The organism is Leifsonia sp. TF02-11, assembly GCF_017565305.1.
In the GTDB taxonomy this organism is placed as follows: Bacteria; Actinomycetota; Actinomycetes; order Actinomycetales; family Microbacteriaceae; genus Leifsonia.
Genome location: NZ_JAGEKP010000015.1, coordinates 168,275 through 208,883, shown reverse-complemented (window position 1 = coordinate 208,883; position 40,609 = coordinate 168,275). Strand labels below are relative to the sequence as shown.

Annotated in this window: 28 protein-coding genes, 1 tRNA gene and 1 pseudogene (1 of these 30 only partly in view); 9 read left to right on the top strand and 21 right to left on the bottom strand. The window is 67.4% G+C overall.

Translation table 11 applies throughout. From position 1 onward, the window contains the following. Positions 1–57: 57 nt before the first annotated feature. Entirely contained in the window at positions 58–1,419 is a 1,362-nt protein-coding gene (locus JNB50_RS18915) for an extracellular solute-binding protein (RefSeq protein WP_208041694.1), read from the bottom strand. A gap of 175 nt (positions 1,420–1,594) precedes the next feature. Between JNB50_RS18915 and JNB50_RS18910 the strand changes: the two genes are divergently transcribed. Next, complete coding sequence (locus JNB50_RS18910; RefSeq protein ID WP_208041693.1) at positions 1,595–4,795, top strand: GH92 family glycosyl hydrolase; 3,201 nt, start codon at positions 1,595–1,597, stop codon at positions 4,793–4,795. A 28-nt stretch (positions 4,796–4,823) separates the two neighbouring features. Here JNB50_RS18910 and JNB50_RS18905 read toward each other — a convergent pair whose 3' ends face one another. After that, a complete protein-coding gene (locus JNB50_RS18905) occupies positions 4,824–5,996 on the bottom strand; it encodes a serine hydrolase domain-containing protein (RefSeq protein WP_208041692.1) in 1,173 nt (390 codons plus the stop codon). A gap of 106 nt (positions 5,997–6,102) precedes the next feature. On the opposite strand from JNB50_RS18905, the gene JNB50_RS18900 reads away from it, so the two are divergent. Continuing rightward, positions 6,103–7,158, top strand: coding sequence for a LacI family DNA-binding transcriptional regulator (locus JNB50_RS18900; protein WP_208041691.1), 1,056 nt, complete (start codon positions 6,103–6,105; stop codon positions 7,156–7,158). 286 nt (positions 7,159–7,444) lie between these two features. Here JNB50_RS18900 and JNB50_RS18895 read toward each other — a convergent pair whose 3' ends face one another. From JNB50_RS18895 to JNB50_RS18855, 9 genes are all read right to left on the bottom strand, one after another. Continuing rightward, positions 7,445–9,955, bottom strand: a complete 2,511-nt coding sequence (locus tag JNB50_RS18895) for a sialidase family protein (RefSeq protein ID WP_208041690.1) — start codon at positions 9,953–9,955, stop codon at positions 7,445–7,447. Positions 9,956–10,108: 153 nt separating this feature from the next. Then, positions 10,109–10,843: a FadR/GntR family transcriptional regulator gene (locus tag JNB50_RS18890; RefSeq protein WP_374222273.1), complete on the bottom strand. Its 735-nt coding sequence runs from the start codon at positions 10,841–10,843 to the stop codon at positions 10,109–10,111. Beyond that, a complete protein-coding gene (locus tag JNB50_RS18885) occupies positions 10,840–11,904 on the bottom strand; it encodes a Gfo/Idh/MocA family protein (RefSeq protein WP_208041689.1) in 1,065 nt (354 codons plus the stop codon). Before JNB50_RS18885 ends, JNB50_RS18890 begins: the two co-directional genes overlap by 4 nt. After that, the gene (locus tag JNB50_RS18880; protein WP_208041688.1) at positions 11,901–12,896 is read right to left on the bottom strand and encodes a Gfo/Idh/MocA family protein; all 996 of its coding nucleotides are present in this window, start codon (positions 12,894–12,896) and stop codon (positions 11,901–11,903) included. Before JNB50_RS18880 ends, JNB50_RS18885 begins: the two co-directional genes overlap by 4 nt. Continuing rightward, complete coding sequence (locus JNB50_RS18875) at positions 12,893–13,966, bottom strand: Gfo/Idh/MocA family protein (RefSeq protein ID WP_208041710.1); 1,074 nt, start codon at positions 13,964–13,966, stop codon at positions 12,893–12,895. The genes JNB50_RS18880 and JNB50_RS18875 overlap by 4 nt, the downstream gene beginning before the upstream one ends. Then, positions 13,963–14,967, bottom strand: a complete 1,005-nt coding sequence (locus tag JNB50_RS18870) for an ABC transporter ATP-binding protein (RefSeq protein ID WP_208041687.1) — start codon at positions 14,965–14,967, stop codon at positions 13,963–13,965. The genes JNB50_RS18875 and JNB50_RS18870 overlap by 4 nt, the downstream gene beginning before the upstream one ends. Continuing rightward, complete coding sequence (locus JNB50_RS18865) at positions 14,964–16,928, bottom strand: dipeptide/oligopeptide/nickel ABC transporter permease/ATP-binding protein (RefSeq protein ID WP_208041686.1); 1,965 nt, start codon at positions 16,926–16,928, stop codon at positions 14,964–14,966. The genes JNB50_RS18870 and JNB50_RS18865 overlap by 4 nt, the downstream gene beginning before the upstream one ends. Continuing rightward, entirely contained in the window at positions 16,928–17,887 is a 960-nt protein-coding gene (locus JNB50_RS18860) for an ABC transporter permease (protein ID WP_307794795.1), read from the bottom strand. Before JNB50_RS18860 ends, JNB50_RS18865 begins: the two co-directional genes overlap by 1 nt. A 62-nt stretch (positions 17,888–17,949) precedes the next feature. Next, positions 17,950–19,566, bottom strand: a complete 1,617-nt coding sequence (locus JNB50_RS18855; protein ID WP_208041685.1) for an ABC transporter substrate-binding protein — start codon at positions 19,564–19,566, stop codon at positions 17,950–17,952. 216 nt (positions 19,567–19,782) lie between these two features. Here JNB50_RS18855 and JNB50_RS18850 point away from each other — a divergent pair, with 216 nt between their 5' ends. The 5 genes and pseudogenes from JNB50_RS18850 to JNB50_RS18830 all read left to right on the top strand — a co-directional run bounded on the left by JNB50_RS18850 (position 19,783) and on the right by JNB50_RS18830 (position 23,879). Next, entirely contained in the window at positions 19,783–20,748 is a 966-nt protein-coding gene (locus JNB50_RS18850; RefSeq protein ID WP_307794794.1) for a dihydrodipicolinate synthase family protein, read from the top strand. A gap of 42 nt (positions 20,749–20,790) precedes the next feature. Then, a complete protein-coding gene (locus JNB50_RS18845) occupies positions 20,791–21,720 on the top strand; it encodes an ROK family protein (RefSeq protein ID WP_208041683.1) in 930 nt (309 codons plus the stop codon). Continuing rightward, a complete protein-coding gene (locus tag JNB50_RS18840; RefSeq protein ID WP_208041682.1) occupies positions 21,717–22,397 on the top strand; it encodes an N-acetylmannosamine-6-phosphate 2-epimerase in 681 nt (226 codons plus the stop codon). The genes JNB50_RS18845 and JNB50_RS18840 overlap by 4 nt, the downstream gene beginning before the upstream one ends. Further along, positions 22,394–23,347 carry a DUF4862 family protein gene (locus JNB50_RS18835; RefSeq protein ID WP_208041681.1) on the top strand — a complete coding sequence of 318 codons (954 nt, stop codon included), beginning with the start codon at positions 22,394–22,396 and terminating at the stop codon, positions 23,345–23,347. The genes JNB50_RS18840 and JNB50_RS18835 overlap by 4 nt, the downstream gene beginning before the upstream one ends. A 3-nt stretch (positions 23,348–23,350) precedes the next feature. Next, positions 23,351–23,879: pseudogene (locus JNB50_RS18830) on the top strand (hypothetical protein). A 2,254-nt stretch (positions 23,880–26,133) separates the two neighbouring features. On the opposite strand, the gene JNB50_RS18825 reads toward JNB50_RS18830, so the two are convergent. Then, complete coding sequence (locus JNB50_RS18825; protein WP_208041680.1) at positions 26,134–27,144, bottom strand: hypothetical protein; 1,011 nt, start codon at positions 27,142–27,144, stop codon at positions 26,134–26,136. 1,535 nt (positions 27,145–28,679) lie between these two features. On the opposite strand from JNB50_RS18825, the gene JNB50_RS18820 reads away from it, so the two are divergent. Then, positions 28,680–29,798 carry a site-specific integrase gene (locus JNB50_RS18820; protein WP_208041679.1) on the top strand — a complete coding sequence of 373 codons (1,119 nt, stop codon included), beginning with the start codon at positions 28,680–28,682 and terminating at the stop codon, positions 29,796–29,798. A gap of 41 nt (positions 29,799–29,839) precedes the next feature. Here JNB50_RS18820 and JNB50_RS18815 read toward each other — a convergent pair. The 4 genes from JNB50_RS18815 to JNB50_RS18800 form a co-directional block, all read right to left on the bottom strand. Next, a tRNA-Ser gene (locus JNB50_RS18815) sits at positions 29,840–29,928 on the bottom strand. A 264-nt stretch (positions 29,929–30,192) separates the two neighbouring features. Further along, the gene (locus tag JNB50_RS18810) at positions 30,193–31,020 is read right to left on the bottom strand and encodes an ATP-binding cassette domain-containing protein (protein ID WP_243768668.1); all 828 of its coding nucleotides are present in this window, start codon (positions 31,018–31,020) and stop codon (positions 30,193–30,195) included. Continuing rightward, positions 31,017–32,078, bottom strand: a complete 1,062-nt coding sequence (locus tag JNB50_RS18805; RefSeq protein ID WP_208041678.1) for an ABC transporter permease — start codon at positions 32,076–32,078, stop codon at positions 31,017–31,019. The genes JNB50_RS18810 and JNB50_RS18805 overlap by 4 nt, the downstream gene beginning before the upstream one ends. 72 nt (positions 32,079–32,150) lie before the next feature. Further along, positions 32,151–33,164 (bottom strand): substrate-binding domain-containing protein, encoded by a 1,014-nt coding sequence (locus JNB50_RS18800; protein WP_208041677.1) that lies wholly within the window; start codon positions 33,162–33,164, stop codon positions 32,151–32,153. A 279-nt stretch (positions 33,165–33,443) separates the two neighbouring features. On the opposite strand from JNB50_RS18800, the gene JNB50_RS18795 reads away from it, so the two are divergent. Then, a complete protein-coding gene (locus JNB50_RS18795) occupies positions 33,444–34,850 on the top strand; it encodes an MFS transporter (RefSeq protein WP_208041676.1) in 1,407 nt (468 codons plus the stop codon). On the opposite strand, the gene JNB50_RS18790 is transcribed toward JNB50_RS18795, so the two are convergent. The 5 genes from JNB50_RS18790 to iolD form a co-directional block, all read right to left on the bottom strand. After that, complete coding sequence (locus tag JNB50_RS18790; RefSeq protein ID WP_208041675.1) at positions 34,847–35,854, bottom strand: sugar phosphate isomerase/epimerase; 1,008 nt, start codon at positions 35,852–35,854, stop codon at positions 34,847–34,849. The genes JNB50_RS18795 and JNB50_RS18790 overlap by 4 nt on opposite strands. Beyond that, positions 35,851–37,053: a Gfo/Idh/MocA family protein gene (locus tag JNB50_RS18785; RefSeq protein WP_208041674.1), complete on the bottom strand. Its 1,203-nt coding sequence runs from the start codon at positions 37,051–37,053 to the stop codon at positions 35,851–35,853. Before JNB50_RS18785 ends, JNB50_RS18790 begins: the two co-directional genes overlap by 4 nt. A gap of 133 nt (positions 37,054–37,186) precedes the next feature. Next, positions 37,187–37,927: a GntR family transcriptional regulator gene (locus JNB50_RS18780; RefSeq protein WP_208041706.1), complete on the bottom strand. Its 741-nt coding sequence runs from the start codon at positions 37,925–37,927 to the stop codon at positions 37,187–37,189. A gap of 84 nt (positions 37,928–38,011) precedes the next feature. Beyond that, positions 38,012–38,899, bottom strand: coding sequence for a sugar phosphate isomerase/epimerase family protein (locus tag JNB50_RS18775; RefSeq protein ID WP_208041673.1), 888 nt, complete (start codon positions 38,897–38,899; stop codon positions 38,012–38,014). Between the two features lie 28 nt (positions 38,900–38,927). Further along, on the bottom strand, positions 38,928–40,609 hold the 3' portion of the coding sequence (gene iolD / locus JNB50_RS18770) for a 3D-(3,5/4)-trihydroxycyclohexane-1,2-dione acylhydrolase (decyclizing) (RefSeq protein ID WP_243768667.1). It continues 262 nt past the right edge of the window; only the last 1,682 of its 1,944 coding nucleotides appear in the window; its start codon lies off the right edge, out of view; its stop codon occupies positions 38,928–38,930.

The window sequence follows — 40,609 nt, the reverse complement described above, 5'->3', positions numbered from 1 at the left end:
GGGGGGTGGGGAGGCTCCGGCGGCGAGCCCGGTCGCGTCGCCGCCGGAGCCCGTCTCTCAGCGGCCCAGCTTGCCCTGGACCGTCGCCGCTGCGTTCTTCAGGAGCGCGTCGATGTCGGCGTTCCGGTCGGTGAGCACGGCCTGGACCACCGGATCGAGCGCGGCGTACACGTCCTGCGCGTTCACCGGCGGCTCCGCCTTGACCGTCTGCGTGGCGGCACGGTCGAGGTAGGGCTTGAAGTTGTCGACCGGGACGTTGTTCACGCCGGACACCCAGCCGAGGTACTGCGAGTACTTCGCGTCGCTCACGGCCGAGAGCCCCGGGATCGCGACGGGGGCGCCCTGCGCGGCGGCGGCCTCCGCGGCCTTCACCGCGTTGCCCTTGTCGGTGTACTTGTCGAGGTAGACGTACTTGATCCAGTCGACCGCTGCCTCCTTCTGGGCGTCGGACGCCTTCGGGTTCACGATCTCGATGTTGCCGCCGGAGAGGGTGACCGGCTTCTCCGACGCCGTCACGGTGGGCAGCGCGGCGAAGCCGAACGCCTTCGGCGCCATCTTCAGCTGCTGCGTGAGCGTGCCGAACGCGTCGGACTGGATGACGAACATGCCGACGTGTCCGGCCGCGAAGTCCTGCGCGATGTCGGAGATGCCGACGAGCGCGTTCGCCCCCATCGAGCGGTCCGTCCAGCGGAGGTCGCTCAGGAAGCTGAGGGCGTCCTTGGTGGGCGCGGCGTCGAAGGTCGCCTTCGTCCCCGCGGCGTTCTCCATGGCGCCGCCGCGCGTGTAGGTCTCCGCGGTGAGGATCCAGCCGCCCATGTTGTCCTTGGTCAGCTGCGAGAAGCCCGTCTGGCCGGTCGTTTCGGTGATGGCCTTGGCCGCCGTGCGCACGTCGTTCCACGTCGTCGGGGGCTTGTCGGGGTCGAGGCCGGCCTGGGTGAAGAGGTCGCGGTTGTACGCGAGCCCGAGCGCGTAGGCCGAGGTCGGGATGCCGTAGGTCTTGCCGTCCTTGCTCGCCAGGTCGACCATCGACGAGTTGAGCTCGTCCTTCACGCCGGCCTTGTCGAGCGACGCGGTGATGTCGGCGACCTGGCCGCGCTTGATCAGGCCGGCCATCTCGGTGAACGGCACGCCGATCACCGTCGGGAGGTCGCCTCCTGCGAGCTTGGCCTGGAACGTCTGCGAGTCCCATCCGGTCTCGCTCGTGCTGATCTTCCACTTCGGGTGCAGCTTCTTGAAGGCGGCGACCTGCTCCGTGAAGAGGGCGAGCTCGGCGGTCTGCGACGCTGCGGGCTGGTTGCCGATCACGAGCTCGACCGCGCTGCCCTCGGCGCTCGGGCTGGCGGAGCAGCCGGCGAGGGAGGCGACGAGCGCGACGGTGGCGATGCCGGCGGCCGTCGCGGCGATCCGGGTGAGTCTCATCTTTGAAACCTTTCATTGGTGTTCAGGGTTCCGTCGACGCGCTTCGGCTGTCCGCGGGCTGTGGCTTCCGGGAAACTGTTTGCCAAAGCGCTTTATCATCGACAAGATGAAGCATGACGATTTCGGTCCGACGTGTCAAGTCGCGGATCGAAGAGCCCCGAAGGAGCAGCCGACGATGACCCGCGTGATCCTCTCTCCGTCACCCGGCCCCGAGCGTGCCCCGGCCGCCGCGGCCGGGGCCGGTCTGCTCACGGACTCCCCGCTCCGCGCCTCCTGGCCGGCGTCGGTCGCCGTGCTCGACCGCACCGTGCTGCGCGAGGAGAGGACCGTGCTCGGCGACGACGATGAACTGCGCTACGCCGTCCTCCCCGCCTTCGACCACTCCGCAGAGATCGCCGACGCCTTCCGCGCATCGGCCATCGCGGTCGACCTGCTCTTCGACGACGGCACCCGGCTGCTGGAGTCGGATCCCGCCGACCAGTACGGCCTCCCGGCGTCGGCGAGGGCGTCGCTCGAGCGCGCCGCCCTCACGCCCGACCAGTGGAACCTCCGCCGCCTCCCGCTCGCGGCCCACGCCGGCCGCCGGGTCGTCGCGATCGAGGTCGTGGTCGACGCACCGGCGCCGACCGGGCCGACCTCCGGCGAGCTCACCGCGTGGGTCGACGGCGTCGCGATCGTTCCGGCTCGGCGGCTGCCGTCGGCCGCCTCCCCCGCCGACCTCGTCCTCACCACACGCGGCACACAGTCGTCGCCGACGGCCTCCCGGGGCAACACCATGCCGTTCGCTGGCCTCCCCCACGGCTTCACCCTGGTGACGCCGATGACCGACACCGCGAACGCGCACTGGAACTACGCCTGGAATCAGCACTCGGAGCACGGCAGGCTGCCCCGACTGCGCGGGCTGGCGATCTCCCACACGCCGAGCCTCTGGGTGGGCGATCGCGGCGTGCTGCTGCTGTCGGCGTCGCGCGGGCCCGGCGAACCCGATCCGGCAGGCGCCGCATTCGACCACGACGATGAGAGCGCGCGCCCGCACCGCTATGGGGTGCGACTGGCCGACGGCACGGCGGCCGAGGTGGCCGCGACCGATCACGGGGCGATCTTCCGCTTCGAGCTGGGCGCCGGCACTGCAGAGGCACGCCTCGTGTTCGACCGCCTGGACGGCGGCGCCTACGTGTTCGATCCCGGCACGCCGCAGGCCGTCTGCGGCTACGTCGACAGTCGCGGCCCGCACACGAGCCGCCTCCCGCGCCTCTACTTCGACGCGGTCGTGTCGGGGCGCACCGTGGAGGCCTCCGTCGTGCCCGGTATCGGCGGCGCGCCCGACAGCGCCGTCCTGCGTGTGCGACCCGACGCGGACGGGTCGATCACCGTGCGCGTCGGCACCTCCTGGATCGGCGCAGCGGAAGCCCGCGCCACACGCGAGACGGAGCTGCCGCCCTCGCGCGGCGTCGACGACGTCGCGACGTCGGCGAAGCGCGCCTGGAACGCGCTGCTGTCGCGCGTGCGGGTCGACGGGGCGACGGACGACCAACTGGTCACCCTCTACTCCAACCTCTACCGCCTCTTCCTCTACCCGACTGCGCTCACCGAGGGGTCGGGCCAGCACGAGCGCTACGCCAGCCCGTTCCTCGACGTCGCGGAGGAGGATGGCCCCGACCGCAGCCGATCCGCCGTGCGTTCCGGCCGCATGTACGCCAACAATGGTTTCTGGGACACCTATCGCACCTCCTGGCCCGGTTATCTGCTGTTCGCGCCCGACCGGGTCGGCGATCTGCTCGACGGCTTCCTCCAGCACTACCGCGACGGCGGCTGGACCGCGCGGTGGAGCGCCCCGGGCTATCTCGACGCCATGGTGGGCACCAGCTTCGACGTGATTTCGGCCGACGCCGTGACGAAGCACGCCCCCGGATTCGACGCCGCGCACGCGTACGACGCCGCGTTGCGCAATGCGACCGTCCACCCGCCGAGCCGTTTCACCGGACGCAAGGGCCTCCGCTCGACGCTGTATCGCGGCTACGTCGCGAACGATCTCGACGAGGGTCTCTCCTGGACCGTCGAGGGGGCGATCAACGACTTCGGCCTCTGGGTGCAGGCGACGGCACTCGCCCGGCTGGCGCCGACGGGCGGCGAGCGCCGCTCCCGGCTCGATGCGGAGGCCCGGTACTTCCACTCCCGAGCGCTCGCCTACCGCAGGCTGTTCGACCCGGCGACCGGCTTCCTGCGCTCCCGCACGCCGGAGGGTGACTGGGAGGAACCCTTCGACCCCGCGGTCTGGGGCGGCGGGTACACCGAGACGAACGCCTGGGGCATGGCCGTGAGCGCTCCCCACGACGGCGCAGGGCTCGCGCACCTCCACGGCGGGCCGCAGGGCCTCGCCCGCCTGCTCGACGCCTACTTCTCGACTCCGGAGACGGCACGGGAGGAACTGCGGGGCACCTACCCGTCGGTCATCCACGAGATGACGGAGGCGCGCGACATCCGGCTGGGGATGTTCGGCCTCTCCAACCAGCCGGCCCACCACGTCCCGTACATGTACGCGTTCGCGGGAGCGCCGCACCGGTTGCAGGCCCTGGTGCGGGAGTCGCTCGCGCGGCTCTTCACCGGGTCCGAGATCGGCCAGGGCTACCCGGGCGACGAGGACAACGGCGAGATGTCGGCCTGGTGGCTCTTCTCGGCGATGGGGCTCTATCCCCTCGCGCCGGGATCCGGCGAGTACGTCGTCGGGTCGCCGCTCTTCCCCCGCCTGACGGTCGACATCCCCGGTGCGGGAACACTCGAGATCGTGGCGGAGAACCAGGCTCCGGAGAACGTCTACGTGCAGTCGCTGACCCTGGACGGCGAGCCGTGGGAGTCGCTGGCGATCCCGCACGCGCGGATCGCGCGGGACGCGCGCCTCGTCTTCACGATGGGACCGGAGCCGTCGGCCTGGGGCGCATCGCCGGAGGCACGTCCGTCGTCGCTGAGCGACCACGACCTCCCGTTGCTCGATGACGCCCTGCGGGACGCGCGGGTCGCGTCCGACGCAGGGCCCGCTGCTGCCGCGCTCACCGACGACATCGGTGCCACGACCGTCGAGCTGGCCGCCGGCGCGTGCGTGACGTGGGAGCTGCGGGAGGCAGCCGCACCCGAGCTGACGACGCTGACGCTCGCCGAGCCCGGCCGCTATGCGTGGCGGCTCGAGCGCAGCGCCGACGGTATCGCGTGGAGCGTCGCCGACGAACGCGACGAGGAGTACGCCTGGGCGCATCAGCTGCGCGTGTTCGCCCCGGCCGCCCTGTCCACTCCGGCCCGCTGGTGGCGGTTGACGGCGTTGACACCGCTGCCGCTGGAGCAGGTGGAGCTCCTCACTCCCTCTGCCCTGATCCGCTCCTGACCGCTGGGGGCGCGGGCGCCCCGCGGCGTCAGAGGCCGACGGCGCTCTTGACGGCGGCGAGCATCGGGACCCACCGCGGGTCGATGCCGACCTCGGGGTAGAGCATCCGCTGGCTCACGAATCCGAACGCGATGCCGGTCGCGGGATGGGCGAAGCCGAGCCGGCCTCCCATGCCCGAGTGCCCGAACGAGCCGGGCCCGATCATCGGGTTGAGCGGGTTGCTGATCTCGAAGCCGAGGCCCCAGACCGCGGGCAGAGGAGCCCCTCCCGTGCAGTCGGGCAGGGAGGCGTCGGCCGCCTGGTTCTCGGACGCCTCGCGCACGATCCCGTCGGACAGCAGGCGCACGCCCTCCACCTCGCCGATGCACGCGGCGTACATCGCGGCGAGTCCGCGACCGTTGGTGACGCCGTTGCCCGCGGGGATGACCGCACGGCGGAACTCGGGCTGGTTGAACGGCTCGGTGCCCAGCCGGTCGTCGACGCGTGCGAAGAGCGGGGGGAGCTGCGCGGCCGAACGCCAGGCGGCCTCGCACACGTCGCTGACGGGCTCCGGCGGCCTCGGGGGTGCCTCGATGAGGCGTGTGAGGCTGGGCAGGTAGCGATCGTCCGCCGAGGCGGGCTGGCCGATCCAGAAGTCGACCCCCAGCGGGTCCGCCACCTGCTTCGCGAAGTACTCCCCCACCGGCATGCCCGAGACCCGGCGGACGATCTCTCCCACCAGGAACCCGAAGCTGAGCGCGTGATAGACCACCCACTCGCGCGGCGGGTACTGGCTCGGCTGCGCGGCGAGAGCGGAGGTGACGGTCTCCCACTCGCTCGCCCGCGTGATGGGGTCGAGGTCGATGTACGGGAGGCCGACGCGGTGGGTGAGGACATCCCGGACCGTCAGCGCCTCTTTGCCCGCAGCACCGAACTCCGGCCAGTGCTGGGCGACGCGGTCGTCGAGGCCGACGAGCCCGCGGTCGACCAACTGCAGGAGGCACACCGTCGCCGCGCCCTTGGTGATGGAGAAACCGAGCGTGACGCTGTCGCGCTGCCACGGGGCGCCCGAGAGCGGGTCCGCTCCGCCCCAGAGATCCACGACGACCTCGCCATGGTGCCGGATGCTCAGACTGCCGCCCTCGTCCGGCACGCTCCCGATCGCCTCGGCGAATGCGTCCCGCACTGCGCGCCACCCGGGCGCCACGAATCCTTCGACCATTCGGTCACTCTACAAGAAGTCGCCAAAGCGCTTTACCATCGAGTGGTGGCGTGACGTGCGCCTGGATAGGATGCGCTGAGATCCAGTGCAGGAAAGGGGCCGATCGGTGGAGTCCAAACCGGTGAGACTGGTCGACATCGCCCGGGCGGCCGGCGTCTCGCTGGCGACCGCGTCCCAGGTGATGAACAACTCCGGCCGGATCGCCGACGCCACCCGCCGGCGCGTGCTCGCCGCAGCCGAGCGGCTCGACTACCGCCCCAACGCACTCGCACGCGCTACCGCCTCCGGCCGCAGCCGCACGATCGGCATCCTCGCTGAGAACGCGTCCGGCGCCTTCTGTATGCCGGTGCTGGTCGGCACGAACCGCACCCTCAGCCGGTTCAACCTCGCGAGCGTGCTCTACGACGCCGCACACAGCGTCGACCTGCGCCACTCCCACTTCCGCGAGCTGCAGGCGCGCCAGGTCGACGGCATCGTCGTGATCGGCGACGGCGCCGACGGCGTCAGCCGATCGATCACGCAGGAGTTCGGCGGCCCGGTCGCCTACGCATTCGGCAAGTCGAGCGACCCCGCAGACGCCGTCTTCCTCCCCGACGACGAGCAGGCCGGCCGGCTCGCCGCCGAGCACCTCATCGGCCTCGGCCGCACCCGCCTCGTGCATGTCAGCGCGGAAGCCGAGCTCGCCACCGTGGCGGGCCGCGCCCGCGGCTTCGCGGCCGCCCTCGAGGCGCACGGCCTGCAGCCGGCGCACGAGCCCCTGTACGGCGCGTTCTCCCGCGAATCCGGCTTCTACGCCGCCCGCCGTCTCATCGACTCCGGCGCCGAGTTCGACGGCATCTTCGCCGGCAACGACGCGATCGCCGTCGGCCTGGCCGCCGAACTGCAGGCGTCCGGCAGGCGGGTCCCCGACGACCTCGCCATCGTCGGCTTCGACAACACGGCGGGCCAAGCGGGCGAGCGGGAACTCTTCCTCACCTCCGTCGACCCCCAGCTCGCGGCCGTCGGCTCCCGCGCGGTCGAATGGCTCGTCGCCCAGCTCGAAGACGATCCAGACGCCTCCCCCATCACTCCCTGGGTCGAGTGCACGCTCGTCACCGGCCGATCCACCGTCGGCGGCCTGCCGACACCGCGCTCGCTCGTGCTGGAGCAGCTGTTGGCTTAGTGAGGGGCGGGGTGGCCGGATGGGGCACCGCTGGCCAGCACTCTTGTCGCGTTGCGGAGACGGAGGGATTTGAACCTGACGCCGCTCCTCAAGCGGCCGCGAGGTACCCGGAGAACCGCGGAATTCCGCAGCTGCTCGATAACATTGCACCGCTCTCGGTTACGGGAGTTGTGGGGTTTCTGAGGGCTCGGAATGTCGCGCGCCGAGCCTGCGGCGTGTGGTCGGGCTCCAGATGCAATCACGACATCGGGTCGCGGTGACACTGACCACCGCGACCCGTCCGCGTTTATCCGGCAGAAGTTGTCAGGAACGACAGCGGCACCCTCTGGAAGTACAGTCCGGTGTTCTGCAGCTCCCACAGCAGGCCGATGCTCCCATCGGGAAGCACCGTGAGGCTGTTGTAGGCATATCCTGCTGCGCGGATCGTCCTGTTGTACGTGAACGTGCTCCCGCCGTCGGTGCTGAGGCGGAGAACGCCGTTGTTCCGGCTAGGACCCGTTGCGTTTGCAAAGAGCACGCGGTCTTTCCCGTCTCCGAGCGACGGGTAGTGGAAGGAGGCGGTCTGGCAGAAGACGTCGGTCAGCTGGTTGTTGTAGGCCACTTGCGACCAGGTCGCCCCACCATCCGAGCTCGTGGCAGTCGCGACCTTGCCCGTTCCCGAGCTGTTGCGCATGTACATCAGGATGTCGCCGTTCGTCTTCTGGATGATCGACGGCTCGTGAAGACTGGCGCTGGAGGTCGTGACCGTTTGCGACTGGATGGTCGTCCCGTTGAAGACGCGCCCGTCGTTCGGCGAAGAGCCGCGCTGCCAGGTGGACCCGTGGTCGTCGCTGTAGACCGTAGCCGATGAGTACACGCCGGAACCGTTGCTGTAGTAGACGGGGAACTCGAGACGCCCGTTCGACAACTGGATCCCGTTCCCTGGCCCGGTTCCCAGGAACTTCATCCACGACGCCTTGACCGACGCGTTGATGTGGAGGGGCTGGGACCACGTCACTCCGTCATCGTCGCTGTGCATCACGACGAGGTAGGAGGTGCCGAACTCCGAGAGGCTCTGGTTGGGGTCCACGCCGTTCTTCAGGTAGATGTTGCCAGCGCCGGAGCCTGCATGGGTCACGTTGCCCGTGGTCATGTCGACGACGTAGGTTGTCAGCGTCCCGGTCGAGTCGTAGACGGAGCCGTCGGAGTGGAGCGCGTAAGTAGCACCGGTCGCATAGTTCACGAGGACACGGTTGCCTGATGCGTCGAACCCGGTACCGGCCTGATTGTTCGGCTGACCCCAACCGCCGGGGAAGTGGTCAACCATCAGGAAGATGCGGCCGGTCGACGAGTCCTGGACCATCGCCGAGTCGATCGCGCTGGCCCCGTTGGAGCCGGTGCCCGGGTAATCAAGGATCGTCGTGGCAGCGGACCAGGTGGCTCCCCCGTCTGTGCTGCGACGGATGGCGGTGTTGATGTCGTTCGGGGCGTCGCTCGCCGAGCTCTCCCGCTGATCGGCCGAGGCGAGCAGCGTCCCTGACGAGGTCGTCAGGAGCGCGGGGATCCGGTAGTTGGCGGATCCCGCATAGCCGTTGTCGTAGAGAGCCTGGAAGGTGGACGGAGTCGCGCCGGCGAGGTTCTTCGCTTGGCTATCCGAGAGCGCCGTCGAGTAGACGTTCACCCAGTTGATCGTGCCTCCGAAGTACCACTGGCCTCCACCGTTGTCCACATTCCTGCCGACCCACATGCCGTTGAGTCCGCTCACCAAAGAGAAGAACGCGGTCGATGTCGAGCCGGCGACGCGATAGCCATCCGCGTAGATCGTCGTTCCGCCGGATCCCGCCGAGACGACGACGGTGTGGGTGGCGCCGTCGTTGAATCGCCCGGGCGCCGTTAATTGCGTGCTGTATGTCCCGTTCGACCGGTCCTCGAAGTAGAGTGCGCCGTTGTTCAGGCTGACCGTGATGTTGCTCGACGGGTTGGTCGTGTCCGAGGCGCTGAAGATCGCGCCGGCAGCCGATGTGCTGGTGCTGGAGAATGACGCAGCGATGCTGCCAGCCGCGAGTGAGGAGACGCTTCCCAGGTCGGTTGTCTTGTCGACGTAGGTGCTGCTGCCGTTGAACGACTGGGCAACGGGATACGAGAGCAGGGCATCCGGCGCTGGGCTCAGTGAGACAACGTCCGCGGCGGCGAGGGCCGACGAGTACACCTTGACCGAGGCGATCGTGCCCGTGAAGTACCATTGGCCGCCACCATTGTCGACGTTTCGGCCGATCCACATGCCGTTCAGCCCGCTCACCGTGCTGAAGAATGCGGAGGACGTTCCGGCGAAGACCTGGTACCCGTCGGCGTAGATTCGGGTGCCATCCGACCCAACCGTGACCGCCGCCGTGTGCCATGCGCCGTCATTGAACGAAGCCGCAGAGGACGGGTCGTCGACAGTCGGATAGGTGAGGTTGGTCGCGAAGTTGTTGGTGGTCGTGTTGTTCTGTCTGACCTCGAAGTGCAGCTTCCCGCTGTTGACGGACAGGGTGATGTTGCTGGAGGGCAGGGTCGTGTTCGAAGCGCTCAAGAGCGTCATCGCGCTCCCGGTGCTCGTGGTTTTGAAGCGGACGACAATGGTTCCTGTGCTCAGGCCGCTCACTGCAGAGAGGTCACTGGTGTGGTCGGTGTAGGTGGACCCGGTGTATGTGACGCTCGTCGAGTCGTCGAGCACTGGTGTCGGCGGTGCCGCCAACGCGGGCGATTGAGCGGCGAGTACGGTCGCGGCGGCGATGGCGCCTGCGACGAGGAGGGACAGCGATCGAGAGTGTTTCATCAGCGGACCTGCTTTCGTCTTCGAACGGTTGCGCGATGGTGCGATCGGGTTGTCGACTCACTAGGTGAACCGGCTGAGTGGGACGGAGTTTCCGGACATCCCAGGTGGGATGTCTGTGAGGCGGACTGCGCGGCATGGTCGCCTCCGCTCAGTTCAGCTCTGTCGACCCAGCGCCGCGAGGTGCTCGCGGATGCCCCGGAAGTGTGCGTTCAACCGCTCGGCCGTCAGCACTTTGTCGCCGCTTCGTACCGCGTCGAGGATGAGGCGGTGCGCGTGCGCATTCTCGATGAGGCCGCGCTGTTCGACGCCGGCCTCCTCGTGGATCTGGCGGTAGACGTTCCAGAAGACCTCGAGCAGGTTCGACAGCAGCTCATTGTGCAGGGGGACATAGAGCAGGCGGTGGAAGTCCTGATCCTCGTCGATGAAGTGCTTTCCCTGCGCGGCGAGCGCCTCCATCGCCTCGACTCTGCTCTCCAGGGCGAGGAGGTCGTGCTCCGTCATCGCGTCGATCGCCAGGCCGATGAGACCGGACTCCAAAGCCTGACGCACATCCACCAGCTCCAGCGCCTCGGCGCCACCGTGGCGCAGGGAAAGCCGTCCACGGAACGCGAGGCTGGCGCCGAGCGACTCGAAGCTGGTCGCCGCGACGAACGTGCCGAAGCCGTGGCGGATCTCCACGACGCCGAGCGCCTGCAGGACCTTGAGCGCTTCGCGCACGGTGTTCCGGCCGACGCCCAGCGCGGAGCACAACTCGTTCTCGGTCGGCATGGGGTCCCCGACGTCGAGGTTCCGATTGAGGATCAGGTCCATGATGTCGTTCTGGAGGGTGCGCATCCGCTCCTGTGCCCCGAATCGGGCCAGTCTCGTCGCAGTCAGTTCGGTGGTCACCGTTCCCCCTCCAGGTTCGTGTCGTTGTTCAATGTAATGGGTCTGCCGCCGCGGGCCGCGGCATAGCACGCCTCGGTCACCGCGAGGCTCGCGCGCGCGTCGCTCAGGCTGTAGCGCGGCTTGCTCCCGGCGGCGAGCGCGCCGATGAGCTCGTCGAGGAACCGCTCGACGGCGATGATGGAGCTCGGGCCGCCGACGGGTCGCGCCGTCTGCCTGCCGTCTGTTCCGAACACCGCGATCGCCGGCTTGTCGTCGTCGGCGATCGCGTGTCCGTGCGACCCGAGCAGCCTGATGGAGGAGGACACCGGCCCGTGCCCGGGAGCGGCCGCTACGCGACCCAGCGTGACCGTCGCGGTCACTCCGTTCTCCAGCAGCAGCGAGACGACCGCGGAGTCCTCGACGCCCGTCTCGCGGTGCGCTTCCTGGAACAAGATCGCCGTTTCTGCATACACCTCGACCACCTCCAGACCGGTCAGGTCCCGGATGTAGTCGACCGGGTAGAGGAGGAAGTTCAGCAACTCGCCGCCGCCGGAAAGCGCCGGGTCCGTGACAAGCTCCGGCCGCTCCACGGACGTCGAGAAGTGGGCACCCGAAGCGAACCACTCGACGTCGACGTGGAGCGGCAGGCCTAGGTGACCCGCGTCGACCCAGCTGCGCAGCCGTTCGACTGCGGGCGAGCGGAGGCGGTTGACCACCGAGACCGTGCGGCCCGAGCGTTTCTGCGCGGCGAGGATGCGGTCTGTTTCCGCGACGGTCACGGCGACCGGCTTGTCCATGAGGACGTCGGCCCTGGCCTCAAGTGCCGCGATCGCCAGCTCCGCGTGGCGGGTGGGCTCGCTGCACACAACGACTAGATCGCAGGTTCCGGGCGCGAGCAGCTCGGCAACACTGAGGAACGGCAGCCCGTTGCGACGCGCGGCCTCCCGCGAGTCGGCGAGCATCCAGAGCGGCGCGGACTCCGCCTCTGCGACGCCCACAACCGTGGTCCGCGGATCGGCGAGGAAGGTCGGCAGGTAGGACTCGGCGTGCCGGACGGCGGAGAGGAACCCGACGCGGATCATGCGGGCACCTCGTCGCGGATATCGATCGGCAGGCCGGTGTCGAGCGAGCGCTGGGCCGCGATGGCCGCTGCGAGCGCGGCCCGCACCTGGCCGTTCCGCACGATCGGCTCGGCGCCGCCGACGACATCGACCCAGTGGCCGAGCTGCGCTGCCATCGCGTCCTCGACCGAGGGCAGCGGGACGCCGGCTCCGGCGGAGTGCAGGACGGGGTCGTCATCGGTCGAATGGGCGACAGTCCCGTCCGTCCCGGCAACGACGATGCGGCGGAACATGTCCTTCGGCTGGGCGAGCGCATAGGAGATCTCGAGGGTGGCGAGTGCGTCGTCCTCGAAGCGGACGATCAGCTGGAACGAGTCGTGGACCGGCATCTCCGCCGCGAAACTCGGGAACGACCGGGCGAACACACGCACCGGAGCAGCGCCGAGGAGCCAGGTCGCGACGTCGAGGAGGTGCGTGCCGTTGTGGACGGGATGCCCTCCCGACTTCGCGCGGTCGAGCTGCCAGCCACGCCAGCCTCCCGGCCAGACGTAGCCGGTGTACCAACTGACGTGAGCGAGTCGCGGGCGTCCGACGGCCCCGTCGGCGATCGCGGCGGCGAGCGCCGCGACAGCCGGCTGGAAGCGCACGGTCTGGCCGACCATCAGGGTCGTTCCTGCACCTTCGGTGGCGCGGACCATGGCGTCGAAGTCGGCCAGGCTCAGCGCCGCGGGCTTCTCGACGTGGACGTGCTTCCCCGCATCACCCGCCGCGATCGTGAACGGTGCGTGCGCGGCCGTCGCGTTGCACACGTCGACGGCCACAACCGTCGGGTCCCTCAGAATCGTGCCGTAGTCGTCCGTCGCGATCGAGCCGGGCGCGAACGCGGCGATGCGGCGCGCTCGGCCGAGGTCTGACCCGTGCACGTACGCCACTTCCACGCCAGGGAGGGCGGCCAACGCGCGCACGTGGTCTCCGGCGATAACGCCGGAACCCGCTATCGCGACCCGCGTCATCGCGCAGCCTCCGCGGCGAGCGTGTTCGCACGGATGGCCACCAGTGCTGCAGTTGCCGGATGCTCGGTCAGGGTCGTGGAAGTGCCGCGTACGGCGGCTGCAACCTCGTCCAGCTCGCACGCGACGGCCGTCCGCATCCAGAGCGGTCCGGGTCCGCCGGTGTTATAGGACTGGGCGGTCTCGGCGGATTCGCGCAGCGATTCGTCAGAAGCCGGATGGTCGAACACACCTGTCACCTCGGCGATCACACCGTCCTCATAGCGCGTAACGGTTCCCGCCCGGAAGTCGGCCTCGACGCTGGCCTCGGTGCCGGAGATGCGGAACCACCACTCGGCCCGGTGGGCGGAGGTGGACACGCTGTGCCGTCCGAGTGCTCCCGACGGTGTTCTCAGCTCAGTCACGATGTCGCTGTCCACGAGGTGCTCGCCATGCGCGAGGGGGGCGCCGGTCATGCCGAGGACTTCGCTCGGCTCGCCGAGCGCCCAGACGACCAAGTCGAGTTCGTGAATCTCGTGCAGCAGCTCCCCGCCGCTGCGGCGCCGGTCGAGCTTCCACCAGTCCCCCGGATCGTCAGGCAGGTGCACGACGCGTCTGCGGGCGCCGGCGGCCTCGATGATCTCGCCGAGGTCACCGCGGCGCGCCTGGGCGACCATCCGCCGCACACCGGGGAAGGACCGCATGACATGGCCGACGATCAGCCGGCCGTGGGCTCCGCGCGCGGCGGCGAGGATGGAGCCGACCGAATCCTCGTCGATGCCGAGCGGCTTCTCGACGAAGACGTGCTTGCCGGCACGCAGTGCGGCGACCGCCGGCTCCGCGTGGAGGTGGTTGGGGGTGGCGACGACGACCAGGTCCACGGCGGCGTCGTCCACGAGTTCGGTGAAACTCGCGTACTGGCGCGCGTCATGGGCCCCGGCGAGACGCCGGGCGGCGTCCGGTACCGCGTCGGCCACCGCGGCGACGACGAACGACTCGTGACCGGCGCAGGCGCTGGCGATCATCGTTCCGAAGAAGCCGGCGCCGACGACGCCCACGCGGATGGGATCGCCCAGGCGGTTGGGATCGCTCACGCGGCGCCTCCGATCGTCGCTTCCGCCACCGCGCCGACCGGGTGGTAGCAGCGGGCGGTGTGGAGCGGGACTGTCTGGAACCGCGTCACCGGCGGCATCTCGGTCGCGCACTGCGCCGTCGCCTTCCAGCAGCGGGTGCGGAACGGGCATCCCGACGGTGGATGGACGGCGGAGGGCACCGGCCCCTCCAACGTGATCGGCTCGACGTCCTCGACCAGGCTCGGCGTCGCGGAGAGCAGCGCCTCCGTGTACGGGTGACGCACCTCGCCGGGGACCGCCGCGGCGGGTGCGACCTCCACGATGCGTCCGAGGTACATGGTGACGATCCGGTCGCTCATCCTCCGCACGGTCTGGATGTCGTGCGAGATGAAGATCATGGCCAGGTCGAACTCGGCCTTCAGCTCCAGTAGCAGGTTGAGGATCTGCGCCCGCACGGAGACGTCCAGAGCGCTGGTCGGTTCGTCCGCGACAAGGACGGACGGCTGCAGGGCCAGCGCCCGGGCGATGGCGACGCGCTGGCGCTGGCCTCCGGAGAGCTGCGCGGGCAGCGCGTCGGCTGCGCTCGAGGGGAGGCCGACGAGGTCCATCAGCTCCGCCACGCGCGCGGTCCGCTGCTTCGCGTCTCCGATGCCGTGCACGGTCAGCGGATCGCGCAGGATGCTCTTCACGGGCATCCGGCGGTTGAGGGCGGTGGACGGGTCCTGGAAGACCATGCCGACGTTGCGGCCGAACTTCGTCCGCCGGGCCGACGTCGACATCGTCCAGAGCGACTCGCCGTGAAAGAGGACTTCGCCGGACGTCGGCTGCTGCAGTCCCACGATCGCCTTGGCCAGCGTCGACTTGCCGCAGCCTGATTCCCCCACGATCCCGACGGTCTCTCCTGCGCTCACGGCGAGGTCGGCACCGGTCAGGGCGTAGACGGTGTCCTTGGCGAAGAGCTTCTCGCCGTTGATGCGGTGCTGCACGTGGACGTCGCGCAGTTCGAGGATCGGCTCGCTCATGCCGGCACCTCCTTTCGTTCGAGCTGCCCGACCTCACGGGCGGGATGGTGGCAGGCCACCTCGTGGACGAGCCTCGGCCCTTCGAGCTGGGGGTCCTCGCGCCGGCAGATGGCGGTGGCCGCAGGACAGCGGTCCGAGAACCGACAGCCGGCGGGGAATGCGGCGGGGGACGGCACGACGCCCTTGATCTGCGTCAACTCGGAGTCGCCCGACTCCAGGGAAAGCACCGCCGAGAGCAACCCACGCGTGTAGTGGTGCGCCGGTGCGCCGACGACCTCGTGGATCTCGCCGGTCTCGGCGACCTGGCCACCGTACATGACGACAACACGGTCCACGATGTCGGAGACGAGGGCGAGATCGTGCGAGACCAGGATGAGCGCGAAGCCGAGCTCCTCCTTGAGCCGGAGCAGGAGCTTCATCACCTGCGCCTGCACCGTGACGTCGAGTGCGGTCGTCGGCTCGTCCGCCACGATCAGCTTGGGGTCGCGGGAGAGCGCCATCGCGATCAGGACGCGCTGCCGCTGGCCACCCGAGAGTTCGTGGGGGTAGGCCTTCAGCGTCCGTCCGGGGTCCAAGTTGACCAGTTCCAGCAGCTCTGTCGGTGTGCGGTGGCCGCCGCGGCGGGTCAGCTGGGTCAGCTGCTGCTTGATGGTCATCGCCGGGTTGAGCGAGCTGAGGGCGTCCTGGTAGATCATCGACATCCCACGGCCCATGAGGGCACGGCGGTCGCGCGGCTTCATTCCGATCAGTTCACGGCCGTCGAAGCGGATACTGCCCCCGACTCGGGCGCCGCGCGGCTCGAGCCCCATGACGGCCAGGCTGGTGAGCGACTTGCCACAACCGGACTCCCCGATCAGACCGAGGACTTCGCCGGGACGCACATCGAACGAGACGCCGTCGACGACGTTCACGCCGTTATGTCGGTCGGCGAACGAGATGGTGAGAGCGTCGACGGAGAGCACGGGTGCGACAGCCGGGATGGCCCGGACCCGGCGCCGGATCCGCTCCCCCGCCTGACGCAGGCCGGTGATCTCGGCCACGGCGTGCTCGCCGCGGTCGACATCCTCCGCCTCCGCCGTCACGGCCTGAGCAGCGGCCTTGGACGCTTTGGCGGACGGAGCCGCGATCGCATCGGTCAGTCCCTCCGCGAGGATGTTCAGGCATAGCACCGTCGCGAAGATCACCAGGCCCGGGAAGAGTGTCGCCCACCAGCCCCCGGTCAGCAGGAGGTTTTTGCCGTCCGCGATGACGCTGCCCCACGACGGGTTCGGCGGCTGGACACCGGCGCCGATGAACGAGAGCGACGCCTCGAAGACGATGGCGTCAGCAACCATCACCGTGGAGAAGACCAAAATGGGCGCGGCGATGTTGACCGCGACATGCCGGGTCACGAGGAAGAAGCGCTTGGCCCCGATGATGCGCTCCGCCGCGATGTAGTCCTCGCCGTACTGCGACTGGACATTGGCGCGTACGATCCGGGCGATGGATGGCATGTAGAGGAAGCCGATGGCGAGGATGAGGACGAAGACGTCCCGCCCGAAGACCGCGACCAGAACGGCGGCCAGGGCGATGCCCGGGAACGCCATGATGACGTCCAGGACGCGCATGATCGTCTCGTCGACGCCGCGGCGGCTCGTCGCTGCGAATGCTCCGACGATCGCGCCGGCGATGAGGGCGAGGGCCGTCGCGCCGAGGCCGATCGCGAGCGACCAGCGCCCGCCGTAGAGGAGCCGGCTGAAGATGTCGCGGCCCTGGCTGTCGAGCCCGAAGATGTGCGCAGCGCTCGGCGCCTTGTCGGCGGCGACGGACTGCATGTTCGGGTCGTACGGGGTGAGCAGCGGCGCGAGGATCACGGCCAGCACGATCACGGCCAGCACGGCGATGGCGATCCAGGCGCCGAGGGTGAGCCGGCCGAAGCGGAGGCCCGGCCGGGAGAGTCGTTCGGAGAGTTTGGTGCGCATCAGTGACTCGTTCGCAGTCTCGGGTTGGCGAGCATGGACAGGATGTCGACGATCAGATTGATCACGACGAAGCCCAGGGCGATCGTCAGGACGACGCCTTGGACGATGGCGGGCTCGTTGTTCTTGACGGCCTCGATCATCAGCTGGCCCATCCCGGGGAGGTTGAACATCTGCTCGATGACGACGGCCCCACCGAGCAGGTAGCCGATCCGCAGCCCGAGCACGTTGAGCGGGTTGATGAGAGCGTTGCGCATCACGTTCCGCCCCACGACGACGAAGGGAGGAAGCCCCCCGCCGCGGGCGGTGCGCACGTAGTCCCTGTCGAGCTCCTCCACCATCGATGTGCGCACGATGCGGGTCATCTGGGCGGAGAGCGGCAGCGCGAGGGCCAGCGCCGGGAGCGTCATGGTCATCAGCCATCCGTAGATCGAGTCGTTCGGATTGACATACCGGGACGAGGGAAAGATCGGGATGTTGATCGAGAACCACTGGACGAGGAGCAGCGCTACCCAGAAGGAGGGGGCGGCGACTCCACCGAGGGTGAGGACGCGGATCGTCTGGTCCGGCCAGCGGTCCCGGAAGACGGCCGAGATCGTCCCGAGGGTGAAGGAGATGACGATGGCGATGATCAGGCCGAGGAAGGTGAGTTGAAGTGTGAGCGGCAGCGCGGTCGCGATCATCGTGGTGACGTCCTGGCCCGTGGCGAGACTCTTGCCCAGGTGCCCGGTGAGGATCATCCCGAGGAAGGCGAAGTACTTGACGATGAAAGGCTGGTCGAGTCCGTGCTCGTGCCGGAACTGCGCGAGCTGGTCCGGGCTCACCGGCGCGTCGGCGAAGACCGCGACGGCGGGGTCGGTGGAGGAGAACTGCATCACGGTGAAGACGAACAGCACGATGCCCAGCAGCAGCGGGATCAGTGTCAGCAGTCGTCTGCCGATCATTCTGAGGACGACGGTCACGGTGGTTCCTATCGGGTAATGCCGGCCGGGGCGCGGTCAGGCGCACCCCGGCCGGCGGGTGCTCAGCCCTTCAGCTGCGCGTTCATCATGTAGACACCGGGGATGTTGAGGGCCTGCACGCCGCTCAGCTTCTTGGCGTCCCATGCGGTGAAGAGCTGCATGTGCATGACCGGGTAGATGACGCCCTGGTCGGCGATCATGTTGAGCGCCTTCTTCATGTCGGCGTCGGTGGTCTTCGTCGAGTCCGACTGCTCGGCGGCGGTGAGGACCTTGTCGAGCGCCGCGTACTCGGGCGTCTGACCCCACTTGTTCCAGAGCATGAACGTGTTGGTGTTGGAGTAGAACCAGCGCACGTTGAGGTCCGCGTCCGTTCCGAACTGGTTGGGGTTGCCCGAGAAGGTGAGCACGTCGGCCGGATCGCCCTGCGCCACCTTGGTGTTGAAGGTGGCGGTCTCCACGACGTCGAGGTTCGTCTTGACGCCGATGGCCTCCCAGTCCTGCTTGATCGCGTTTACGGCGACGGTGGTCCAGGAGATGTTGGTCGAGAGCAGCGTGAGGCTGAGGTTGCTGACACCGGCCTCCTGGAGCAGCTTCTTGGCCTCGGTCGGGTTGTAGTCGTACTGCGTGGCCGCCTTCGAGTAGTACGGGCTCGACTCCTGGAGGAAGCTCGTGGCCGGAGTGCCCTTGCCCGCGATCGAAACGTCGATCAGCTTCTTGGTGTCGATGGCCATCCGCAGCGCCTGGCGGACGCGCTTGTCGTTGAAGGGCGCCTTACTCGTGTTGAAGGCCAGGCCCAGGAGGTTCATGCTGTCGGCGCCGTCCACCTTCAGCCCCTTGCCCTGAAGACTGGCGATCGAGTCCTGCGGGATGTTGTCGGAGATCTGCACGCCGGAGACGCCGGAGGTCAGCAGGCTAGTGCGGGCGGCCGCATCGACCGAGACGTTCCACTGCATCGAATCGATCTTCGGGTGCAGCGGGCCGTTGTAGCCCTTGTTCAGCACGAAGGAGGTGAACGACGTCGGCTCGGTGGCCTTGATCTCGAACGGGCCGGAGCCGAGCTGGTTCTTCGCGTCGGCATAGAAGGAGTCGGGCTGCCCGTCGAAGATGTGCTTCGGCATGATCTTGAGGATCGAGAAGCGGTCGATCGCATACGGGAACGCGTTCTTGAACTCGAGCTTCACGGTGTGCGCGTCGACCTTGACGGCGTCCTTGAGCCAGCTCGAGAAGAAGGCCGTGGTGATCACCGGCTTCTGCGTGTTGAGCACCCGGTCGACGGAGAAGACGACGTCATCGGCGGTGACCGGCTTGCCGTCGCTCCACTTGGCTCCGGACCGGAGCTTGACTGTCCAGGAAAGCGCCTTGGTGTCCTTGGGCATGTCGGCGGCGAGGGCGGCGTACGGCTTGCGGTCAACGGGCGAGGAATCCCAGAGCGCTTCATAGATGTGGTTTTCGGCAGACATCGCGAACGCGGAACCGGTGTTCAGCGGGTCCCAGGAGCTGTTGTTGTTATAGCCGATCGCGACCTCGACGTGACCCTTCGCGGCCGCGCCGCCCACCGAGGTGCTCGACTGCGGGCCGGAGCAGGCTGCGACAAGCCCGACGGTCGCCACCGCGGCGACGAGCCCGGCGAGGCGTTTGAGCGTGCGTGCTCGGGAACCCGGCAACTTCGTTGTTTCCACTGCTGTTCCTTTCGGGAATGTGCTGGGGGAGAAGAAGGACCCACATAGGACGTCCCACCTCTTGGAAACAAGACCGTAGATGACCTCGGACCACTTCGTCAATAGCGATTTTCCGACTGGGCGATCGGCCCCATTGACGCGCTCCGCCCGCTTTGCAATACTCTCATGGCATCAAGACATCCCACGTCCTATCACCCGTGGGTTCAAAGGAGAATCGTGACGAACGCCGCCATCGCACCGCACCCCGCACACGGGCCGGACGCCGACACCACTCGCTACCAGGGGATCATTCCGCCGGTCATCACGCCGCGCACGGAGAGCGGGGAGATCGATGTGGAGTCGCTCCAGCGCGTGACGTCACACCTCCTCGACGGGGGCGTCGACGGGCTCTTCATCCTCGGGTCGTCCGGCGAGGTCCCCTACCTTACGAACGAAGAGCGCAACCTGGTCGCCACCACCGTCATCCAGGCGAGCGATGGCCGCGTGCCCGTCCTGGCCGGGGCCAACGAGCAGACCACCGCGCGCGTCGTGGCGGAAGCCCAGCGCCTCGCCGACCTCGGCGTCGACGCACTGGTGGTGACGTCGCCGTACTACGCGCTGTCCAACCAAGCGGAGGTCGGTCAGCACTTCCGGACGGTCCGGGAGCACGTCGACCTTCCTCTCTTCGCCTACGACGTCCCCGTGCGCACCCACGTGAAGCTCGGCCTCGAGGTGGTCCGCGAGCTCGCCGAGGACGGTGTGATCGCCGGCGTGAAGGATTCCTCCGGCGATGATGTCTCCTTCCGCCTCCTCGCTCTCGCAACCGAGCACCTGCCCGCGTTCCGGGTCTTCACCGGTCACGAGGTCGTGGTCGACGGCGCGCTGCTCGGCGGGGCGCACGGCGCCGTGCCGGGTCTCGCGAACGTCGATCCCGCCGGGTACAGCAGGCTCTACGCGGCCACCGCCGACGGCGACTGGGCCGCGGCCCGCCGCGAGCAGGACCGCCTCGCCCGCCTGTTCGGCATCGTGGAGGTCACCGAGGCCGGCGTCTCGGCGGGCGCTGCCGGACTCGGCGCGTTCAAGACCGCGCTCCAGCTGCTCGGGGTCATCACGAGCAACCGGATGAGCGAGCCCATGCGATCGCTCGGCGCAGCCGAGACGTCGCGTATCCGCGGCCTCCTCGAAGCGTCGGGACTCCTGTGACCGGGCGGCCGGCCGGATCCGCCACGGCCTCCGGGGAGCACGGTGCCCCACTCGACTGATGCCCGACTCGCCGTGGGCGTCGACCTCGGCGGCACCAAGATCGACGCACGCCTGCTCGACGCGTCCGGAGATGTCCTCGCGCACGCGCGATCGGCCACGCCGGCCGCCGGCGGCCAGGCCGTCGTCGCCGAGATCGCGGCACTGGTCGCCACCGTGACCGAAGACCGCGATCCGGCAGAGCTGGCGGGCGTCGGGATCGGCGCGGCAGGGATCATCGAGCCGGCTACCGGAGACGTCCTCGACGCGACCGACGCCATCGCCGACTGGAAGGGTGTTCACCTCGCCGCCGGCGTCGCCGAACTGACCGGACTGTACGTGCGGGCGATCAACGATGTGCACGCCCATGCACTAGGTGAATCCGTGCTGGCCGGCCTCCCCCGCAGTGCGTCACTCCTCCTGATCGCGGTGGGCACGGGCGTCGGGGGCGCGTTGATCCGCGACGGCGATTTGGTCGCGGGAGCACACGGAGCCGCCGGGCACTTCGGCCATATCGCATCCCCGCACGCCATCGGGCTGCCATGCTCGTGCGGCGGTCGCGGGCATGCCGAAGCAAGCGGGTCGGGTCCGGCGATCCTCGAGAGCTATCGGAGGCTCGGCGGTTCCGCGTCCGACGCGATAGACGTCTCGGCGCGCGCGGCGGAAGGGGACGAAAGAGCTCGAGCAGCGATCGATCTTTCCGCCACCACAGTCGGTTCCATCGTCGGCGGTCTTGTCAACGGTCTGGACCCCGACCTGGTGGTCGTCAGCGGGAGCGTGGCACGCATCCCGGGCTGGTGGCAGAAGTTCGAGGCTGCCGCGCGACAGGAGACCCTCCCCCTGCTCACATCCGTCGCGCTACGGCCCAGCGCCGGTGACTCTGCAGCATGTATAGGCGCCGCGAACCTCGTCCTTGAAAAGGAGAACGCCCCATGACCGACTTCTTCGACGCTGTCGCCGGGCGGCTGATCGTCTCCGCTCAGGCGTATCCTGGCGAGCCCATGCGCGATCCCCGGACCATGGTCGCCGTCGCGGAGTCCGCAGAGCGCGGCGGCGCCGCTGCCATCCGGCTGCAGGGCCTGGACGACATCCGGCTCGGTGCCGAGACCCTCGATGTCCCGGTCATCGGGTTGTGGAAGGACGGGAAGGACGGCGTCTTCATCACGCCAACCCTGGAGCACGCGCTGGCCGTCGCCGCCGCGGGCGCGGACGTCGTCGCGATCGACGGCACCCGACGGGACCGCCCGGACGGCCGCACCCTGGCCGAGGTCGTGAAGGCCCTGCGGAATGAAACCGACGCGCTCATCATGGCCGACTGCGGAAGCGCCGCGGACGCCATCACCGCCGCCGAGGCGGACGCCGACATCATCGGAACCACCCTCTCCGGATACACCGGGGAACGCCCGCGCGGCGAGGGACCCGACCTCGACCTCATCACCGAGCTCCGCGCGCTCGCGCTCGGCCGGTTCCTCGTGGCTGAGGGCCGCATCCACACTCCGGAGCAGGCGAGGCAGGCGCTGGCGGCCGGGGCCGACTCCGTGGTGGTCGGCACCGCGATCACCCACCCGCAGACCATCACCTCTTGGTTCGCGCGCGCGGTCGAGGTGCGATGAAGACCGTCGTCAGCGCCTACGCGGCCTCCCCCGCATACACGCGCTGGGATCCTGCGTTCGAAGAGCGCTTCCTCGCCGAGCTGGTCGCCCTGGACGGCGTGGATGCGCTGGAACTGCCGTGGCTCGGACGCCTCCATCCCTTTGACGACGAGTGGCTGATCTCCCGGGTGCCCGCGACCGAGCTGGTCATCACCGCGCTGCCGTGGACGATGACCCGGTCGAAGGCATCGCCCAGCTACGGCTTGGCGTCGACCGATCCGCTCGGTAGGGCGGACGCCGTGGCCGACCTCGACCGGATGCGCCGCGACCTCGTGCGTCTGCCTGTGATCCCGAGCGTCGTCCTCCTACACACGGCCCCTAGCGGCGCGCTCGGTTCGGTCGACGCCCTCCAGGATTCGCTTGCATCGATCACGTCGTGGGACTGGTGCGGCTCCACCCTGGCGATCGAGCACTGCGACAGGGCCGTTCCCGGCCGACCATTCGAAAAGGGCTTCCTCCCCCTCGCCGACGAGCTCGCCGCGCTCGAGGGGATCCCCGAAGCGGGACTCTGGCTGAACTGGGGCCGGTCGGCCGTCGAACTGCGGGACGCCATGGCGGTCACGGCGCAGGTCGCGGCCGCCGCCGCGTCGGGTCGCCTCGTGGGCCTCACCCTCTCTGGAGCCGCGAGCACGGACGGACCCTACGGGCTAGCGTGGGCCGACGCCCACCTCCCGTTCGCCGAGACGGATCCGCGGTCCGGTTCCCTACTGACCCGCTCGACCGCTCGAGCAGCTCTCCGGGCAGCGGCCGACGTGTCCTGGCGCGGGCTGAAGGTGAGCCGACGGCCAGGCGACGAGTCGGTCGCCGAGGTGCTCGCGACCGTGGAGGCGAACCTCGCCGTTCTGCGCGAGGCCGATGAAACACCGGTTGCCGCCGTGGGCGGGGCGCTAGTAGGAGGAACAGATGGCTGAGTCGTGGTCGTCGCAGACAAGGACGCGGCGGGCGAGCTCGCGGCGGAGTCGATCCAGCGGCTGATCGCCGCCAAGCCCGACGCTGTGCTCGGGCTGGCGACCGGCTCCACCCCGCTCCCGGTGTACCGGGCGCTGGCCCGGCGGATCTCCTAGTCGGGCCTCGACGTCTCGCACGTGCGCGGCTATGCCCTGGACGAGTACGTCGGCCTGGCCGCGGGGCATCCCGAGTCGTATCGCGCCGTCAGCGCGGTTCTTGGCCAGCGAGTCCGACGTTCCCATGCACTGCATCACGCAGGGGCTCTCGACGATCCTGCGCTCCCGGCATCTGCTGCGGCTCGCGTTCGGCGAGGGCAAGGCGGAGGCGCTGGCCGGGGCGGTGGAGGGGCCGGTGTCGGCCTCCAATCCGGGGTCGGCCGTCCAGCTCCACCCGCACGTCACCGTGCTGGTGGACGAGGCGGCGGCCTCCCGGCTGCGCAACATCGACTACTACCGGCACGCGTACGACCACAAGCCGGCCTGGCAGAGACTTTGAGGGGACACGAGCGAATTTGCCGGATCCAGCGGGCTTGGCGACCCGTCGGTCCGCGCTCTCGTTGACATGCCCGGCCCTCCAACGACTACGACGTCAAGGAATTGTGGGGGCTGAGGGGCCGCCGACTTCCAATGAATCAAAGGGCGAACGCTGTATTCAGTGAGGCTTTTATGGGGGAAATGCCTTACACGCCACGCAGAAAGTGCCTCTGATCAGCACTTTTGCAGCGGAGAAGGAGGGGTTTGAACTCTATTTCTGGGCCAGCCAGAGTCCGGGTCTTGCCTCAATATCCCCGGTCAGAAGCGTTATTTGGATCACTTGTGATCTTGCTAGATTTGTTGGGATCGCGTCAGCTTGTGGGCAAAATGTGGGCAAACCCAGCGAGGTGCGCTGCCAATTCGCCCTCGCGTCATGGGCGGTTCACAAAGCGCGGCCCCAACTCGCGCAGTGACCTCAATACCTGATCACTCCAACTCGAACTTGCCTATTTGCCAGCCGCGGTCCGCGCGGGCATAAACAAAAAAGCGGGGAGCGGCTCACACATGAGCGGCTCCCCGGCTTTAGCTTTTGGGTCCGTAGACGTCTTCGACTATACCACAGGTGCGGCATGATCGATCTATGTCAGCAATCGGTTCGGCAGCAAGCTCACCCGCCGCGGTTGCGCACGTGGTCGCGCGGCTTGAGGACTTCTTCCAAGACACTTCGCCCTGGCAACGGCGCCTCTGGGACGCCGGCCTCATCCTCAGCCTAAACGAACTCGTAGACGCTGTGAGGTGGTCCGACGCGAAAGTCCTCTCCCCTAGCTCCGTCAAATGGCTAGCCGGTGACATTGAGCGTCTAGCTGGACGCGATCGGGGAGTTGGGGAGCGCGAACTTCGCCTCCAACTACAGTCGGTCCTGCGCTCACCGATGAAGAGCGGTGACGCCCGACATCGGACTTTGCGCGAGTTGACGGCCCTTATTGGGGACGGCTATTTGCTTCGTTGGGCCAGCGCGGCTGCGGACGTCAGTAGGCCGCCTTCGGCTGAAAGATTCGCACGAGCTATCGCCGCGCATCTCCTCGATCTCGGCTACAGCCCCCGCTATCTTCACGGCTGGATTCGGCGACTCAAACCGAGCAGTCTCGTCGACATTGCCACAGCTGCGCACGCCATCAGCGTTTCGGGAATGCAGTCATATGAACTCCTAGTTCCGTTTCTGAGCGTTCCGGATCTCGCCGGCAACAGGGACGGCAACGAACACTGGTTGTCAGCGACGGCGGTGGGTCAGTGGTTGACTGACCAGGGCATCACAACGAGCGAGCGACACAACGGTGGGTTCGTTTACACAGTAAGCGCACGTGATCCTTTCGCCGCAGCCGATCTGGCTCAGGAGATCGTCGATCGGATGAGCGCACGCGCTAAACACAGTCGAAAGACAGCACGGCCGGTGCCATGTGGGCATGTCTGGATCGCAGGGAGAGCCAAGCATGTGCCGTTGGTGCGCCCACCGCGAGGTGCCTTTGTGCTCTCTCTTGTCGCCGAGCAGCGTCTGTACGCCGTCGCCAACCGCTCGGCTCTGGACAATGCGCTGGAATTAGCGGCGCCACTCAACGATGGATCACCGGCTGCCGCAATCTCAGGCGGATGGTCAGCGGTTGAGGCCTTGCTGCTGAGCCCGGAGGACGACGGCGAGGGCGGCCGAGGGATCATTGCCGCTGATCGGATGGCAGCTCTGATTACGTGCTCATGGCCGCGTGCTGACCTGACCGCCATTTCCTACCGCCATGCGCCAACGAGCCCGGACCGCTTAAGCACACAGCTAGCCAGCGAAACCGTAAACAGGGAACGCGCCCGAGCGGTAGCCGATTGGATAGGTGGGGGGAACAACCTAGTCACTAGCCGTCCGAGTGACGCCGCAGCAGTAGAGCGGATGGTGAAGCTTGTCGCCGAACCGCGGCGAACACTCGGTGACATCAGGACCCATATGACCACCGCCATGCGCCGGGTATACCGACATAGGAACCTCGTCATGCACGGTGGGGCAGTTAGCGTTGAGACATTGCCCATGACTCTGCGCACTGCCGCACCTCTGATCGGAGCAGGCCTGGACCGCATCACGCATGCTTCCTTGGCAGAAGGCGTACATCCGATTGACTTGGCGGTGCGCGCTTCAATCAGCCTCGAGCTTATGAGCCGCCCCGACGGTCGGGCGCTCGTGGACCTTATCGAGTAGTGACAATGAGCGCGCCGCCGACGTTGCGACGGGCATGAGTTCAATCCTGTTGTAGTTCTCTGATTCGCTGCGCTGCGACATCCCAGTTGTCGAGCAGCGACGCCGCGTTTGACATCCGGGCGACGGCGCGCACGATCGTGTTTCCGGGTGCCCGAAGAATCTTTGTCATGGCACCAATCCCACGGACTGACGCCGCAAATGACCCCAGTCCACTCATTCCTTCACGAGCGTTCTCGGCCAGGCTAGAAATTGCGTCAAGGAACTCGGGCACGTCGTCGGTACTTCGCAAGTATTCGTTCGTGGCGATCAGCTCGAGAAGCGGCGACACTTGTGCATCCAGCTCCCGCAAGTCTTGTTCGAACGAGTTCGTGAGCCGATCAAAATCGCCACCCCTGACGTTCAAAGTGTCAGCGAACTTGCGCAGCAGGGTCAGTTTTACGCTCGGAGACGCCGAGTCCGGAACCGAGTTCATTTCCCTTGTCGCGGATTCGGTTTCCTCACCGATTGTCACGATGCATGCGGCGATCTCCTCGGTCGTCGCACTCAGCGGCTCGAAAGCCGTGTTGAGTTTCGCCATCAACTCCAGGTAGCCATCGGAATCGTCGTCATCTATTGACGGCACACCCTTAAGAGATTCAGGTCCCAGGATCGGCGACATGTCCGTAGCCGTGCCATTGCGGAGCGCTTCCCACACGCGAGTAGCCGCTACCGGCTCGGGGGCTCCCTGAAGCCCCTGCTCAATAGCGGCGGTTAGCTTCTTCCTGGCATCGATCAGACCGAATTGGGTGCGATTGATCATGATTGTGCGAATCGCTTTGACATCAAAAGGCAACGCGGTTGAGCCATCAGCGACTTGGATGGTCAGCTTGTTTAGGGAGTGCCGTAGACCGAGCTCGTACATGACGTTCGCATTCGCGCCGGTGATGTCGGCGATAACTATGTCCGACTCGTACAGGCGCCTAAAGATCTGATCGGTGATGTCGCCGCTTATCGAAATCTGATCGGCGCGAACAGCGTCGATACCGAGGAATGTGCAGGCTGCCTGAATCACGCCTTCATATATTTCGAGTGACGACTCCCATATGACGCGGGCTGGCGACCCGAGGGGGGCGTGCTCCTCACCAATCGGGCCGATCACAAAGCATGTCGTCACTTCTTCATACTCCGATCACACTCAGCCTCAGCAAGCTCGAACATCCTCTCGGCGTTCCCAAGCGCCGCACTCGCATCCGCAAGGGTGCAGCCGCCACCTGAAGCGTACTGAGCTTTCGGCTTCACTTTCAGCAATCGAGTTAAGCGCGCCGCCATTGAGTCCATGCCAATGCGGCGGAGCTGTCCAGGTGCGTCATCGTGGCGCATAGTGGCTGTTCTCTGAACCCCATGTGCCGCGAGTACCGCGTCCGCAGAGGCAATGGCAGACGTTACGCAGAGACTCACGATCGGGTCTGAGAATTGAGAATCGCCTGCGGCTATCTGGGCCAGGTCAAGGTACGTCTTCGCACTAGCCAACCGCCCGGCGACGTTCTCGCGGTCTTTGGCGGGCGGCATGCGCAGACTCTATCGCGGGCACGAAGACCCAGCCGGGCTCCGCGACTGCTGATGATTTGTGCCTCCAACGCTCCGCTCCACTTCGGATCTTCGACGACGGACGGCGGACCTTTATCACCCGAGAGATGGCGCGACTGGCCGGACGGAGACCTGGAAACGAGTACGTCGGAAGATGGGTAGGCCCAACCGACCAACGAATCAACGAATCAAGAGGACCCAGAAGAAGCAAGGAGGAACAACGGAACGAACTACATGAACGGGAAGAGGGGAAGCGACAATCGGGTAAACGAGGTGCAATGCACGTAGGCACTTTCAGTGGAGCACTTCGCGACGCCCGGAATGACGGGGGTCGCATGTAAACCATGTTGCATGGCAAAACGAGGAAGTTCGCTCACCGGGAAACGACGCGAACTGTCGTATGCAAGACAGCGCCATGACCACGACGCGGCGGCCGCCCGACGAGCTGCGCAGCGGATCCAGCGCGAGGCCGACCAGCGCGTGGCTACCGCGGTCGGAGCGCTCGAGTCCCGCTGAGGCGGACGCGACCAAGCCATCGCCCATCTGCTCAGAGTGGCCCAGTCGCTCGACGAGCTACGCCTGCAGGAAACCGCCCTCGTCGCGGGGCGGGATGAACTCGTCCAGCTTCTCCGTGACAGCGGCGGCAGCTGGGACTCACTTGTCGCGATCACCGGCCTCAGCCGTCAAGCGCTTAGCAAGCGGATGACTCCGCCAATCAGTACCTAATGACATCCCCCGTCCGCCCCGCACGAAGCACTGTGGCGCTTTGAGAGGCCGAGTCAAGGGTGCAGCTGCGCTGCATCGCGCAGCGACGCGGAGCGCCCTTGACACGGCCTCTCAAAGCGCGATCCTCCGCTGTCGGGGCGGATGAGGAGAACTGAGCAAGCGAGCCACCAAGGACCGGACCAGCCTCCCGCCAAACCTCACGTCGGTGTCGGCGCTCACTCGTAGAGTGTCCTCAACCGGCGCCGAGGAGCTCGTGCGACGTCGCGAACAACCCCAGACGGAAGGCACTTGCTGATGGGGACCATCTCGCCCTACGACACCGCGCATGGGAAGCGTTACCGCGTCCGCTATCGAACGCCAGACCACCGCCAGACGGACAAGCGCGGCTTCAAGACAAAGCGCGATGCCGAACTCTTCCTTGCTTCCGTTGAGATCTCGAAGGCGCGCGGCGAGTTCGTCGACGCGTCCGAATCGGCGATCACGATCGGTGCACTCGGAACGGTGTGGCTCAGCAACCAGTCCCACCTGAAGCCATCCTCCAAGAAGCCGCTCGAGGTGTCCTGGCACAAGTACGTCCAACCCCAGTGGGGCCGGCTCAGGGTGCGCGACGTCCGGTTCTCCGAAGTGCAGAACTGGGTCACCCGCATCGGGCAGGACCGGTCGGCGACCGTCGTCCTGCGGGCCTATGGAGTCTTGGCCGGCATCCTCGATGTCGCCGTGCGCGATAGGCGCATCACCTCCAACCCAGCCCGCGGCGTCAACCTGCCACGGAAGGTCGCGAGGCCCCATGTCTACCTCACCCACGAGCAAGTGCATCGGCTCGCGGCCGCGTCTGGCCAGCACGCGCTTCTCGTATTCCTTCTCGCCTACACCGGGCTGCGCTGGGGTGAAGCGATCGGACTGCGAACCCGCGATGTCGACCTGCGCCGCCGACGAATCACGGTGACAGTGAACGCCGTCGAGGTGGCGGGGGTCATCGAGGTCGGAACGCCCAAGACTCACAAGCGACGCGACGTTCCCTATCCCCCTTTCCTCTCTGAACTCATGGCCGATCAGATTGCAGGAAAGGGCCGAGACGACCTGGTGTTCAGCGACGCCGACGGACAACACCTCCGACGCACACGAGTAAGCACCGGGTCCCGCAGCTGGTTCAAGACCGCGCTGCGAGAGGCGGAACTCGAGCCGATGACTCTCCACGACCTCCGCCACACGGCCGCTTCGCTGGCCATTAGCTCGGGTGCCAACGTCAAAGCGGTCCAGCGGATGCTCGGGCACGCCTCTGCCGCGATGACCTTGGATCTCTACGCCGACCTCTTCGACGACGACCTCGACGACGTCGCCATGCGCCTTCAAGCCGCCGTCTCCGCGGCAAGTGTGGGCAAAATGTGGGCAAACGCCTCTTCCACCAACTGAAAAACCCCCGAAATCACGGGGATTCCGGGGGTTTCGATCGGCGGAGACGGAGGGATTTGAACCCTCGGTCCCCTTACGGGGACTCCACCTTAGCAGGGTGGTGCACTACGCCTGACTATGCGACGACTCCCTGTGCATGCCCGAGTTTGCAGTGCTCCGTGGAGGGCAACGCACTGAATCCAGCGCCTCGCACGTGATTCTCGGCATGCACGGGACGATATCGGGACGATGGGATGCGAGGCCGCAGGAGGAGAAGGTACGCCTACCGGTCTGAGGGCGGCACCAAGCCAAAGGCTCTGCGAGGCAGCGAGCGCCGCGATTGGTCAACAGGTCAGAGGAAGGCACATCGGGGCGGAACTGCGACGTGTCCCGAAACAGCCCCGCCCCGATGTGGTCATTTCGGCTCGCCGGTCGGGGTGATAGCGGTGACAGAGCCGGTCAGCGTTGCGAGTTCTTCCTCGAGTTCGGCCATGGCCTCTCCCCCGGCCATGAGATCGGTGATCTCTTCGCGGCTGCGTTCGCCCTTGCGGAAGTCGTCGGCCTTGCGACCGTGGATCAGGACCGCGAAGCGGTCGCCAACGGTCATGGCGTGCAGCACGTTGTGAGTGACGAAGATGACCGCGATGCCCTTTGCCCGCGCCTGCATGATGATCCGCAGCACGTGGGTCGCTTCCTTGACGCCCAGGGCCGCGGTGGGCTCGTCGAGGATCAGCACGCGGGCGCCGAAGTAGACGGCGCGCGCGATGGCCAGGGACTGGCGTTCTCCGCCGGAGAGTCCGCCGACCAGTCGGTTGCCGTCCGTGACGCGGGTGATACCCAGGGACCGGACCTCCTTGACGGCGATCGCGCCGGCGGCCTTCTTGTCGAACCACTTGAACGGACCCCATCCCTTCGTGGGCTCCTCACCGACGAAGAATGAGCGCGCCACCGACATCAGGGGGAAGGTGCCGCCGGTCTGATGCACGGTGGCGATGCCTTTGGCAGCGGCGTCCTTTGGGCTGGCGAAGGAGACCACTTCGCCGTCGACCTCCATCGTTCCTTCGGTGGGCTTGTGGAAGCCGGAGAGGATCTTGATGAGGGTCGATTTGCCGGCGCCGTTGTCGCCGAGAAGGCAGAGCACTTCGCCGGCGTCGACTTCGATAGAGATGTCCTCGAGCGCCTGGGTGCCGGCGAAGGACTTGGATACGTGGGTGAGTTTCAGCAGTGGCGCGGACATGGTCATGCCCCCTTCTTGACAATCTTCGACTGGCGAGGGCCGGATGCCAGGGCGAGTCGGCGGAACGTGTTGTTGGCGAGAACGGCGACCAGTACCAGGACGCCGAGGATGAGGCTGGCCCAGTCGGAGTTCCAGCCGGTGTAGTAGATGCCCTGGTTGACCAGGGCGAAGGTCAGGGTTCCGAGGATCACCCCGACGACCGAGCCGTAACCGCCGGTGAGCAGCACACCGCCGACGACCACGGCGATGACAGCGTTGAACACGAACGACTGGCCGGTGCCGGTCTGTGCGCCGTTGTACAGGATGGTCTGGATGATGCCGACGAGAGCGGCGCCGACGCCGGTGCTCATGAACAGTCCGATCTTGACTTTGGCGACCGGGATGCCTGCGGCGCGGGCGCTCTCCTTGTCACCGCCAATGGCGAAGATCCAGTTGCCGTATCGCGTCATCTGCAGGATCCACGCGACCACGAGCGCGACGCCGATCGCCCAGAAGATCGCGACCTCGAACTTTCCATCGATCAGGGTGCCGAAGATCGCCTTGGAGAAGGGGTCGGGCGTGAGGGGGACGCTGGTGTTGCCGGCGAGCAGTCGCGCAAGGCCCAGCGTCAATCCGGCGAGGCCGAACTGCATGGCTAGGGTGACGATGAACGACGGAACGTTGGTGCGGGTGACCACGAGGCCGTTGATGAATCCGGAGCCGGCACCGAGCGCTAGCGCGGCGATGATGCCGACCCAGATCGGCGCCCCCCATGTCCCGGAGACGATGGCAAGCGTCACGGAGCTGGCGGCGACGATGGAGCCGACGGACAGGTCGAACTCACCGGCGATCATCAGCGCGCCGACGGGCACGGCGATGATCGCGAGCTCGGAGGCGACGTTGAGCCAGCTGGCCGCGCCGCCAGCTGAGAGGAACTGCTCGCCGCCGAAGATCGCGAAGAAGACGAAGACCGACACGGTCCCGATGAGGGCACCGGTCTCCGGCCGACGGCCGATCTGGGGGACGGCGATGGTGGGGCGTGTTTTCTTTTGCGTTGTAACGGAAGGGGACACGTGCGAAGTCATGTTGAACTTTCTTTCCGAGGGGATGCGTGTGGGTGGGGTGGCGGCCGAGGCCGCCACCCCACCCGGGAGCGACTAGCGGGCGCCGTCCTTGACGCCTGCAGTGGCCTTGGCGACGTTGGACTTGTCGATGATCGCGGGGCCGGTCGGCAGGTCGCCGGGAAGGGCGATGCCGTAGGCCGCGAACTGGAACGCGGCCGCAACAGCGTAGTAGCCCTGTGCGTAGCCCTGCTGGTCGATCGCGAACAGCTGCGTGCCCTTGTCGATGCGTCCGAGCGCCGCGGTGTTGAAGTCCGTGCTGCCGAGCTTCACCTTGTCGGCGACGCCGGCCTGCGACAGACCGCTGGCGGCGCTGTCCGCGTCACCTTGGCTGATGGTGAAGATCGCGTCGACCGACGAATCCTGCAGCACCGCGCCCTTGATCGCCTGTGCGATCGCGGTGGGGTCGCCGAACTGCGACGACGGCAGCGACAGCTCGGTGGCCTTGCCGCCTTCGGCGGTAGCGCCGTCGTTGAGTCCCTTGCAGCGGGCCTCAGCGGTTGCGGTGCCCGGCAGGGTGTTAACGCACAGGATGTGCTTGGAGCCCTGCTTTGCGAACGTCTCGCCGGCGAGCTTGCCGGAGGCGTAGTCGTCCGAGCCGACATACGCCTCGGCTCCGACGGTCTTCACCTGGTCGGCGCCGGTGTTGTAGATGAACACGGGGATACCCGCGTCGGTGATCGCCTTGATGTTGGCGTTCTGTGCCTCGGGCGCCCAGTCGGGGATGACCGCCGCGCTGGGCTTCTGGGCGAGGATGTTGGCGACCAGCTTCGCGGCGTCGGCGTTGAAATTGTTGTAGTTCGGCATGGCCAGGAAGGTCACCTTGCCGCCGGCCTTCTCGACGCCCGCTGCGGCCGCTTCGCCGCCGTTCTTGACGGTCGACCAGAACGGGTCGTTGGTGGCCCCGCCCATGACGACGATCGAGACTCCGCTGGCGCTGCCGCCGGTCCCGGAGGTGGAGGTGCTGGACGGGTTGTTGTTGCTGGAGGTGCATCCGGCCAGCGCGAGGCCGAGTGCGACCGTCGCGGCGAGGGCCGCTGTTACGGACACCCGGCGCTTCGCACGGGTACCCCGGGTGTTGAGCAACGTGGAAATCATCCGCGCGACTCCCTTCATTGGTAAACCGCGCAAGCGGCGGATCAGCTTTGATCGCCCCCGAGCCTATCATGTAACGACATATAGACATAAGAGGCTTGTCGAGACGTTATTTTGTTGTGATGTCAGAGGAACGGCGCGACTGCTTGGTCGCCGGTGTCAACCCGACTGGATCAGCCTACCTAAATGTCCTGACATGAGTACATAGGTTCTTTTGTCTCGTAGGCTAGAGGCATGAGCGACGATGCTGCCGCGGTTTGGCGGCGCACCCCCGCGTTGGTGGTTGCGGCGGCAATGTTCATGGAGCAACTCGACGGCATCGTCCTATTCACGGCAATGCCCAGCATCGCGCGGGATTTCGCTTTGCGACCGAGCGACGTCACGATCGCGAGCACCGCGTACCTGGTGGCCGCGGCCACGTTCATCCCTCTCGGCGGATGGCTCGCGGCCCGATTCGGTGGCCGACGCGTGTTCTGTGCCGCGCTGATGCTGTTCGGCCTCGCGTCGTTGGGGTGCGCGCTCAGCCCCGATCTTCTGTGGTTGGCGTCGCTTCGCCTCATGCAGGGTTTCGGCGGCGCGCTGATGGTGCCGATCGGTCGGCTAGTCGTGGTTCGCTCCGCGACGCCGGCGCAGTTGTTGCGCGCGATCGCGTACCTCACCTGGCCGGCATTGGTCGCGCCGGTGGTCGCACCGCTGCTGGGTGGCATGATCACGTCGACCATCGGGTGGCGGTGGATTTTCGCGCTCAATATTCCGATCGCGCTGGTGACATTGCTAGTCGCGCTGCGGGTGATCCGCGCGACGCCCGAGTCCCGCCTCGTGTTGGACGTGCCGGGGCTGGTGCTCTGCACGGTGGCGGTGTTTGGCCTCATCGCGGTATTGGAACTGCTCTCGTCCGGCGCGAGCTGGGCTGCGCCGATCGCGACCGGCGCAGCCGCCGTCGCGGTGGCTGTGGCGGGGGTGCGGCATCTGCTGCACACTGCGGATCCGCTGCTTGATCTGCGGGCCTACAGCATCCGTACCTTCCGTGCCGCGAACTCGAGCGGGGTTGCGTATCGCCTCGCCGTGACGTCGGTGCCGTTTCTGATGCCGCTGCTGCTGCAGGAGGAGCTCGGCCAGGGTCCGGTGACCGCGGGGTTTTTCGTCGCGGCGGTGTTCTTAGGCAATGTGGGGATCAAACCGGCGACCACTCCGCTGCTACGGGCGTTCTCCTTCCGTTCCGTTCTGATCGTCTCCACGGTCGCGGCTGTTGCCTTCTTAGCATTTTTCGCCGCGACCGGTCCGGCGACCTCGCCGCCGCTCCTGTGGGTGGCATTGCTGCTCAGCGGGGTGTTCCGCTCGATCGGCTTCACCGCCTACGCGTCCCTCGCCTACGCGGATGTGCCCAAAACTCGGCTGACGGCCGCGAACACGCTGTCCTCGACCGTGCAGGACCTGGGCACGGCCGTCGGGGTAGCGCTGGGCGCAACGGTGCTGCGCTTGGCGTTCCCGACTACCGCTGGCGCACCGCAGCTGGCTTCGTATCACATCGCCTTCGCCGTGATGGCGGTGATCGCCGTGGTGGCGGTGGTTGGAGCGTTCCGGTTGCCGCGCGGCGCCGCCGATGCGGTGCGCGTGCGGCCGGTGGTGTCTGACCCCTAGCCGCTGATGCCCGCGCGGGCGGCAGCGTCCAGCAGCACGCTCGCGGCGACTTCAAGGCCTTCGATCCGGCCAAGCGAGGTGTCCTCGTGCTCGATGTTGACGAGCATGTCGGGGTCCACCACGTGCAGGGCGGCCAGCCACGTCGACCAGTAGACAGCGTCGTGGCCGCGGCCGAGGGCGACGAAGTCCCACGAGGAGTTCTTCGGCCACTCGTTCGCCCACTCGTCTCCGCCGAGGTTCGTGCGTGGCTCGTCGGGGCCCAGCTTGCGGAACCGGTTGTCGAGGACGCCGTACACGGCCGCGTTCGACCGGTTCACCCGGACATCCTTGGCTGCGGCGTGGAATATCAACTCGCCGAGCTCCTGGACCACCGCGACCGGATCCATCTGCTGCCAGAACAGGTGGGACGCGTCGAGCTCGACACCGACGTTGGTTGCAGCCGTCTCCTCGATCAGCCGGTGCACGTCGGCAGGGTTGAAGACGAGGTTCTGCGGATGCAGCTCTAGCGCGACCTTCACGTCGTGGTCGGCCGCGAGTCGGTCCATCTCGCGCCAGAACGGTGCGGCGATGGACCACTGGTAGTCGATCACGTCGAGCGAGGCGGAGTTCCAGGCGTTGACGATCCAGTTCGGCCGCGTTGTATTCGGCTCGCCGCCCGGCAGACCTGACATGGTGACCACCCGGTGCTGGCCGAGCCGGCCCGCGAGCAGGATCGAACGGCGGACGTCGTCCGCGTGCTTCTCGCCGATCGCGGTCGTCGGGTGCAGCGGGTTGCCGTTGCAGTTCAGCCCGGCGATCTGAACGCCGGTGCCTTCGAAGAGCCCGAGGTAGTCGTCGCGTGCCGCATCCGAGACGAGGATGTCGTCGAACGTGGGGATATGAACCGGGGGCAGGAATCCACCGGAATTGATCTCGATCCCGGTGAGACCGAGCCCACTGATTACCGTGAGGGCTTCGGGCAGGGTGCGGTCGTGCAGGATCGCGTTGTAGACACCGAACTTCATCGTGCCACCGCCTCGTTGACCGAGGGGACGGTGACAGATGCGCCGCCCTGGGCGGCGGACTCGGAGACCGCGGCGAGAATTTCCATGTTGTGCACGCCCTCGTCGAAGCTGGCGCAGCGAGGCAACGATTCGGATTCCGGTATCCCAGCGACCTCCTCGAGGAACGCCCTGGCTTGGAAGACGAATCCGTCATTCTGACCAAGCCCAACCCCGGGCGCGTCCATCGGAAGTCCGCCGGCCACGTAGGGGTGCGCCGGCCCGACGATGACGCGACGGAATCCGCGGGTCGCAGCGGGGCCTTCGTTGAGCATGACCTGGAGCTCGGCGGGACGTTCCTGGTCCCACTTGGCGGCGCCGTTCTCTCCGAACACCTCCAGCTGCAGGCCGTTGGGGTGGCCGGCGGCAACACGGGACACCTCGACCGCGCCGACGGCGCCGCTGGCGAAGCGCGCGGTGAACGCAGCGTAGTCGTCGTTTTCGACTGGCTCGAACGTGTCGCTCACCGCGGCAAGGCCGTGGCCGACCACGGCCGCGAGCGGCACCGGGCGGTTCGGGATGACGGTGGCGAAGCGGCCGCCGTTGACCTCGACGATGTCGCCACCGAGGAACTCGACCAGGTATCCCACGTGGCTGCCGACGTCGGCGAGAGCGCCCGACCCAGGCGCCCCCTTGAAGCGCCAGCTGATCGGTGCCGCGGGGTCGCTGGCGTAGTCGGTCCAGTATCGGCCGCTGACGTGCAGCACCCGGCCGAGGGTTCCGGACTGGATGAGCTCGCGGATGGCCGCGACACCGGGTGCGCGGCGGAAGGTGAATCCGATGCGCACGACGGTGTCGGCGTTCCGGGCCGCGTCGGCCATAGCGCGGCCATCCGTCAGCGAGTCACTCAGCGGCTTCTCGCACAGCACGTGCTTGCCTGCGGCGATGAGCCCCTCGACGATCTCACGGTGCAGGGAGTTGGCAACGACGACGCTGACCACATCGATGTCGTCCGCTTCCGCGATGGCCTGCCAGGAGGTGTCGGATCGCTCGTAGCCGAACCGCTTCGCGGCCAGCGACCCGAACTCGGCGCTGACGTCCCCGATTGAGACGAGCCGAATGTCGGGCAGGACCGACGAGTACAGGGTGGGGGCGTTGCGGTAGGCGGCGGCGTGAGCCCGCCCGGCCATTCCGGCGCCGATGACGGCGACACCTAGAGACATGGATCTCTCCTTCGAGTTCGTGAGGGCACCGCGCGCGGATAGAGCCGGACCGGCTGGGTCAACGCTACCGAGCCGACTTTGTTCTGTCAAACTAATAAACTTCGGCGAAGGCGTGTCGGATCGTTTCGGCGCCTCAGTGATCGACGAGGGTGATCTCGAACGAGTAGAGGTCAGGGCGGTAGCAGTGGTGGCCGAACTCGGCAGCTTTCCCGCTGGCGTCGTATGCGGTGCGATCCATGGTCAGCAGCGGGCTGTCGCGGCCGATCTCGAGCAGCGCGCTCTCGGAGCTTGTGGCGCGGCGCGCGCCGATGCGCTGGCGAGCGACGCGCATCGTGACGCCGCGGATGCGCAGCAGCTGGTACAGGCCATGCTCGACCAGTTGCGACTCGGTGATGTTAGTGAACTCCGTCGGGAGGAAGTTTTCCAGGATCGACACGGGCACTCCGTCGGCACCGCGCAGCCTGCGCAGATGCAGCACCTCGGTTCCGATCTCGACGCCCAGCGACTCGGCGATGCGCTGGTCGGCCGGGATGACCTCGTGCAGCAGCATCCGGGTCGTCGGGTTCTGCCCGGTGCGCTCGAGGTCTTCCCACAGGCTGGTCAGTTCGACTTGACGGGTGACCGCGCCGTGCACGACCTGCGTTCCGATGCCGCGTCGGCGCACGACGAGTCCTTTGTCGACGAGTTCCTGGATCGCGCGGCGTACGGTCGGTCGCGACAGGCCCAGCCGCTCGCTGAGGGCAATCTCGTTCTCCAGCCGCGCTCCTGGGGGTAGCGCGCCGGAGCGGATGGCTTCCTCGAGGCGGCTGGCGATTTGGAAGTACAGCGGCACCGGTCCCGTGCGGTCCGTCAAGAAGACCGAATCCGGGAGCATCGTGATCTCGGTGCTGGGCACGGGAAACTCCTTCGTTTGTCAGGACAGGTTAGCAAAGTCCCGTCCATGTTCGTGCCCCGCCACTCAGATGGCTCCGCCTGCGTTCTGGATTCGCGTGCGGATCTGCTCCAGCTGCGAGCGGGAGACCTCGTCGCCGCGTTCGTCTTCGGCGAAGACGTTGGACACGATGATCGAGTCGTCCCTGTCGTAGAAGCCGTTGGCGGCGAGCGCAGCGAAGTAGGCGTCCCAGTCCACGTCTCCGTCGCCCAGGGCGAGGTGCTGGTGCACCCGGACGGCGTTGCCGGGCGGGTTGGTGATGTAACGCAGTCCGTGGCTGCGGTTGTGGTCGAAGCTGTCGGCGACATATGCGGCGCCGAGCCGATGCCCTGCAGCGGCGATGATCCCCGCGATGTCGTCGCCGTAGTGGAAGGTGTGGGAGCCGACGTAGACGAACCCAACGGACGCCGAGTTGAGTCCGCGAATGATCCGGATCGCTTCGAAGCCGTTCTCGACGAAGTCATCGGGGTGCGGGTCGATGTTCACCCGCAGACCTTCGCTCTCGATCAGCGGCAGCAGGGTCTCCATCGAGCGGTAGAAGGCCCGCTCCGACTCCTCTGCCCGCTCGGGCCGGCCGGAGAACTCGGTGTTGATCACCCGCACGTCGAGCTCGACGGCGAGCTCGATGATCCGTCGCCAGTTGCGCACGGAGCCTTCGCGGGCTTCCTCGTCCGGCGAGGACCAGCGCTGCACCGGTAGCAGGCTGGAGATGCCGACGCCCACGTCGGCGGTGGCCTTCTTCAGGGCGGCGACGAGTTCGTCGTCGGCACGCGGGTGGTTGAAGAAGGGCAGGAAATCCGGGTGCGGGGTCAGCTGCCACCACTGGTATCCGAGGTCGGCGACGACGCGCGGGAATTCGAGCAGCTGGTGGCTGTGCAGGTACGGGGTGGGGTCGAGGGCGATCTTGACGGTCATTGTCAGGCTCCTTCAGAGACGAGCGCGGTCAGCCAAGCAGCGGCTTCTGCCGCGCCTGCTGTTCGAGGTATTCGGTACGCGCGTGCTGCGTGGACGGGAGGGTCGAGATGGCGGCGACGGGCACGTCCCACCATCCTTCGCCGTCGGGCGCGTAGAGCAGCGGGTCGCTGTTGATGTGGATGAGGGTGGCGACGTCGGCTGCCTTCGCCGCTGTGACCGCCGCCCGGAGGTCGTCGATCGCAGAGGCGCCTGGCTGGATCTCGATCGTGGTCACCCCGTAGCTGCGAGCGTTCGCGGCGAGGTCGATCGGCAAGCGCCGGTCGCCTTGGAAATCCTGTGCTTCGGGGTCGAGGTAGCGGTACTGGGTGCCGAACCGTTCGGAGCCGACGGTTTCGGAGAGGTGGCCGATCGAGGCGTAGCCGTGGTTCTGGATGAGCACCACGATGATCTTGATACCCTCCGCTACGGCGGTGACGAGCTCGGAGTGCAGCATCAGGTAGGAGCCGTCGCCGACCATCACGATCACGTCCCGGTCCGGGGCGGCCCGGCGCACACCAATCCCGCCAGCGATCTCGTAGCCCATGCAAGAAAAGGCGTATTCGACGTGGTAGCCGAGGCTGTCGCGGACCCGCCAGAGCTTGTGCAGGTCGCCGGGCAGGCTGCCTGCCGCCTGCACGATCACATCGCGCGGGTCGCTGCTCCCCTGCACGGCTCCGATGATTTCGGCCTGGCCGGGCAGGGAGCGCCCGCTGGGTTCGAACGCCGCGTCGACCACCGCGTCCCACTCGGCCTTCTCGTGGGCGATGCGCCGGGCATGCTCGGGTGTCACCGCCCAGTCTTGCAGGGCGTCGGTGATCGCTTCGAGGGTTTCGCGGGCGTCGGCGATCACCGGCAACTGGGTGCCGTGCTTGTAGGCGTCGAAGGATGCGACGTTGATGTTCACGAAGGTCACGCCGTCGCTCTGGAATACGGTGCGGCTGGCGGTGGTGAAGTCGCTGTATCGAGTGCCGATACCGATCACCAGGTCCGCCTCCGCCGCAATGCGGTTCGCGGCCGTCGTTCCGGTGGCACCGATGCCGCCCAGGTTCTGCGGGTGATCCCACAGCAGCGAGCCGCCGCCGGCCTGCGAGGTTCCGACCGGGATGCCGGTGGCTTCCACGAGCGCGGCCAGCGCGTCCTCGGCGCCGGAGTAGATGACGCCACCGCCGGCAACGATCATGGGTCGCTTCGCGGCGCGGATCGCGGCAATGGCGCGCAGCAGGGGTGCGCGTTCGGGCAGCGGTCGGCGCAGGTGCCACTCCCGGGGCTGCAAGAACTCGAGCGGGACTTCGAGCGTCTCGGCCTGGACGTCCTCCGGCAGGGCGATGGTGACGGCGCCGGTCTCGGCCGGATCGGTGAGCACCCGCATCGCGGCGAGGGCGATGGAGAACACCTGCTCGGGGCGCTGCACCCGGTCGAAGAACCGCGACAGCGGCCGGAACGCGTCCGAGACTTGGATGCCGATGTCGTGCGGGAGCTCGAGCTGCTGCAGCACCGGATCTGCGACGCGGGTGGCGAAGGTGTCGCTGGGCAGCAGCAGCGCCGGCATGCGGTTCGCGGTCGCCAGCGCCGCGCCGGTGAGCATGTTCGCCGCGCCCGGACCGACAGAGGCTGCGGAGGCGAAGGTGGAACGCCGTCGGCGCATCCGCGCCCACCCCACCGACTGGTGCA

Coding starts and splice junctions, on each gene's coding strand:
- JNB50_RS18915 (WP_208041694.1), bottom strand. CDS start 1,419: ATGAGACTCACCCGGATCGCCGCGACGGCCGCCGGCATCGCCACCGTC.
- JNB50_RS18910 (WP_208041693.1), top strand. CDS start 1,595: ATGACCCGCGTGATCCTCTCTCCGTCACCCGGCCCCGAGCGTGCCCCG.
- JNB50_RS18905 (WP_208041692.1), bottom strand. CDS start 5,996: ATGGTCGAAGGATTCGTGGCGCCCGGGTGGCGCGCAGTGCGGGACGCA.
- JNB50_RS18895 (WP_208041690.1), bottom strand. CDS start 9,955: ATGAAACACTCTCGATCGCTGTCCCTCCTCGTCGCAGGCGCCATCGCC.
- JNB50_RS18885 (WP_208041689.1), bottom strand. CDS start 11,904: ATGATCCGCGTCGGGTTCCTCTCCGCCGTCCGGCACGCCGAGTCCTAC.
- JNB50_RS18880 (WP_208041688.1), bottom strand. CDS start 12,896: ATGACGCGGGTCGCGATAGCGGGTTCCGGCGTTATCGCCGGAGACCAC.
- JNB50_RS18870 (WP_208041687.1), bottom strand. CDS start 14,967: ATGAGCGAGCCGATCCTCGAACTGCGCGACGTCCACGTGCAGCACCGC.
- JNB50_RS18865 (WP_208041686.1), bottom strand. CDS start 16,928: ATGCGCACCAAACTCTCCGAACGACTCTCCCGGCCGGGCCTCCGCTTC.
- JNB50_RS18840 (WP_208041682.1), top strand. CDS start 21,717: ATGACCGACTTCTTCGACGCTGTCGCCGGGCGGCTGATCGTCTCCGCT.
- JNB50_RS18835 (WP_208041681.1), top strand. CDS start 22,394: ATGAAGACCGTCGTCAGCGCCTACGCGGCCTCCCCCGCATACACGCGC.
- JNB50_RS18820 (WP_208041679.1), top strand. CDS start 28,680: ATGGGGACCATCTCGCCCTACGACACCGCGCATGGGAAGCGTTACCGC.
- JNB50_RS18810 (WP_243768668.1), bottom strand. CDS start 31,020: ATGACCATGTCCGCGCCACTGCTGAAACTCACCCACGTATCCAAGTCC.
- JNB50_RS18805 (WP_208041678.1), bottom strand. CDS start 32,078: ATGACTTCGCACGTGTCCCCTTCCGTTACAACGCAAAAGAAAACACGC.
- JNB50_RS18795 (WP_208041676.1), top strand. CDS start 33,444: ATGAGCGACGATGCTGCCGCGGTTTGGCGGCGCACCCCCGCGTTGGTG.
- JNB50_RS18790 (WP_208041675.1), bottom strand. CDS start 35,854: ATGAAGTTCGGTGTCTACAACGCGATCCTGCACGACCGCACCCTGCCC.
- JNB50_RS18785 (WP_208041674.1), bottom strand. CDS start 37,053: ATGTCTCTAGGTGTCGCCGTCATCGGCGCCGGAATGGCCGGGCGGGCT.
- JNB50_RS18780 (WP_208041706.1), bottom strand. CDS start 37,927: ATGCTCCCGGATTCGGTCTTCTTGACGGACCGCACGGGACCGGTGCCG.
- JNB50_RS18775 (WP_208041673.1), bottom strand. CDS start 38,899: ATGACCGTCAAGATCGCCCTCGACCCCACCCCGTACCTGCACAGCCAC.